The organism is Pseudomonas sp. FBF18, assembly GCF_024261405.1.
Lineage (GTDB): Bacteria > Pseudomonadota > Gammaproteobacteria > Pseudomonadales > Pseudomonadaceae > Aquipseudomonas > Aquipseudomonas palmensis.
Genome location: NZ_QKRS01000009.1, coordinates 115,683 through 170,970, shown reverse-complemented (window position 1 = coordinate 170,970; position 55,288 = coordinate 115,683). Strand labels below are relative to the sequence as shown.

At 61.2% G+C, this 55,288-nt stretch carries 54 protein-coding genes, 7 pseudogenes and 1 riboswitch (1 of these 62 running past the window's edge); of the genes and pseudogenes, 24 read left to right on the top strand and 37 right to left on the bottom strand.

The window, feature by feature from the left end; all coding sequences use genetic code 11:
- Together DN387_RS16035 and DN387_RS16030 are read right to left on the bottom strand one after the other, a co-directional pair.
- Positions 1-556: the 5' portion of a cation diffusion facilitator family transporter gene (locus tag DN387_RS16035; RefSeq protein WP_054916351.1), read on the bottom strand. It extends 317 nt beyond the left edge of the window; the window shows 556 of its 873 coding nt (coding positions 1-556); its start codon is at positions 554-556; the stop codon falls past the left edge of the window.
- A gap of 21 nt (positions 557-577) precedes the next feature.
- Complete coding sequence (locus DN387_RS16030; protein WP_054916372.1) at positions 578-997, bottom strand: hypothetical protein; 420 nt, start codon at positions 995-997, stop codon at positions 578-580.
- A gap of 118 nt (positions 998-1,115) precedes the next feature.
- Between DN387_RS16030 and hrpB the strand changes: the two genes are divergently transcribed.
- Positions 1,116-3,641 carry an ATP-dependent helicase HrpB gene (hrpB, locus tag DN387_RS16025; RefSeq protein ID WP_054916352.1) on the top strand — a complete coding sequence of 842 codons (2,526 nt, stop codon included), beginning with the start codon at positions 1,116-1,118 and terminating at the stop codon, positions 3,639-3,641.
- 3 nt (positions 3,642-3,644) lie between these two features.
- Here the strand turns inward: hrpB and DN387_RS16020 are convergent, their stop codons facing one another.
- Positions 3,645-4,724, bottom strand: coding sequence for an endonuclease/exonuclease/phosphatase family protein (locus tag DN387_RS16020; RefSeq protein WP_054916373.1), 1,080 nt, complete (start codon positions 4,722-4,724; stop codon positions 3,645-3,647).
- A gap of 63 nt (positions 4,725-4,787) precedes the next feature.
- A complete protein-coding gene (locus DN387_RS16015) occupies positions 4,788-5,462 on the bottom strand; it encodes a hypothetical protein (protein WP_043863873.1) in 675 nt (224 codons plus the stop codon).
- Between the two features lie 152 nt (positions 5,463-5,614).
- Between DN387_RS16015 and DN387_RS16010 the strand changes: the two genes are divergently transcribed.
- From DN387_RS16010 to DN387_RS16000, 3 genes are all read left to right on the top strand, one after another.
- Positions 5,615-6,370 carry a DUF2076 domain-containing protein gene (locus tag DN387_RS16010; protein ID WP_054916353.1) on the top strand — a complete coding sequence of 252 codons (756 nt, stop codon included), beginning with the start codon at positions 5,615-5,617 and terminating at the stop codon, positions 6,368-6,370.
- Between the two features lie 96 nt (positions 6,371-6,466).
- Positions 6,467-6,946: an NYN domain-containing protein gene (locus DN387_RS16005; RefSeq protein WP_043863871.1), complete on the top strand. Its 480-nt coding sequence runs from the start codon at positions 6,467-6,469 to the stop codon at positions 6,944-6,946.
- 18 nt (positions 6,947-6,964) lie between these two features.
- Positions 6,965-7,570: a PolC-type DNA polymerase III gene (locus tag DN387_RS16000; RefSeq protein WP_043863870.1), complete on the top strand. Its 606-nt coding sequence runs from the start codon at positions 6,965-6,967 to the stop codon at positions 7,568-7,570.
- Here DN387_RS16000 and DN387_RS15995 read toward each other — a convergent pair.
- Positions 7,567-8,025 (bottom strand): Lrp/AsnC family transcriptional regulator, encoded by a 459-nt coding sequence (locus DN387_RS15995; RefSeq protein WP_043863869.1) that lies wholly within the window; start codon positions 8,023-8,025, stop codon positions 7,567-7,569. The two genes, DN387_RS16000 and DN387_RS15995, sit on opposite strands and share 4 nt — an antisense overlap.
- Before the next feature lie 152 nt (positions 8,026-8,177).
- Between DN387_RS15995 and yedA the strand changes: the two genes are divergently transcribed.
- The 3 genes from yedA (at position 8,178) to DN387_RS15980 (ending at position 11,359) form a co-directional block, all read left to right on the top strand.
- Positions 8,178-9,110 carry a drug/metabolite exporter YedA gene (yedA, locus tag DN387_RS15990; RefSeq protein WP_058540581.1) on the top strand — a complete coding sequence of 311 codons (933 nt, stop codon included), beginning with the start codon at positions 8,178-8,180 and terminating at the stop codon, positions 9,108-9,110.
- Entirely contained in the window at positions 9,107-9,961 is an 855-nt protein-coding gene (locus tag DN387_RS15985) for a hypothetical protein (RefSeq protein WP_254506115.1), read from the top strand. Before yedA ends, DN387_RS15985 begins: the two co-directional genes overlap by 4 nt.
- Positions 9,962-10,027: 66 nt before the next feature.
- Complete coding sequence (locus DN387_RS15980; RefSeq protein WP_054916356.1) at positions 10,028-11,359, top strand: DEAD/DEAH box helicase; 1,332 nt, start codon at positions 10,028-10,030, stop codon at positions 11,357-11,359.
- An 81-nt stretch (positions 11,360-11,440) separates the two neighbouring features.
- Here DN387_RS15980 and DN387_RS15975 read toward each other — a convergent pair whose 3' ends face one another.
- Positions 11,441-12,676, bottom strand: coding sequence for a TIGR03862 family flavoprotein (locus tag DN387_RS15975; RefSeq protein WP_054916357.1), 1,236 nt, complete (start codon positions 12,674-12,676; stop codon positions 11,441-11,443).
- A gap of 151 nt (positions 12,677-12,827) precedes the next feature.
- A pseudogene (locus DN387_RS15970) lies at positions 12,828-13,355 on the bottom strand (histone deacetylase); the annotation flags it as partial.
- Positions 13,356-13,624: 269 nt separating this feature from the next.
- Between DN387_RS15970 and DN387_RS26165 the strand changes: the two are divergent.
- The 5 genes from DN387_RS26165 to DN387_RS15945 all read left to right on the top strand — a co-directional run bounded on the left by DN387_RS26165 (position 13,625) and on the right by DN387_RS15945 (position 19,046).
- Positions 13,625-14,767 carry a site-specific integrase gene (locus tag DN387_RS26165; RefSeq protein WP_168186814.1) on the top strand — a complete coding sequence of 381 codons (1,143 nt, stop codon included), beginning with the start codon at positions 13,625-13,627 and terminating at the stop codon, positions 14,765-14,767.
- Positions 14,727-16,274, top strand: coding sequence for a site-specific integrase (locus DN387_RS15960; protein WP_178075054.1), 1,548 nt, complete (start codon positions 14,727-14,729; stop codon positions 16,272-16,274). Before DN387_RS26165 ends, DN387_RS15960 begins: the two co-directional genes overlap by 41 nt.
- The gene (locus tag DN387_RS15955) at positions 16,267-18,354 is read left to right on the top strand and encodes an integrase (protein ID WP_143516605.1); all 2,088 of its coding nucleotides are present in this window, start codon (positions 16,267-16,269) and stop codon (positions 18,352-18,354) included. Before DN387_RS15960 ends, DN387_RS15955 begins: the two co-directional genes overlap by 8 nt.
- Positions 18,351-18,764: a hypothetical protein gene (locus tag DN387_RS15950; RefSeq protein WP_088513869.1), complete on the top strand. Its 414-nt coding sequence runs from the start codon at positions 18,351-18,353 to the stop codon at positions 18,762-18,764. Before DN387_RS15955 ends, DN387_RS15950 begins: the two co-directional genes overlap by 4 nt.
- A gap of 72 nt (positions 18,765-18,836) precedes the next feature.
- A complete protein-coding gene (locus tag DN387_RS15945) occupies positions 18,837-19,046 on the top strand; it encodes a hypothetical protein (RefSeq protein ID WP_088513868.1) in 210 nt (69 codons plus the stop codon).
- Positions 19,047-19,052: 6 nt separating this feature from the next.
- On the opposite strand, the pseudogene DN387_RS15940 reads toward DN387_RS15945, so the two are convergent.
- From DN387_RS15940 to DN387_RS15915, 6 genes and pseudogenes are all read right to left on the bottom strand, one after another.
- Positions 19,053-19,505, bottom strand: a pseudogene (locus DN387_RS15940) (MFS transporter); the annotation flags it as partial.
- 2 nt (positions 19,506-19,507) lie between these two features.
- Complete coding sequence (locus DN387_RS15935; protein WP_088513867.1) at positions 19,508-20,011, bottom strand: cyclin-dependent kinase inhibitor 3 family protein; 504 nt, start codon at positions 20,009-20,011, stop codon at positions 19,508-19,510.
- Between the two features lie 12 nt (positions 20,012-20,023).
- Positions 20,024-20,740, bottom strand: a complete 717-nt coding sequence (gene arsH, locus DN387_RS15930) for an arsenical resistance protein ArsH (protein ID WP_088513866.1) — start codon at positions 20,738-20,740, stop codon at positions 20,024-20,026.
- A 4-nt stretch (positions 20,741-20,744) separates the two neighbouring features.
- Complete coding sequence (arsB, locus tag DN387_RS15925; protein ID WP_088513865.1) at positions 20,745-21,806, bottom strand: ACR3 family arsenite efflux transporter; 1,062 nt, start codon at positions 21,804-21,806, stop codon at positions 20,745-20,747.
- 18 nt (positions 21,807-21,824) lie between these two features.
- Positions 21,825-22,295, bottom strand: a complete 471-nt coding sequence (locus tag DN387_RS15920) for an arsenate reductase ArsC (protein ID WP_088513864.1) — start codon at positions 22,293-22,295, stop codon at positions 21,825-21,827.
- Between the two features lie 20 nt (positions 22,296-22,315).
- On the bottom strand, positions 22,316-22,672 hold the full coding sequence (locus DN387_RS15915; protein ID WP_019752756.1) for a metalloregulator ArsR/SmtB family transcription factor: 357 nt from the start codon (positions 22,670-22,672) through the stop codon (positions 22,316-22,318).
- A gap of 128 nt (positions 22,673-22,800) precedes the next feature.
- On the opposite strand from DN387_RS15915, the gene DN387_RS15910 reads away from it, so the two are divergent.
- Both DN387_RS15910 and DN387_RS15905 read left to right on the top strand, forming a co-directional pair.
- Positions 22,801-23,139: a helix-turn-helix transcriptional regulator gene (locus DN387_RS15910; protein WP_088513863.1), complete on the top strand. Its 339-nt coding sequence runs from the start codon at positions 22,801-22,803 to the stop codon at positions 23,137-23,139.
- 44 nt (positions 23,140-23,183) lie between these two features.
- On the top strand, positions 23,184-24,326 hold the full coding sequence (locus tag DN387_RS15905) for an NAD(P)/FAD-dependent oxidoreductase (RefSeq protein ID WP_088513862.1): 1,143 nt from the start codon (positions 23,184-23,186) through the stop codon (positions 24,324-24,326).
- Between the two features lie 826 nt (positions 24,327-25,152).
- Here DN387_RS15905 and chrA read toward each other — a convergent pair.
- The 7 genes and pseudogenes from chrA to nhaA form a co-directional block, all read right to left on the bottom strand.
- Positions 25,153-26,352, bottom strand: coding sequence for a chromate efflux transporter (gene chrA, locus DN387_RS15895; RefSeq protein WP_088513875.1), 1,200 nt, complete (start codon positions 26,350-26,352; stop codon positions 25,153-25,155).
- 113 nt (positions 26,353-26,465) lie between these two features.
- A pseudogene (locus DN387_RS26160) lies at positions 26,466-26,684 on the bottom strand (MFS transporter); the annotation flags it as partial.
- A pseudogene (locus tag DN387_RS15890) lies at positions 26,685-27,216 on the bottom strand (type I glyceraldehyde-3-phosphate dehydrogenase); the annotation flags it as partial.
- Between the two features lie 403 nt (positions 27,217-27,619).
- On the bottom strand, positions 27,620-28,162 hold the full coding sequence (gene ppa / locus DN387_RS15885; RefSeq protein WP_088513861.1) for an inorganic diphosphatase: 543 nt from the start codon (positions 28,160-28,162) through the stop codon (positions 27,620-27,622).
- A gap of 197 nt (positions 28,163-28,359) precedes the next feature.
- Positions 28,360-28,683: a DUF190 domain-containing protein gene (locus DN387_RS15880; RefSeq protein ID WP_041167213.1), complete on the bottom strand. Its 324-nt coding sequence runs from the start codon at positions 28,681-28,683 to the stop codon at positions 28,360-28,362.
- 10 nt (positions 28,684-28,693) lie between these two features.
- Complete coding sequence (gene crcB, locus DN387_RS15875; RefSeq protein WP_014753597.1) at positions 28,694-29,077, bottom strand: fluoride efflux transporter CrcB; 384 nt, start codon at positions 29,075-29,077, stop codon at positions 28,694-28,696.
- Between the two features lie 141 nt (positions 29,078-29,218).
- Positions 29,219-29,280: riboswitch (Fluoride riboswitch) on the bottom strand.
- A gap of 463 nt (positions 29,281-29,743) precedes the next feature.
- A complete protein-coding gene (nhaA, locus tag DN387_RS15870; RefSeq protein ID WP_088513860.1) occupies positions 29,744-31,102 on the bottom strand; it encodes a Na+/H+ antiporter NhaA in 1,359 nt (452 codons plus the stop codon).
- A gap of 353 nt (positions 31,103-31,455) precedes the next feature.
- Between nhaA and DN387_RS15865 the strand changes: the two genes are divergently transcribed.
- Positions 31,456-31,890: a YeeE/YedE family protein gene (locus DN387_RS15865; protein WP_088513859.1), complete on the top strand. Its 435-nt coding sequence runs from the start codon at positions 31,456-31,458 to the stop codon at positions 31,888-31,890.
- A 2-nt stretch (positions 31,891-31,892) separates the two neighbouring features.
- Positions 31,893-32,318 (top strand): DUF6691 family protein, encoded by a 426-nt coding sequence (locus tag DN387_RS15860; protein ID WP_088513858.1) that lies wholly within the window; start codon positions 31,893-31,895, stop codon positions 32,316-32,318.
- 52 nt (positions 32,319-32,370) lie between these two features.
- Here DN387_RS15860 and DN387_RS15855 read toward each other — a convergent pair.
- The 5 genes and pseudogenes from DN387_RS15855 to DN387_RS15835 all read right to left on the bottom strand — a co-directional run.
- Positions 32,371-33,917: pseudogene (locus DN387_RS15855) on the bottom strand (IS66 family transposase).
- Positions 33,918-33,998: 81 nt separating this feature from the next.
- The gene (gene tnpB / locus DN387_RS15850; protein WP_088513857.1) at positions 33,999-34,334 is read right to left on the bottom strand and encodes an IS66 family insertion sequence element accessory protein TnpB; all 336 of its coding nucleotides are present in this window, start codon (positions 34,332-34,334) and stop codon (positions 33,999-34,001) included.
- The gene (locus tag DN387_RS15845) at positions 34,331-34,663 is read right to left on the bottom strand and encodes a transposase (RefSeq protein WP_232858673.1); all 333 of its coding nucleotides are present in this window, start codon (positions 34,661-34,663) and stop codon (positions 34,331-34,333) included. The genes tnpB and DN387_RS15845 overlap by 4 nt, the downstream gene beginning before the upstream one ends.
- A gap of 234 nt (positions 34,664-34,897) precedes the next feature.
- Positions 34,898-35,272, bottom strand: a pseudogene (locus DN387_RS15840) (arsinothricin resistance N-acetyltransferase ArsN1 family A); the annotation flags it as partial.
- Positions 35,273-35,484: 212 nt separating this feature from the next.
- Positions 35,485-35,874, bottom strand: a pseudogene (locus DN387_RS15835) (histone deacetylase); the annotation flags it as partial.
- Positions 35,875-35,972: 98 nt separating this feature from the next.
- Here DN387_RS15835 and DN387_RS15830 point away from each other — a divergent pair.
- A complete protein-coding gene (locus tag DN387_RS15830; RefSeq protein ID WP_043863863.1) occupies positions 35,973-36,398 on the top strand; it encodes an EamA family transporter in 426 nt (141 codons plus the stop codon).
- Here DN387_RS15830 and DN387_RS15825 read toward each other — a convergent pair.
- Positions 36,364-37,197: a phosphatase PAP2 family protein gene (locus DN387_RS15825; protein WP_054916359.1), complete on the bottom strand. Its 834-nt coding sequence runs from the start codon at positions 37,195-37,197 to the stop codon at positions 36,364-36,366. The two genes, DN387_RS15830 and DN387_RS15825, sit on opposite strands and share 35 nt — an antisense overlap.
- A 2-nt stretch (positions 37,198-37,199) precedes the next feature.
- Complete coding sequence (locus DN387_RS15820) at positions 37,200-37,892, bottom strand: histidine phosphatase family protein (protein ID WP_081315119.1); 693 nt, start codon at positions 37,890-37,892, stop codon at positions 37,200-37,202.
- A 105-nt stretch (positions 37,893-37,997) separates the two neighbouring features.
- Here DN387_RS15820 and DN387_RS15815 point away from each other — a divergent pair, with 105 nt between their 5' ends.
- From DN387_RS15815 to DN387_RS15800, 4 genes are all read left to right on the top strand, one after another.
- Positions 37,998-38,315 (top strand): TonB-dependent receptor, encoded by a 318-nt coding sequence (locus tag DN387_RS15815; RefSeq protein WP_156326247.1) that lies wholly within the window; start codon positions 37,998-38,000, stop codon positions 38,313-38,315.
- A gap of 14 nt (positions 38,316-38,329) precedes the next feature.
- Positions 38,330-38,899 carry a GNAT family N-acetyltransferase gene (locus DN387_RS15810; protein ID WP_043863860.1) on the top strand — a complete coding sequence of 190 codons (570 nt, stop codon included), beginning with the start codon at positions 38,330-38,332 and terminating at the stop codon, positions 38,897-38,899.
- Between the two features lie 75 nt (positions 38,900-38,974).
- Complete coding sequence (tesB, locus tag DN387_RS15805; RefSeq protein WP_043863859.1) at positions 38,975-39,844, top strand: acyl-CoA thioesterase II; 870 nt, start codon at positions 38,975-38,977, stop codon at positions 39,842-39,844.
- On the top strand, positions 39,841-40,431 hold the full coding sequence (locus DN387_RS15800; protein WP_054916361.1) for an HAD family hydrolase: 591 nt from the start codon (positions 39,841-39,843) through the stop codon (positions 40,429-40,431). Before tesB ends, DN387_RS15800 begins: the two co-directional genes overlap by 4 nt.
- Before the next feature lie 66 nt (positions 40,432-40,497).
- Here the strand turns inward: DN387_RS15800 and DN387_RS15795 are convergent, their stop codons facing one another.
- The 3 genes from DN387_RS15795 to DN387_RS15785 form a co-directional block, all read right to left on the bottom strand.
- Positions 40,498-42,969 (bottom strand): TonB-dependent receptor, encoded by a 2,472-nt coding sequence (locus DN387_RS15795; protein WP_082405793.1) that lies wholly within the window; start codon positions 42,967-42,969, stop codon positions 40,498-40,500.
- 105 nt (positions 42,970-43,074) lie between these two features.
- Positions 43,075-44,022 carry a FecR domain-containing protein gene (locus DN387_RS15790; protein WP_054916362.1) on the bottom strand — a complete coding sequence of 316 codons (948 nt, stop codon included), beginning with the start codon at positions 44,020-44,022 and terminating at the stop codon, positions 43,075-43,077.
- A gap of 1 nt (position 44,023) precedes the next feature.
- Entirely contained in the window at positions 44,024-44,524 is a 501-nt protein-coding gene (locus DN387_RS15785) for a sigma-70 family RNA polymerase sigma factor (protein ID WP_043863856.1), read from the bottom strand.
- Positions 44,525-44,665: 141 nt separating this feature from the next.
- Here DN387_RS15785 and DN387_RS15780 point away from each other — a divergent pair, with 141 nt between their 5' ends.
- Positions 44,666-45,676 (top strand): NAD(P)-dependent alcohol dehydrogenase, encoded by a 1,011-nt coding sequence (locus DN387_RS15780; protein ID WP_054916363.1) that lies wholly within the window; start codon positions 44,666-44,668, stop codon positions 45,674-45,676.
- 61 nt (positions 45,677-45,737) lie between these two features.
- Here DN387_RS15780 and DN387_RS15775 read toward each other — a convergent pair whose 3' ends face one another.
- The 5 genes from DN387_RS15775 to DN387_RS15755 form a co-directional block, all read right to left on the bottom strand.
- Complete coding sequence (locus tag DN387_RS15775) at positions 45,738-48,029, bottom strand: autotransporter outer membrane beta-barrel domain-containing protein (RefSeq protein WP_054916364.1); 2,292 nt, start codon at positions 48,027-48,029, stop codon at positions 45,738-45,740.
- 290 nt (positions 48,030-48,319) lie between these two features.
- The gene (locus DN387_RS15770) at positions 48,320-49,099 is read right to left on the bottom strand and encodes a class I SAM-dependent methyltransferase (RefSeq protein ID WP_043863851.1); all 780 of its coding nucleotides are present in this window, start codon (positions 49,097-49,099) and stop codon (positions 48,320-48,322) included.
- A 118-nt stretch (positions 49,100-49,217) separates the two neighbouring features.
- Positions 49,218-50,273 carry a membrane protein gene (locus tag DN387_RS15765; protein WP_043863850.1) on the bottom strand — a complete coding sequence of 352 codons (1,056 nt, stop codon included), beginning with the start codon at positions 50,271-50,273 and terminating at the stop codon, positions 49,218-49,220.
- A 96-nt stretch (positions 50,274-50,369) separates the two neighbouring features.
- Positions 50,370-50,750: a RidA family protein gene (locus DN387_RS15760; protein ID WP_054916365.1), complete on the bottom strand. Its 381-nt coding sequence runs from the start codon at positions 50,748-50,750 to the stop codon at positions 50,370-50,372.
- Positions 50,751-50,778: 28 nt separating this feature from the next.
- On the bottom strand, positions 50,779-51,915 hold the full coding sequence (locus DN387_RS15755) for an FAD-binding oxidoreductase (RefSeq protein WP_054916366.1): 1,137 nt from the start codon (positions 51,913-51,915) through the stop codon (positions 50,779-50,781).
- A gap of 181 nt (positions 51,916-52,096) precedes the next feature.
- Between DN387_RS15755 and DN387_RS15750 the strand changes: the two genes are divergently transcribed.
- Positions 52,097-52,711: a helix-turn-helix domain-containing protein gene (locus DN387_RS15750; RefSeq protein ID WP_054916367.1), complete on the top strand. Its 615-nt coding sequence runs from the start codon at positions 52,097-52,099 to the stop codon at positions 52,709-52,711.
- 63 nt (positions 52,712-52,774) lie between these two features.
- On the opposite strand, the gene DN387_RS15745 is transcribed toward DN387_RS15750, so the two are convergent.
- Positions 52,775-53,812 carry an ABC transporter substrate-binding protein gene (locus DN387_RS15745; protein WP_043863846.1) on the bottom strand — a complete coding sequence of 346 codons (1,038 nt, stop codon included), beginning with the start codon at positions 53,810-53,812 and terminating at the stop codon, positions 52,775-52,777.
- A 521-nt stretch (positions 53,813-54,333) separates the two neighbouring features.
- Positions 54,334-55,026 carry a hypothetical protein gene (locus DN387_RS15740; RefSeq protein WP_236171705.1) on the bottom strand — a complete coding sequence of 231 codons (693 nt, stop codon included), beginning with the start codon at positions 55,024-55,026 and terminating at the stop codon, positions 54,334-54,336.
- Between the two features lie 122 nt (positions 55,027-55,148).
- Here DN387_RS15740 and DN387_RS15735 point away from each other — a divergent pair.
- On the top strand, positions 55,149-55,288 hold a 140-nt coding region (locus DN387_RS15735; RefSeq protein ID WP_254506137.1), incomplete at its 3' end, for a transposase.

The window sequence follows — 55,288 nt, the reverse complement described above, 5'->3', positions numbered from 1 at the left end:
GCCCAAAGTACGCATCCACCTGTGGCCAGCCGAACCGCGCCAGCACCAGCGCGACCAGGATGCTGGCATTGAGCAGCAGGTCGGAGCGGTAGTGCAGCGAGTCGGCGCGCACGGCGGTCGAGCCGGTGAGGCGCACCACCCTGGCCTGCACCATCAGCAAGGCGACGGTCAGCCCCAGCGACAGCAGCATCACGACAATGCCCACCGTGGCATCACCCAGCGGCGTGGGGTTTTTCAGGCGTTCGACCGCCTGTACGCCGATCAGTACCGCGCTCACCCCGATGAACAGTGCCTGGGCCATGCCGGCCAGTGCCTCGGCCTTGCCGTGCCCGTAGCGATGATCGTCATCGGCCGGGCGCAGGGCATAGCGCACCGCCAGCAGGTTGAGGAACGAGGCCACGCCGTCGAGCATCGAGTCGGTCAGGCCGGCCAGCAGGCTGACCGAGCCGCTGAGCCACCAGGCCACCGCCTTGCTCACGATCAGGATGCTGGCGACCCCGAGCGAGGCATTGGTCGCCAGGCGCAGCAGGCGGGCGTGTTCGGCGCTGGTGTTCATCGGTCGTCCTTGTGCGGGCGGTCAGGCGGCGGGCTTGAGGCCGTACATCGCCAGTTGTTCAACGCTGCCCTTGTGCTGGATCAGGCGCGGGTCGTTCAGCGGCAGGCGCTGGCCCAGCTCGCTCTCCAGGATGGCCTGCAGGCGCACCTTGTCGACCTTGCCATCGGCAGCGATGGCCTTGTTCAGCGTGTGCGGGTCGACCTGGGCGGTCTTGCCGCCGGGCAGGTAGATGGCACCGGTGGCAAAGTCGATGCCGAAGGCGATCAGCCCGGGGATCACGTAGAACAGGATACCGATGGCATCCAGCGCCACGATCACCGGGTCGACCTTGCCTTCGATCTGGCCGCGCCGGTCGGGGAAGAACAGGGTGCCGCAAGCCGTCAGCTGGGTCAGCAGGGCAGCAACCACGGCACCGCCGATAAGGCGTGAAGGAATACGCATGTGAATCTCCGCAAAGTAGGCCGCACCGCTACCGGCGAAATGCCGGAGGGTGCAGCTAAGACCATGATAAGGCAGGCTCGGTTCGCCGTTATACTCGGCCGATTGTTCGAGGGCTACCATGAATTCATTACCGATCGATGCCGTGCTGCCGGCCTTGCGCACCGCCTTGCAGCAGCGCCACGAAGCCGTGCTCGAGGCACCGCCGGGCGCCGGCAAGACCACCCGCGTGCCACTGGCCCTGCTCGATGAGCCGTGGCTGGCCGGCCAGCGCATCCTGATGCTCGAACCGCGCCGGCTGGCTGCCCGCGCGGCAGCCGAGCGGCTGGCCAGCGAACTGGGCGAGGCGGTGGGCGAAACCGTCGGTTACCGCATTCGCCTGGACAGCAAGGTCGGCCCGCGCACCCGCATCGAAGTGGTCACCGAAGGCATCCTCACCCGGCGCCTGCAGGACGACCCGGCGCTGGACGGGGTGGGCCTGTTGATCTTCGACGAATTTCACGAGCGCAGCCTGGATGCCGACCTGGCCCTGGCCCTGAGCCTCAACGGCCGCGAGCTGCTGCGTGATGAGCCGCCGCTGAAGATCCTGCTGATGTCCGCCACGCTGGAAGGGCAGCGCCTGTCCGCGTTGCTCGACGACGCCCCGGTAATCAGCAGCGAGGGGCGCATGTACCCGGTGCAGATGCGCTGGGGGCGGCCGTTCCAGCCCGGCGAGTTCGTCGAGCCGCGGGTGGTCGACACGGTGTTGCAGGCGCTGGCCGACGAGCCGGGCAGCCTGCTGGTATTCCTGCCAGGCCAGGCCGAGATCCGCCGTGTGCACCAGGCCTTGCAGGAGGCCCTGGGTGAGCGGCGCGAGATCCTGCTGTGCCCGCTGCACGGTGAGCTCGATCTCGCGGCCCAGCGCGCCGCCATCGAGGCGCCGGCCGCGGGCCTGCGCAAGGTGGTGCTGGCGACCAACATCGCCGAAACCAGCCTGACCATCGACGGCGTGCGGGTGGTGATCGACGCCGGGCTGGCGCGGGTGCCGCGTTTTGACCCCGGCAGCGGCATGACCCGCCTCGATACCCAGCGCATCTCGCGCGCCAGCGCCACCCAGCGGGCCGGGCGCGCCGGACGGCTGGAACCGGGCGTGTGCTATCGGCTGTGGTCCGAGGCCCAGCATGACCAACTGGCTGCCTACGGCAGCGCCGAGATCCTGCAGGCCGACCTTGCCGGGCTGGCCCTGCAATTGACCCGCTGGGGCGTGGCCCCGGCGCAGCTGTGCTGGCTCGACCTGCCACCGGCGGCGGCCTATGCCCAGGCCCAGGACCTGCTGGTGCGCCTGGGGGCGCTCAGGCCGGGGCAGTTGCTGGCGCTGACCGAGCATGGTCAGGCCATGGCCGAGTTGCCGGCACACCCGCGCATCGCACACCTGCTTTTGCGCGGCCAGGACCTTGGCCTGGCCCAGATGGCCTGCGATGTGGCGGCACTGCTGGGCGAGCGCGACATTCTGCGCGGGGCGGGCGCCGACCTGCACAGCCGGCTGGCCCTGCTCAGTGGCGAAACCCGTGCAGCCCGAGGCGGGCAGGGCGGGGTGCAGCGGGCGCGACAACTGTCCCGCCAGTACCGCAGCTACCTGCGCGGCAAGGCCGGCGCGGCCGTGGCCGACCCCGAACATTCCCGCTGGCTCGGTGCCCTGCTGGCGCTGGCCTACCCCGACCGGGTCGCCCAGCAGCGCCGTGCCGGCGGCGCCGAGTACCGGTTGGCCAACGGGCGTGCGGCGCTGTTCGGTGAGGCCGACGCGCTGATGAAGCAACCCTGGCTGGTGATCGCCGACCTCGGCAGCCGCCAGGGGCAGCGCGAAGAGCGCATCTACCTGGCGGCCGAACTCGACCCGGCGCTGTTCGACGACGTGCTCGCCGAGCAGGTGCGCCGCGTGGATCAACTGGATTGGGACGAGCGTGAGAACGTGCTGCGTGCCGAGCGCCAGCGCAAGGTCGGCGAACTGGTGCTCAGCCGCGAGCCGCTGACCGGGCTGGGTGAGGATGCGCGTGCGCGGGCGCTGCTTGACCTGGTGCGGCGCAAGGGCCTGGAGCTGCTGCCCTGGACCCCGGAGCTGCGCCAGTGGCAGGCGCGGGTGGCACTGTTGCGCGGGCTGGATGTTGCGGCGGCAGGCCAGAGCGAATGGCCGGACCTGAGCGACGCGGCCTTGCTGTCCAGCCTTGAGCACTGGCTGCAACCCTACCTGAGCAAGGTCACCCGGCTCAGTCATTTTGCCCAGCTCGACCTGTCGTCCATCCTGCGCAACCTGCTGCCCTGGCCGCTGCCGCAGCGCCTGGACGAATGGGCGCCGGTGCACATCAGCGTGCCCTCGGGTTCCAACATCCGCCTGGACTACAGCGAGACGCCGCCGATTCTGGCGGTGCGCTTGCAGGAACTGTTCGGCCTGGCCGAAACCCCGCGCATCGCCCAGGGCCGCCAGCAGGTGTTGCTGCACCTGCTGTCACCGGCACGGCGCCCGGTGCAGGTGACCCAGGACCTGGCCAATTTCTGGCGCAGCACCTACGCCGAAGTGAAGAAGGACCTCAAGGGCCGCTACCCCAAGCACTACTGGCCGGACGACCCGCTGGTGGCCGAAGCCACCGCGCGGGCCAAACCGCGCAAGTAGCCGCTAGGGCGGCGTCGGCAACAGCAGGCGCGCGCTCAGCGGCAGGTGATCGGAAATCTGCAGGGTGTCCTGCTGCAGCACCCGGGCGCTCAGGCGCTGCAGCTTGGGGCTGTGGAACAGGTAGTCCAGGGTGCGGTCCGGGCCGTTCAGGCGCGGGTCGTTGGGGTAGTGGGTCAGCCAGGCGCTGCGCTCGGCGCCACCGGCTTCGGCGTTGCTGGGGATCATCGGATACTTGTCCCACAGCAAGTGCAGGTCGCTGTCGGCGCCATAGTGCTGGCGCTGCTCGGGGGTGAGCCGGCGGTACTGGCCCAGCGGCAGCAGGTTGAAGTCGCCACCGATCAGCCACGGCGTGCCCTGGCTTTCGAGCTTGTCGAGCAGCGTGCCGAGCTGGCGCACCTGCTGGCGCTGGATATCGCTGCCGGGAACGAACGGCGTCAGGTGGGTGTTGAGCACCGCCAGCGAGCCGCCATCACGCAGCGGCAGGTAGCTGGCCAGCACCGCCTGTTGCGGCTGCAGCAGGCGGCTCAGGGCGTTGTCGGGGGCCGAGGGCAGGACCAGGCGTTCGGCCTGCTGGATGGGGTAGCGGCTCAGGGTCGCCAGGCCGCGGCCGACGCTGCCGAACACATGCCGGTCGGGCACGAAGTCCGCCTTCCAGTCGTAGGCCTGCACCGCACAGGGGTAGAGGTCGGCCAGACGCTCGCGCAGCAGGGCCAGCTGGTCCTGGTAGGCGCTGGCCTTGGCGTTGGTGTCCAGTTCCTGCAACAGCACGATGTCGGGGTTGTCGGCGCGGATCACCCGCGCCACCTCGTCGAGGTTGAACGCCAGGTCCTGTTCGGTAGGGCGGGTGTCACTGCCCCGGCCTTCGTCATACCAGAACACGTAGCCCTTGCCGGCCAGGTACTGGATGTTCCAGCTCATGACCTTGAGCATCTGGCCCGGCACCAGCGGCGTGGCCGTGCCACGGCAGGCCACCGGCAGGGCCTCGCGCGGCTCGGGTTGCCAGCTCAGGTGACTGGCCAGCAGCCACAGCAGGGCAAGTATCAGCAGCAGGGTCAGCAGGGCATTGCGCAGTAGTCGGATCATCGGCTCGGCTTGGCGTCGCAGGTGAACCCGCAGCATACCCGAGCCGTTCGTCGCCTGCTTGGTTCAGCTCGGGTCGCGGGCCAGCGGCGGCTCGGTGACCAGCATGAACATGCGAAAGCTCACCAGGGTGCTGAACAGGGTGAGGAAGCCGTTGAAGCTGCCCACCAGCAGTTCCAGCCACAGCTCGGGCTCTTCGCCGATCAGGCTGCGGGTCAGCGCATCGATCAGCCACAACGGGATCATGGCCACGATCATGCACACCAGGATCTGCCAGAAGTGGCCCTTGCACAGCTCGAAGCTCTGACGCATGGCCGGCAGCGGTTGCAGGCCGCGCAGCACCAGCAGGTACTCGGCGAACACCAGGTTGACCATCACCCAGATGCCCGGAAGGATGAACAGCGCGCAGCCGGCCACGATCAGCAGCAGGCAGACGATCATCAGCAGCGCGAACGAGGGCCACAGGCGCAGCGACATGGCCAGCAGGTCGCGCTTGCGCGGCTCTTCACCCTGGCTGCGGGCGTCCAGGTAGAGGATCAGTGCGCCGCTGTAGAGCGGGTAGAACACCAGGCCCAGCAGCATGCCGTAGGCCAGGGTACGGGTCTGGCTGCCGAACTGTGCATAGATCGCCTGGGCCAGCAGCGTTTCGATGACGATCAGCGGCAGGCACAGCTTGGCGATGCTCAGCAGGTGGCGGCGGAAGAAATACAAGGAGTCTTGCAGAACGCTAAGCGGATTCATCAGTCGATATCGCAGTGACAGAGCAGGCCGCTACTTTAGCCCAGCGGTCGAACCTGAACAAAGTTTCATGCCGCGGGCCGATTGAATCGCCCATGCTGGGACCCCATCTAGTGCTCACCTGTAATCCCCCGGCTATCCAGTGAGGTCGCCCCATGAACCACGAAGAACAAACCTTGATCGACGGCCTGTTCGGCCGCCTCAAGCAAGCCGAGAGCGAAGGCGCACCGCGTGATGCCCAGGCCCAGGCGCGCATTGCCGAGCACCTGCAGCAACAGCCGTCGGCCCCTTACTACATGGCCCAGGCGATTCTGGTGCAGGAGGCCGCGCTCAAGCGCCTCGATGAACAGAACAGGCAATTGCAGGCCGATCTGAACCAGGCCCGCGCACAGGTGGCGGCCACTGCGCCGAGCAGCGGCGGCTTCCTGTCGAGCATCTTCGGCGGGGGGGCACGGCAACCCGAGCCGCAGCCGCAGCGCGCGGCCCAGCCGGCCCCGGCACCTGCCACCAGTGGTGGCGGCTGGCGTGAACCGGCCAGCGGCTTTGGCGGGCCCGGCGTGGCCCCTCAGCAGCAGGGTTTCAACGCCGCGCCCCAGGCCGCACCGGCCCGCGGCGGCGCCAGCAGCTTTCTGGGCGGTGCACTGCAGACCGCCGCCGGCGTGGCAGGCGGGGTGATGCTGGCGCAGGGCATCAGCAGCCTGTTCGGCCATCATTCGTCGCAGCCCCAGGAAGTCACCGAGATCATCAACGAAGCCCCGGCACCGGCCAGCGACAGCGGCTGGGGCGGCAACGACGAGCAGCGCCTGACCGCCGACAACGGTGGCTACGGCAATGATCAGGGCGGCTTCATGGACACCGACTACGGTGACGATGGCGGCGGCTTTTTTTCGGACGACGATTCCTTCGTCTGAGCCGCGCACATACCCGTACTGCCGTCAGGCTGGCATACTGGGCGCCGAAACGGCCCCGGTATGCGGGGCCGGCCCCTGGCGTGACGAGGAAGTGCGGTGAAGAAGATTGCGGTGTTCGCCGATGTCCAGAACCTCTACTACACCGTGCGCCAGGCCTATGGTTGTCATTTCAACTACGCCGCCTTCTGGGCGCACGTCAGCCAGGACGGCGAGATCGTCGAGGCGGTGGCCTATGCCATCGACCGCGGCGACAGCAAGCAGCAGCAGTTTCAGCAGATCCTGCGCAACCTCGGTTTCACGGTCAAACTCAAACCCTATATCCAGCGCAGCGACGGCTCGGCCAAGGGCGACTGGGACGTGGGCATCACCCTGGACGTGATCGACGCCGCTTCGCGGGTCGACGAAGTGGTGCTGGCCTCCGGCGATGGCGATTTCGACCTGCTGCTGGAACGGGTGATCAACCGTCATGGCGCCGAAGCGGTGGCCTATGGCGTACCGGGGCTCACCGCCAACTCGCTGATTCGCGCCGCCACCCGCTATGTGCCCATCGAAGGCGCACTCCTGCTCAAGCACTGAGAGCTACCCGAGGTTTTTGTGGAACGTATTGCGGTCATCGACTTTGAAACCACCGGCATCTCGCCGGGTGCCTACTGCCGCGCCACCGAAGTGGCGGTGGTGATGCTCGAACGCGGGCGCATCGTCGATCGCTACCAGAGCCTGATGAATGCCGGCGTGCCGGTACCGGCCTTTGTCGCCGGGCTGACCGGCATCACTACCGCCATGCTGCGCAGTGCGCCGGCCAATGCGCAGGTGATGAACGAGGTGGCCGAGTTCGTCGGCAGCACGCCCTTGCTGGCGCACAACGCCTCGTTCGACCAGAAGTTCTGGGACTACGAACTGAGCCTGATCGGACGCTCGCGGGTGCAGTCGTTCGCCTGTTCGATGCTGCTCTCGCGGCGCCTGCTGCCGGCTGCACCGAACCACAAGCTCGGCACCCTGACGCGCTGGGCCGGGCTGCCCGACACCGGCACCGCTCACCGGGCCATGGCCGATGCCGAGATGGCCGCCAACCTGGCCCAGCACCTGGCCGGCGAACTGCGCCAGCGCCACGGTATCAGCGAGGTGTCGCACCCGCTGTTCTGCAGCCTGCAGAAGGTCCCGGCAGCCAAGGTTGCCGAAACCCTCAAGCGCTACCGCTAGGCTTTCTTGCCGTTGCTGTCGAGCTGGCCGAGCGGTACCCGTCGCTCTACCGCGCTGGACAGGATGATCGAGGTCTTGCTGAACCCGAACTGCGCCACGTGGTTGATCAGCTCTTCGAGTTCCGGCATCGAGCCGACCGCCGCCTGCATGATCACGCACGGATCGCCGGTGACCCGGTGGCACTCGGTGATCTGCGGGATACGCGCCAGGTCCTCATAGGTCTGCTGGTTGCCGTGGCTGGCCAGGCGCAGCTCGATCACGCACTGGATCGGCAAGCCGATCCGGCTCATGTCGACCTTGGCCTGGTAGCCGGTGATGACCCCGCTGGCCTCGAGCTTGGCCACCCGCTCGGCCACCGCCGGGGCCGACAGGTTGACCTTGCGCGCCAGTTCGGCGAAGGAGGCGCGGCCGTTGTCGAGCAAGGCGGCGAGGAGCATGCGATCGTACTTGTCCATGGGGCGTGGGTACCAGGTGTTGAAACGATGGCGAATCGGGCAAACATCCGTTTTTTCGAAAGTCTGGTGGCCGTATAAACAGGGTTTGTAACTTAAAATTACCCGTTTGGCTTTCTAAACTACAGCTCCATAACCCTGATTTCGAGCCTCCCATGCCTGCCTCCCGTCGCTTTCCGCTGGTGCTGATCGGTGCCTTCCTGGCCTTGTACCTGGTGTGGGGGTCGACCTATCTGGTGATCCGCATCGGTATCGAGTCGTGGCCACCGCTGCTGATGGCCGGGGTGCGCTTTCTGATTGCCGGCAGCCTGCTGTATGGCTTTCTGCGCTGGCGAGGGGTGCCGGCGCCCAGCTGGGCGCAATGGAAGGCCGCCGGGGCCATCGGCATATTGCTGCTCAGCTGCGGCAACGGCGGCGTGACCCTGGCCGAACATGCGGGCGTGGCGTCCGGGGTCGCAGCCCTGGCGGTGGCGACCGTGCCGCTGTTCACCCTGGTGTTCGGGCGATTTTTCGGGCACCGCAACACGCGTCTGGAATGGGCCGGTATCGGCCTTGGCCTGGCCGGCATCGGCCTGCTCAACCTGGGCTCCAACCTGCAGGCCAGCCCGCTGGGCGCTGCGCTGATCCTGTTTGCTGCAGCGTCCTGGGCCTTCGGTTCAGTGTGGAGCAAGAGCCTGCCGCTGCCGGCCGGGCCGATGGCCAGTGCCGCCGAAATGCTGGTGGGCGGCGCTGCGCTGCTGCTGGGCAGCGCGCTCAGCGGTGAACGCATGACCCAGATGCCGACCGCTGCCGGCTGGGGGGCGTTGCTTTACCTGGTGTTCTTCGGTTCGATCCTGGCCTTCAGTGCCTACATGTACCTGCTCAAGCATGTGCGCCCGGCGGCGGCCACCAGCTATGCCTACGTCAACCCGGCGGTGGCGGTGCTGCTGGGCATCCTGTTCGCTGGCGAGCAGATCGGCGTGGAGGAGTGCGTGGCGATGGCAGTGATCATCGGCGCGGTGGTGTTGATCGGCGTTCCGCAATGGCGCAAGGTGCCGGCCAGCGTGGCCACCCCGGCTGACGCCTTGAGGGGTGAGTTGTCCAAGTGAAGCGTCGTATTGCCATGGCAGGCTTGTTGGTTGGGATGCTGTCCGGTTGTGATGAACAGGAAGTCGGCCTGGAGTTTCAGGTATCGGTTATCGACAATTACGCCCACGGCCACGCAGACCGGTATTACGCCGAAGCGGTCCGTAACCTGCTGGCCGAACAGCAGATCGACCTGGCCCGAGTGGAAATGTGGGCCGATGACGAGACCCCTTGGGTGGTGAACCTGCGCATGCCAGGCGACGTATTGACGCCGGCGCGGCGTGAGGCTCTGCAGGCAACGGTCGACGCCGTGCTGGCTGCGCGCCAGGCAGTCACCGGCAACGTCACCCTGACCCTCGCGGATCAACCTGACCAGCCGATCGCGTTGCGGTTGGCCTTCCCCAACGATGTCGCGATCAAGAGCCATCCTACGCTCAGCGAAGCGATGCGCTCGCTGATCGAGAACGCGGCGCGCGGCGAGGTCGATTGCCGGGTCCCGGTGAGGCTCAGGGCCAACCTGCCCTTCGAGGTGCTCGACTACAGTCAGGGCGTGATGACGCTGCGCACCCCGGACCAGAAGCTCAGGCGCACGCCGGTTCGCCTGGAATTCGCTGATGGCGGGTTGCGTAGTCAGGTAGAGCGCGGCCAGGTAGCCGTCAGCTTCAGCCGCGAGAAGGTCCGCGACCACATGATCTTCGAACTGGGGTCGCTGGGCATGCACAGCTGGACGCCGATGTCGGCGCGCGATTCGAGCCTGAACGAGATCTACGGCCTGTGCCGTTCGCGCGCCAGCCAGCTGGGCAGGCCGCTGTCGCTGTTTGTCGGCAATGGCCTGGATCGCCTGACGTACGTGTACCTGCCGCCTGTGGATTGAAGCTCGGTGAACCCGCGCGAACAGGGTAAACTTGCGCCATTGCTGAATTCCCCAGACGGTATTGCCATGACATTCGCCAAACTTGGCCTGATTGAACCCTTGCTGCGCGCGCTCGAGCACCTCAAGTACACCACCCCGACACCGGTGCAGGCGGCGGCCATCCCGGCCGTGTTGGCCGGCCGCGACCTGATGGCGGCGGCGCAGACCGGCACCGGCAAGACTGCCGGCTTCGCCCTGCCACTGCTGCAGCGCCTGGTGATGGAAGGCGAGAAGGTCGCCAGCAACTCGGTACGAGCGCTGGTGCTGGTGCCGACCCGCGAGCTGGCCGAACAGGTGCACGCCAATATCGTCGAGTACGCCGAACACCTGCCGCTGCGCACCTACGCGGTGTACGGCGGGGTGAGCATCAACCCGCAGATGATGAAACTGCGCAAGGGCATCGACCTGCTGGTGGCCACGCCCGGGCGCCTGCTCGACCTGTTCCGCCAGAACGCGGTCAAGTTCAACCAGTTGCAGGCGCTGGTGCTCGACGAGGCCGACCGCATGCTCGACCTGGGCTTTGCCGAAGAGCTGCGCTCGATCTACGCGGCGTTGCCGGTCAAGCGCCAGACGCTGCTGTTTTCCGCAACCTTCTCCGACGAGATCCGCCTGATGGCCGGGCAGATGCTCGATGACCCGCTCAGCGTCGAGGTCAGCCCGCGCAACGTGGCGGCCAGCAGCGTCAAGCAGTGGGTCGTGCCTGTGGACAAGAAGCGCAAGCCCGAGCTGTTCATGCACCTGCTGCGCAAGCAGCGCTGGAAGCAGGTGCTGGTGTTCGCCAAGACCCGCAACGGTGTGGATGCGCTGGTGGAGCGCCTGCAGGCGCAGGGCGTGAACGCCGACGGCATCCATGGCGATCGCCCCCAGGCCACGCGCCAGCGTGCGCTGGACAGCTTCAAGGCGCGCGAGATCCAGATCCTGGTGGCCACCGATGTGGCGGCGCGCGGGCTGGATATCGACGACTTGCCGCTGGTGGTCAACTTCGATTTGCCGATCGTGGCCGAGGACTACATTCACCGTATCGGGCGTACCGGGCGTGCGGGCAATACCGGCGAAGCCATTTCGCTGGTGTGTGCCGACGAGGTGAACATGCTGTCGGCCATCGAGATGCTCACGCGCAAGACCTTGCCGCGCCATGAAGAGCCGGATTTCGTGCCGGAGCACCGGGTGCCGGAAACCGACGCCAGCGGGCAGGTGGTGAAGAAGCCGAAGAAACCGAAGAAGCCCAAGCAGGGCAGCGGCAAGGGCAGCCTGGGGCGCTGGACCGACAGCGGGGATACCCCCGCAGCCGCGCCGCAGGTCAAGCCGGTGCGCAAGGTGCCGACGTTCAATACCGGGCCGCGCAAGCGCAAGCCTTGATTGGGCACGGGCTGCGCTGCAGCCCTTTCGCCGGCAAGGCCGGCTCCTACAAGGGCTGTGCGTACCCTATAGGCGCCGGCCTCACCGGCGCAGCCACTCCAGCACCCCCAACCCCGCCCTTCGCCCACTGGCAAAGCACGCCGTCAGCAGGTAGCCGCCGGTCGGTGCCTCCCAGTCGAGCATCTCGCCCGCACAGAACACCCCCGGCAACCGGGTCAGCATCAGGTGCCGATCCATCGCCTCGAACTTCACGCCGCCGGCGCTGCTGATCGCCTCGTCCAGCGGGCGCGGTCGTACCAGCGTGATCGGCAACGCCTTGAGCGCTGCCGCCAGGCGCGCCGGGTCGGCAAACACCTCGGGCCCGGTCAGCTCGCGCAGCAGCGCCGCCTTCACCCCGTCCAGGCCCAGCTGACCGTGCAGGTGCCTGGCCATCGAGCGCGAACCACGGGGTTTGCGCAGCGCCGCCTCGATCTTGTCCACAGGCCGGTTCGGCAGCAGGTCGAGCAGCACCGTCGCGCTACCTTCGCGGTTGATCGCTTCACGAATCTGCGCCGACCAGGCATACACCAGGCTGCCCTCGACGCCGCCCTCGGTCAGCACGAACTCGCCCAGGCGCGGCGCCTGGCCGGCCAGGCTCAGGGCGATGTTCTTCAGCGGTGCACCGGCGAACCTGCCCTTGAGCACGTCGCTCCAACCCGTTACCTCGAAGCCGCTGTTGGCTGCCTGCAGCGGCGAGATATCCACACCCCGCGCCTGCAGCCAGGGCAGCCAGGCGGCGTCCGAGCCCAGCCGCGCCCAGCTGCCGCCGCCCAGCGCCAGCACCACGGCATCGGCCTGCACGCTCACCTCGCCCTGTGGACAAGTGATCCGCAGGGCGCCGTCGGCATCCCAGCCGTGCCAGCGATGCCGGGTGTGGATAACTACCCCGGCATCGCGCAGGCGCTTGAGCCAGGCGCGCAGCAGCGGGGCGGCCTTCATGTCGCGCGGAAACACCCGGCCGGATGTCCCCACGAAGGTGTCGATGCCCAGGCCGTGGATCCATGCGCGCAGCGCGTCTGCATCGAAGCCGTCGAGCAGGCGCGCGATGTCGTGTTCGCGTTCTGCATAGCGCGAGATGAACGCGGGGTAGGCTTCGGAATGGGTGATGTTCATGCCGCCCACGCCCGCCAGCAGGAACTTGCGCCCCACCGAGGGCATGGCGTCGTACAGGTCTACCCGCACACCGGCCTGGCTGAGGACCTCGGCGGCCATCAGCCCGGCCGGCCCGCCTCCGATAATGGCAACGTGGGGGGCGGTGGTTGGGGGAGTATCGGTCATGGGCGGCTGCAGGCTGGGGATAAAAGAGCGGGCATTCTACCCGACACGGCCCCGCCCAGGCACTGTACAAAAAACGATCAGTACGGTGCAGGCCCCGTGCCACAAGGGCCGGATGGGCTTGCGCTCAGGTTATCCACAGGCAGCTCCACAGTCATTGTGGGTAATCGAGTACCCGTTGTGCGCTGTGGTGCAGGATGCCGTGGCGTCGGGCCAGGGCGTGGCGGTCCTTGCTGTAGCCGCCGCCGATCAGGCCAACCACCGGGATATCGCGCCCCAGGCAGTGGCGCAGCACGGCTTCGTCGCGGGCAGCGACGCCTGCGTCGGTCAGTTGCAGGTAGCCCAGCGCATCGTCCTTGTGCACGTCCACGCCGGCGTCGTACAGCACCAGGTCGGGCTGGTACAGCGGCAACAGGTAGTTCAGCGCGTCGTGCACCACCTTCAGGTAGTCGGCGTCGCCCATGCCGCGCGGCAACGGGATGTCCCAGTCGCTCTGGGCCTTGCGTGCCGGAAAGTTCTGTTCGCAGTGCAGCGACACGGTGATCGCGTCCGGGGTGTCGTGCAGGATGCGCGCGGTGCCATCGCCCTGGTGCACGTCGCAGTCGAAGATCAGCACCCGGTGCACGCGCCCGGCTTCGAGCAGGTAGCGGCTGATCACCGCCAGGTCGTTGAAGATGCAGAAAGGATGACTTCTCTGCATCTGTAAACATAAAGTTATTTTTCTTATAGAGATTAGAGCCTTAAGTTTTTTATTGGCGTCGACGTCGATGGTGAGCTAGCGTTCTTAGCGCTTACCTATCGGAAAAGTAAACAATGGCTCAGTATGCGATCAAGCTGGTGCGATTGGAGAGTGGCGAGCGCCTCCCGATACTGTGTGATCGACAGAGTGGTCTGCCGATCCATAAGATAACTTTGTGGGTGCTGACAGAGTTGCGGGCAGTGAATTTGTCAGTGAGCACAATCCAGCAAGCACTTCAGTCAATAATGGTTTTGTTGAGTGTGCTTGATGAGTTGAAAATTGATTTGGTCGAGCGGCTATATAGTGGTGCCTTTTTAACAGTCTGTGAAATTGAGCTTCTCGCTCGGCGCTGTAAGTTTCCAGCTGCTGAAGTAGCAAAATCGCTAGGTGCAATGCCCGGTGGGAAAGTAAATGCTGTAGAGAAATCAAGTCCTCAAGTCAGCGTGAGCACTGTTTCAATCAGACTGTATTACATAAAACGCTATCTCGGTTGGCTCGCTACCACTCACTTGATGGGCATTGGTGCGAGCAGTCCAAATTTTCTACCGTTAGAAAAACTTAAAGTGCTGGTCTTGGAGTCTGTGCAGGCACGAATTCCATCAGGTCGGCATTATCTAGGAAGTGGATCGAAAGCAGGTTTGAGTGAAAGCGACTTGAAGTTGATGCAGCGGTATATTGCGCCAGATTTCGAGGCGAATCCTTGGGGGGGAGCCCACGTTCGGCAGAGGAACTATCTGATTTTTCGCTGGCTACTCTCGCTAGGGGTTCGCAGAGGCGAGCTGCTCGGGATAAAAATTTCAGATATTAACTTTCAAAGTAATGAGGTTTTCATTGCCAGACGATCAGATGATCCCGCTGATCCACGACGGCGCCAACCTTGTACGAAAACCTCGTCACGGTTATTGGCACTTGATCCTGAACTGGCGGGATTGACCCGTAACTACATAATGTCAGACCGAAGGATGATTCCGGGGGCACAGCGGCATGAGTTCTTATGGGTAGCGATGGGAACTGGAAGACCTATGAGCCTTGCGTGTTTGAACAAGATTTTCAAAACCTTGCGCCTAAATTGTGAACTCCTACCCGACGATCTATCCCCGCATACTCTCCGACACACCTGGAATGAGCTGTTTTCTGATGCTGTAGATAAACATGGGGTTTCACCTGAGTTAGAGCAAAAAATACGCTCTCGGATGATGGGGTGGTCTGAAACGTCTGGAATGGCGAAGGTTTACAATCAACGTCACATTAGAAAAAAAGCAACTGAAGTTTCATTGGAAATGCAAGGCAGAATTAGCATGGCCGGAGGCTCAGATGAGAAAAAGTCAAAACAAGATACCACCGATCAAAGCTGAAGAACTTCTATTTCCGCCCCTGCCTTCACAGATTCGGACTAAAGGGGGCGTTGATCTAGATCCTCGACAATCACTTTGGTCTTACCAAGATGGCCTTTATTCAATTTTAATGGATTTTTCTACACTAAACTTTACTCCGCTGTTTATGAATTCGTTCCGTCTGACGTTAGTTTGGTTTGTCGAGAATCGGGCGCCGTCAACATTCATGGGCCACTTTCGTGCTCTGAAAAATTTTGCGATGCGGGTGCAAAAGAATAGTACAGTTCCGTTAGGCGAAATATCTCAAATTAATATTCTGGAATTTTGTGATACGGAAGATTTCAGTACCAGAAACCTTTTTTCTTTGTTGCGCCGATGGCGCGCATTAGGGCTTCCGGGGGTAAACGAAGATATTATTTACGTCCTTGATTATAAAAAATTACGGCGTCGAGAGCTTGGCGCGGCCGTTTTGACCTGGGACCAAGATTTAGGACCCTTTACTGAAATTGAACAAGAGGGTATTCAGGGCGCGCTTATTGATGCTTACGGAGCAGGTTTGCTGACCGAAGAGGCGCATGCTCTGTCCTGGTTGCTTATTGTTCTGGGGGCACGGCCTATCCAGATTGCGGCGATGAAGGTTTGTGACGTTATACGTTCTGTGGCGGATGATGGAACTGAGTCATACTTGATCTATGTTCCTAGAGCAAAGCAACAAAACGCATCAATTCGGCAAGAGTTAAAGGCAAGGGTTTTGATAAATCAACTAGGCTGCCTGATATTTCGTTACGCAATGAATGTGAGGTCGGAATTTTCCAGTGTTCTAGCTGACCCTTTACAGGCACCTTTATTTCCTATACCTGCGAACCTGCGTTCGGGGTTGGATCAGAATCTGCCCGAGTGGAGCAAGTTTCACCGTACTAGCGAAAGCATTAGCAAGTTTTTAGTCAGGGCCCTAGAAAATCTTTCCGTCTGCTCTGAGCGCACAGGGAAAGCTATTAATATGTGTGCAATACGGTTTCGCAGAACCATGGGTACAAATGTTGCGCGAGAAGGGCATGGTGTTCACGTAATAGCGGAACTGCTCGATCATACGAGAACAGATACTGCTTCTGTGTATGTCGCGGCAACTCCCGAGCTTGCAGTACGCATCGATAAAGCAACCGCTCAGCACATGGCTCCTTTAGCTCAGGCATTCAAAGGTAAATTGGTTGATCATGAATCTCAAGCAGTTCGCGGCTCGGACTCATCTAGTCGAATTGTCGACTTGCGAATAGACCAAGCTGCACGGCCTATGGGGTCTTGCGGTAGTTATAGCTTCTGTGGGTTAAACGCACCTCTTGCTTGTTATACCTGCCAATGTTTTCAACCTTGGTTGGACGGACCTCATGAAGCTGTCCTGGAGTTTCTCTTAAAGGATAAAAAGCGCTTTTCTGATGAGCGTATTGCATCGATCAATGACCGTACGGTGCTCGCCGTAGCTCAAGTTGTCCAGCTTTGCCGTGAAAGAAGGAAACAGGTCGATGAATGACAGTGTTTTTGTGTTTAAGTCGCTGAAAGAGAAAACAATGGATGAAAATCTGCAAGGTTTTATTTCGTTGGCAAAACAAATCAAGGTTTTTGGCGAAGATCTTGACTTTGAAAGTGATGCGTGGGACGTCTCTGATTATGTGAGACTGAAAAGAAGGAACACTCGATCTCGAATAATTTTTCGCGGCTTCCCGAGCGTGAAAGGATCCAAAGATGCTAATAGCTTCAGTCAACCTTACAAGGACTTTGCCAAAGCGTATTGTTGTTACGATTACTCGATGGTTGCTTACACTACTGTAAGCTCACGGCTGGCAGCTCTACGGGCGCTCGCAATGGCGTTAGAGGAAACGGAAGAATATATTACGCCGGTCAAAGCTACCCTTTTGCATTTCAATAGAGCCTGCTCAATCCTCAATGATCGCTATCAGGCCGCCTCAGCTTTTATGGCTGCAGAGGAGCTTAAAAGAATTTCTAATTTTCTGATGCGACACCAACTTTGTTCCTTGTTCGCTCCATGGCGAAATCATCTCAAATGCCCCAAAAACATTGATCGTAGTGTAGGGCCTGAATTTGATACGACCCGACGTGCACGGTTGCCCTCGCCGGAGTCGCTATCAGCAATCGCGGAAATTTTTGGGGCTGCCCGGCAGCCGGGAGACGTATTTACTTCCAGTATTTGTGCGGTGTTAGCTTCTGCGCCGAGTCGTATCAATGAGGTGCTTTCAATATCAATTGATTGTGAGGTTGAAGAGTTCGACACTAAGAGTAATCAGGTTTTGTACGGTCTTCGCTGGTTTCCTTCGAAGGGAGGAAAGCCACAAGTGAAATGGGTGGTTCAGTCGATGGCCAGTGTGGTGCGTGATGCTGTACAAAAGCTGAGGGGCTTATCAGATCCAGCAAGAGAAATTGCTAGATGGTATGAATTAAACCCAGATCGATTGTTTCTACCTCCCGAACTTGAAGAACTTCGTAACTGTCATCTTTTGTCGCCTAAACAAGTCAGCAGGATTGTTTTTCTCGATCCTCCCTTGAATGGTGACGACACTAGGCGTGGTGGGGATTGGTGCAGAAGGCACAATGTGCCTGAGGTTATTCCGTACGATCTTAAACATCAGGACGCACCCAGGTACGCCTTTCGAGATGTGGAAAGTTCAATACTTGAACTCAAGCCAAAGGGTTTCCCATATGTGGATAAGAAACGTAATTTTAAGTACAGCGATGCTTTGTGTTTGGTTCGAAAAAACGAGCTGAATAACATTATGACCTATAGAGCTGTGATTGTTTTGCCAGACACAGGCTACATTCAAGCTCAGCTAACCGGTACCCCGTCAGTGATCAATATCTTTGATAGGTTTGGTTTTTCCGAAAAAGACGGGGGTAAAATGCAAATTACTACGCATCAGTTTCGGCACTATCTGAACACGGTGGCTCAGATGGGAGGACTTTCACAGCTTGATGTTGCTAAGTGGAGCGGGCGGGCAAAGATCACACAGAACAAATGCTATGACCATCAATCTGATCGGGACATTCTTGCTTTGGCTAGGGAGGCCTTAGGTAACCCAGAGAAGTCAGCTGGTCACGTTGCAAGTATTCCTCAGAGTAGTTTGATCAGTCGGGATCAATTTGCCGAGCTTAAAATTCTAACTGCGCACACCACTGATCTAGGCTACTGCGTGCATGATTTTTCGATGCTTCCCTGTCAGCTACATCGAGACTGTTCAAATTGCGACGAGCACCTCTGTATAAAAGGTGATCCTGTTCGAGAACGCGCCATACGAAAACATCGTCAAGAAACGGAATCACTGTTGCAGAAGGCACTCAAGGCGCTGGGCGAGGAGCAGTTTGGTGCCAACCGTTGGGTTGAGCATCAGACGCTGACGTTAAAAAGGCTGAACGACTTGTGCGCAATCCTGGACGATCCTGGCGTTCCAATTGGCGCTGTGATCAGGCCCAGTGGTGTCGTGCCTGCATCGAAGCTGCAGCAGTTAGTGGGCTCTGTCCAGGTGCCACAGAGTGAGGTAGGGCAGGACACAGGCATCAATCTGCGTCCTAGGCTTTCTTCGGAAGAGGAAAAAGGATGAGCCGCTCAAGAAATCTCACTCCCTCCGCAATTGAGCAGGTTGTATCGATCTTGGACGGATGGGCCGGGAAGTTGACCTGGGATTTGCTCATCGTTGCAGTCTCCCGGCATTTGCGGAGTACCTATACGCGACAGGCTTTGCACAAGCACGAGCGGATTCGGCACGCCTTCACTCTACGCAAGCAGGCACTCATAGATTCACCTGTGTCGAAGAAAGCTGCCACCCCTGAGCTGCAAGCGGCCGCCGATCGTATCGCGCGACTGGAGGGGGAAAACCAGCGTCTGCGAATGGAAAATGACCGGTTGCTCGAACAGTTCGTGCGCTGGGCCTATAACGCGTTCAGCCGAGGTTTGGATGAGCAATTTCTTTCCTGCCCTCTACCTCCGACAGACCGGCAGCGGACGCCGTAGAAGGCGCTCAGATCGAATCTCCTAGGCGCTGAGCTACTTCATCATTGGTCAATCAGAGGAGGGGCACATTCAATGAGTATCGACAAGACAACCCGGCTCATCAGCACTCGAAGTGAGGTGAATGCCAACCAGCTGCTTACTGCGGGTTGGACGCTTCTGCTGGTAGCCGACCGGCAGCAGGGTGAACATCAGTGGGTCCAGTATGTGTTCGGATGGCAGCGTGAGACTGAACCCGTAGAGATCACTTTCCACGGTTTCGACGATGGGCCTGATCCATTCTGAGAACATTCACCTTACCGGTTCTGCCGTTTCACCATGCCTGGGCAAGGCGATAGAAATGAGTGCTGCAGCCAATACGAAGATGCTGGAGACCCACAAACAAGCCTCCAACCCATAGGCTTGGAACACCCAACCTGACAGCAGCGTGCCGACCAAGCGCCCGAGGGCGTTGGACATGTAGTAGAACCCCACATCCAGGGAGACGCCATCTTCCTTGGCATAGCTGACAATCAGATAGCTGTGCAGAGATGAGTTCACTGCGAACAGTACACCGAGCAGCATCAGCCCACCGAGCAGCACCACCTGCGCCGTCCAACCTGCCGATAGGCCCACGGCAATAAGCGCAGGCAGGCCGGCCAGGGCGAGCGCCCAAATGAAGGCCGCTCGGCCGTCGGGCACATGACCGCGTTTCTTGCCGGTGATGTGAGGAGCAAACGACTGGACGATGCCGTAGCCAATGACGGTCAGAGGGTATTGGCGAACTGGTTGATGTAGTCGACGTGCGCAGGGTTCAGGATCGCTCGTGGGCGCAGGGCCTGGACCTGAGCAACAGCTTCCTGCACGGGAATACCGCACTCGATCATCAGTCGAGCGGCGAACAGGCCTGTGCGGCCGGAGCCGCCCTTGCAGTGAATAGCGATCGACTCACCGTTCGTCACCAGCGCCTTCAGGCGTTCCCGGTGGGTCTCCCAGGCGGCAGCAAAGGGCTCGCCGGGCGCCTGGTCGTCTTCCACCGGCAGGTGGAACCATTCGAGGCCGAGCAACTGGCACTCCTCGGGCAGCAGATCGATCTCGTTCTGCAGCAGCTCTTCACTGGGCATCAGGGTGACCAGTGCGCTCGCGCCGGCTTCGCGCAGCGTTGCCAACGCCTGAGATACCGAGGTGTCCTTGGTGCCCGGGCACGGGGTGAAGATCAGCTGACCGATCAACTCGGAGTTGGCCAGCACGGAGTACGGGTGCAATTGCATGCTCGATAAGCCTCAGATGGATCGTTGATTAACGCGTTTGGAAAGCTCTTCCGCCGACTCCTTGCGCTCGGAGTAGCGATCGACCAGGTAATCGGAGCGGTCACGAAGCAGCAGGGTGAACTTCACGAGCTCTTCCATCACGTCGACGACACGGTCGTAGTAGGCGGACGGCTTCATGCGACCGGCGTCGTCGAACTCTAGGTAGGCCTTGGGCACGGACGATTGGTTGGGGATGGTGAACATGCGCATCCAGCGGCCGAGGACGCGCAGTTGGTTGACCACGTTGAACGACTGCGAGCCGCCGCAGACCTGCATCACCGCAAGGGTTTTGCCTTGAGTCGGGCGCACGGCGCCCATGCTCAGTGGAATCCAGTCGATCTGAGACTTGAACACGCCGGTCATTGCACCGTGGCGTTCCGGCGAGCACCAGACCATACCTTCGGACCACAGCACCAGATCGCGCAGCTCCTTGACCATGGGGTGGTCATCGGGCACGTCATCCGCCAGTGGCAGGCCCGTGGGATTGAAGATCCGCGTCTCCGCACCGAAGTGCTCCAGCAGGCGTGCCGCTTCTTCTGTGAGCAGACGGCTGAAGGAGCGTTCGCGGGTCGATCCGTACAGCAACAGGATGCGCGGTTTGTGGGTGGACGGCTGCTCGATCGCCAGCTTGTCGGCGGATAGCAGGTCGACGAGGTCGTTGTCGATGTTGGGGATGTGGTGTTCGGTCATGATTTCACTCCTGAGACAAGGCGCCGGACGCCTGATCGAACCAGCGGCGCTTGAGCCACAAGGCCACGCCCACCAGAGAGATCAGTACCGGCACTTCCACCAAAGGCCCGATGACGGTGGCAAAGGCGACCGGCGAAGCGAGGCCGAAAGTGGCGATGGCCACGGCAATGGCCAGTTCAAAGTTATTGCTCGCTGCGGTGAACGCCAGCGCGGTGGTGCGTGGGTAGTCGGCTTCCAGCAGCTTGCCCATCCAGAAGCTGATGAAGAACATCACCACGAAGTAGATGGTCAGCGGGATGGCGATGCGCAGCACATCCAGCGGCAGTTGCAGCGCCATGTCGCCCTTCAGGCTGAACATGGCCACGATGGTCAGCAGCAACGCCACGAGCGTCAGCGGGCTGATCTTCGGAATGAAGCGCTCCTGGTACCAGGTCTCGCCCTTGCTGCTGATCAGAATCTTGCGGGTCAGGAAGCCGGCCAGGAACGGAACTCCCAGATAGATCAGCACCGATTGGGCGATTTCGAGGAAGCTGGTCTCGATGACGCTACCCTCAAGGCCAAACAGCGGCGGCAGCAGGCCCAGGAAGATCCAGGCGTACACGCTGAAAAACAGGATCTGGAAAATGCTGTTGAAGGCGACCAGGCCCGCCACGTACTGGTTGTTGCCACCGGCAATCTGGTTCCACACCAGCACCATGGCGATACAACGCGCCAAGCCGATGAGGATCAGGCCGGTCATGTACTCAGGTTTGTCGGAAAGGAAGACAACGGCCAGCCCGAACATCAGCACCGGGCCGATCACCCAGTTTTGGATCAGCGACAGTGTGAGGATGCGTTTGTCCTTGAAAACCTGGGGCAGCTCCTCGTACTTCACCTTGGCCAAGGGCGAATACATCATGACGATGAGTCCGATGGCGATAGGGATGTTCGTCGAGCCTACCGACAGGCTGTTCAGCCAGGCCGGCAATCCCTGGAACAGGCTGCCAAGGGCGATACCCAGGCCCATGGCCAGAAAGATCCAGACCGTCAGGTAGCGATCGAGGAATGAAAGTCGGCTTTTGCTCATGGTGGATCTCCCTGAACGTCAGAGCGTTCCGATGCGGGCCAACTCGACCTTGAGTTGAGCGGCATCCAGTTGTTCAAACGGCAGTGCGAGGAATGCCTTGAGGCGTCGCTTGATCTGCTCAAGCGTGGTGTCGAACGCCGCGTCCAGCTCGGCGGGGCTGCCCTGCAGGTCCGACGGATCGGAAAGCCCCCAATGGGCTTTTACTGCCGGCCCGAAGAACACAGGGCAGGCTTCGCCGGCGGCCTTGTGGCAAACGGTGATGACAAAATCCGGGGCGAGCTCGGCGTGCGCATCGCTGGATTTGCTGCTGAGGGCCTCGGTGGAAATACCGGCGCGCTGCAGCGCGGAGATGGACAGCGGATGCACCTCGCCCTTTGGCTGGCTGCCAGCGCTGTAGGCTTTCATGCCGGCCGGGGCCAGGTGGTTGAATACAGCCTCGGAGAGGATGCTGCGGCAGCTATTGGCGGTGCACAGGAACAATACTTTCATCGGATTTTGCTCGGCAGTAATCAGCAACAGGTGGCGGCACGCTGTGGGCGGTCACCCATGGCGTCCAGTCGAGTGGAACTGCTGTTCAGCCACTCGCTGTTGGCCTCCAGCGTCGTTTTCAGGATCTCGCGTACCCAGGCGGGCAGTTCAGGATGCAGCCGGTAGTAAACCCATTGGCCCTGGCGGCGGTCTGCCAGCAAGTCACAGGTGCGCAGTTGCGCCAGGTGGCGGGAAACCTTGGGCTGGCTCTCTTCCAGCGCACAGGTCAGCTCACAGACGCAGAGCTCTTCTTCGCGAGCGATCAGCAGCATCATCCGAATGCGGTTCTCGTCGGCGAGGCATTTGAAAACCTTGGTAGGCGTCAGCGGATCTGTCATGGCGGCTCTCTGTGTGCGGGGTACTGCATATATATGTACTTTCGAATATACGATTTTTCGAATGTATCGCAACCCCTCCGGGGATGATCGGCTTTACATGTGCGCGTTCATGCACATATATTGGCGGCATGACGACCAACCAGAACCTCCGCACCCAAGCCATCGACGCTGCCATAGAGTCGCTGGACGAAGCCTTCTTCAAAGCGCTCTGCGAGCCCTCCAGGGTCGCGGTATTCAAGCGCGTGCTTCTGCTGGGCCGGGCGGATGTCGGTGAAATCGCCAAAGAGCTGCCGCAGGAGCGTTCAGTGATCTCCCGTCACCTGCAGGTGCTGCATGACGCCCAGATCGTGAAGGCCACGAAGCTGGGCAGGCAGGTGTTCTACGAAGTGAACGGTGGGGCGATCGTCGAGCGCCTGGAGGGCTTGCTCCAGCGAACCAAGGGTCTGGTCTCGCTGTGCTGCCCGTAACTCGTGCCCTTTTTTTGCCCTTATATATGCATGAGTGCGCACATATGGATAAGTTGAGTCAGACAGTGGATGTGGTCGTCATCGGTGGTGGGCAAGCGGGTTTGGCGCTGGGCTGGCATTTGCAGCAACACGGCCTGGGCTTTGTGATCTTGGATGAGCAGGCACGCCCTGGCGGGAACTGGCGCAACTACTACGACAGCCTGCAGCTGTTCTCCCCGGCGGAGTACTCCGCGCTACCGGGGATGGTGTTTCCCGGCGATCCCAAGGGCTACCCGCTGCGAGACGAAGTGGTGCAGTACCTGGAGACCTACGCCGCCGATCACAAGCTGCCTTTTCAGGGCGGCATCCGAGTGCGGAAGGTCGTGCAGAAGGACAAGGCATTTAAGGTCCGCTGCGACAATGGAGCATCCTTCACCGCGCGCGCCGTGGTAGTGGCCTCGGGCGGTTTCAGCCGGCCCTACATGCCTGACATTCCTGGCCTGGAAAGCTTTTCAGGTACCTGTCTGCACAGCTCGATGTATCGAACGCCTGAGGCGTTTGCTGGCCAGCGCGTCGTCGTGGTCGGCGCGGCGAACTCGGCGGTTCAAATTGCCTATGAGCTTGCCGGCGTTGCGCAGGTAGTGCTGGCTACCCGCGAAAAGATCCGCTTCTTCCCCCAGCGGATCCTGGGGCTTGATTTTCATGCCTGGCTGAAACTCACCGGGTTGGAGCAAACGCGGTGGTTGAGTGATCAGAGCACACCTGTGCTGGACACCGGTAAGTACCGGCAGGCCTTGGGTACCGGCCGACTTCAGCGCAAAGCGATGTTCCAGCAGGTGCTGCCCGACGGTGTTGTCTGGCCAGATGGAACCACCCACGAGGTCGACGCGCTGATCTTCGCCACCGGTTTCCGGCCGAACCTGGAGTTTCTGGCACAGCTTCCAGTCGCCGATCAGCAAGGTCGTGTCCTGCAGCGAAACGGCGTGGCAGATCAGGTGCCCGGCCTGTACTTCGTCGGGCTGCCCAAGCAAAGGAACTTTGCCTCAGCAACCCTCAGGGGTGTAGGGGCTGACGCGGGCTACCTCATGCCCCAGTTGCTTCGCCATCTGGGCCGGGCTGGTTCGACGGAAAAACCCGCTCAACGATCGCGCAATCCAGCCACCGACCTTCAAGACAAGCATGCTTCTCGTAGACGCCAACAGTCCTGAAGTCGCAGGCCTGGCAGAGCGCGAGGCTCGCTGGGTAATTGCACTCACTTGACCATCCATTTGCATTCGACTTGACCAGTCGTTTGCGTTCAGCGCCGCCAGGGCTTGCCTTATCACATCATGGCGTTGGCTCGAAGAAAATGCCGTCTCTGCAAGGTGTGCTCATAACCCTTTTGAATGGCGCACAGATCATCCAAACCGATACTGGATGTGGGCGCTACGGGCAGAGGGCTTTGGGATTATGTAAACCAAGCAGTTGAGCAGAGTCGGCTAGCACAGCGCACTCCTGCTAGCCGGTCAGGAGATTAGCCTTGGTGGCCCATTGAGAGCCTACGCGTAGTTTCATCCTCGTAATCATCACGGCGGAGCGTTTCTAGTGAACCAAGGGCGATTCAGGCGTCCAGCGGCGCGAGATGTCCTATAGTTTTCTAATCAATTGGCCGGGGCGAGCCATGAAACGGACAATCGAGGGTGCGGTGCTCGCTGGCGAGCTTCGGCTACTTGAGGCACTGTCAGCTTATCGGGCCTTTAAGGATGCTGACGAGGGCGGAGCCCCAGCACATGAGGTTCGCCGACTTTGGATTTTGGCCGAGTCGCTTTACCATGCGGTGAACGATTTCCAGCTTCTCGTTGCCAGTCCACCACCCTCAACCGTTCACTGAATGGGGAGAGCGCAAGGTGTCCAACGTGCCACTTCTTCCCGACTACCCCATGTATGCTGGCAGATCATCCAGAACCGATATGGGATATGGTTGCTACGGGCAAAAGGCCGCTGGAGTATGTAAGCGGGGTGCTAACTGCCTAGAGAGGCAAGCAGGTTGTGAATTCATAAGGCGATACTCAACAAACCACCCGAAATGCCGCTGCCGAGTACGACCAGCCAAGGTGGCAGCTTCCAGAACACCAAGGCAACCAGCGCCATGAGCGCCAAGCCGAAGTCCTGCGGAGCGTGTATCGCACTCGTCCAAACTGGCTGATAGAGGGCGGCGAGCAATAGACCGACTACAGCTGCGTTGATGCCAAGCAGTGCTGCCTGCGTGCGTATGTCACGGCGCAGATGCTCCCAGAACGGTAAAGCGCCCACCACGAGTAAAAATGAAGGTGCGAAGATCGCCAGCAGGCAAACCAGACCTCCTACCCAGCCATTGGGCTCCTGGTTCATCGAGGCGCCAAGAAATGCCGCGAAGGTGAATAGCGGTCCAGGAACTGCCTGCGCGGCGCCATAGCCTGCCAAGAACACATCGTTATCGACCCAGCCTGAAGTCACGACTTCGGATTGCAAGAGTGGCAGCACGACATGCCCGCCCCCGAAAACCAGCGATCCGGCACGGTAGAAGGCATCCATACTCGACAGCATCTGACTTGGTAACCACGTAGCCAGAAGAGGTAGGCCGAGCAACAGGGCAAAGAACAAAGTCAGCCAGCACAGGCCCGCGCGGCGTCGGATGCCAATGGGCAGCGGCTTATGGGCTCCGCACGGTTGCGGCTTGAATAGCAGCACGCCAATGACTGCGGCAAGCGCAATGACCCCTATTTGCGCCAAGGCGGATGGGAGCAGCAATACCGAGCATGTCGATGCTGCCATGATAGAAATACGTGGCACATCAGGACACAGATTGCGTCCCATACCCCACACCGCTTGGGCGACTACTGCCACAGCTACTACCTTCAAACCGTGCAGCACGCCAGCCGGCAGAGCATCGCCATAGTTGGCAATGCCAAGTGAGAAGAGGATGAGGGCAATCGCCGAAGGTAATGTGAAACCTAACCATGCAGCCAGTGCGCCGCCATAGCCAGCGCGTGTCAGCCCCAGTGCCATGCCAACCTGGCTACTAGCAGGACCTGGTAGAAACTGACAAAGGGCAACCAAATCTGCGTAACTGCGCTCGCTTAGCCATTGCCGACGCACCACGAACTCATCCCGAAAGTACCCCAGATGAGCGATTGGGCCTCCGAAAGAGGTCAGACCCAAACGCAAAAAAATGAGGAAAACAGTCCAGCGTGAATCTTGGGGAGTATCAGTGATGTTTGTTTGATTCATAAGAGGCTGATCCAACATAGTAATTCTTCGTCGCGGGCATGGCGCATAGATAGTCTGCTAGAGCTATGCCAACGAATGCATCCGCCTTGATTAAGTAATCAGTGGCTCTGCTGTTTCATTTCGTGGTGTCTGGGCAGTCCGATCGAGATGAGCGCGGCGGTCAATACGAACATGCTGGAAACCCACAAGCAAGTCTCCAACCCATAGGCCTGAAACACCCAACCTGACAGCAGGGTGCCGACCAAGCGCCCCAGGGCGTTGGACATGTAGTAGAAGCCCACATCCAGGGAAACGCCGTCTTCCTGGGCAGTCGTGATCTCACGTTCCACTTCGAACACGCAGTCGGTCAGTGAGGCGTTGGCCAGCGGTACGCGCACGGCGTGACCATTCAACTTGCCGCGCAGCTCGGGGAAGATCTCGGCTATCGCGGTGGCCGAACCCGTGGTGGTTGGGATCAAGCTCATGCCCGAGGCGCGCGCGGCTCAGATCCTTGTGCGGCGTATCGAGGATGCTCTCGGTATTGGTGAGGTCGTGGATGGTGGTGATCGAACCGTGGCGGATGCCCAGGCTTTCGTGAATCACTTTGACCACCGGGGCCAGGCAGTTAGTGGTGCAGGAGGCGGCGTTGACGATCCGGTGCTGCGCCGGGTCGAACAAGTGCTGGTTGACGCCCATCACCACGTTCAGTGCACCTTTCTCCTTCACTGGAGCGCAGACCACCACACGTTTGACGCCCTGATCCAGGTAGGCTTGGAGCACAGCTACCGACTTCATCTTACCGCTGGCCTCGATGACCAGGTCGCAGCCCGACCAGTCGGTGTCGGCGATGGTCTTGTTCGCGGTGAGCCGGCCAAGCAGTTCACTGATGTCGGTGCCGGCCCTGAAGGCATGACCGTCAAAGCGGCGGACGACAAGACTCTGAAGGAGTACCTCGAAACCCTGAAAAAGTGATGGATCAGGACTACACTCAGGATTCATCCATGTAGTCCCCTTGGCCGCCTTCGGGCGGCTTTTTCCGTATCCGTTCGGGCAGCACATCTTTCTGACTAAATCAGGTGATGCGCTGGCGTCCGATCAAATTCAAATGGACGCCATTTTCTAGTCTGGCTATGTGAGGCGCACGCTTCGAGGCGCCGCTATTTCAAGTCATTCATGCAGAAGTCATGGAAAAATTTGCGCCCCTTGGTACGTCTGACAATGATTCAGCCGGTGCGACCCGAAGCGCTTAATCCGTTGAGCCCAGATTTCCCTCTCAAGCATCAGCTTTTTTTGTGGTGTAAGCCGCTACTGACTTACGTATTTCTTCCCTAGCCTCATCTGCGTTACCCCAGCGCTCCATCTTCACCCACTTACCCGGCTCCAACGCCTTGTAGTTTTCGAAGAAGTGCTGGATTTGCGCAAGCAGAAGTGGGGGAAGATCTTCGCTTTCCTTGACAGCGCTGTACATCGAGCTGAGTTTGTCATGAGGAACAGCGATTACTTTGGCATCGGCGCCTGCTTCGTCTGTCATGTACATCACGCCAACCGGACGACTGCGAATGACAACACCAGGAGAGACCGGATAAGGACAGATCACCAATACGTCAATGGGATCGCCGTCATCGCTTAGCGTGTTCGGTATAAATCCGTAGTTGGCCGGATAGAACATCGGCGTACTGAGGAAGCGATCAACGAAGATCTGCCCGCTTTGTTTGTCCGCCTCGTACTTGATCGGAGAGTGATTTGCAGGTATCTCGATAACGGTAAAAAAGTCATCGGGAATTGCATTTCCAGCAGGGATATCCGCATAGCTCATTTACATAACTCCAGTGTTCGAATGAAGGAAGAGGCTAGGTGGCCTGTCTCAGACATACGTTCTCTTTTGGCGAGTGACTTGGGTGTTCGGCCAAGGCGCCGTGACGAGTCATAGCAGGGCTATGGCGAGGAGTGGCAACGCCGGCCGGGCGCCCAGGACGCCGCCAAAAGTGAACAGCTTATTTCCGAGACAGGACACTAGGTGGCCTTTTTGCCAACGGTGCCCATTTCGATTGGGGTCTTGATGTAAAACACGGAGATCTCCTCAAGCTCCAATCGCTTGAACAACCTTTCGGATTCGTCCTCGGTGATGGCCATGCGGATCTCTGTCGGCTGATCCGCCAATTCAAAAAAATGTGAGGAGTGCAGTCGACCGGTATGCCCAAAACCCTCAATGCCTGTAGAGAGTGTTGCGCCACGCAGCCCCATTTCCTTGGCTAAATCAACGATCCAGTCACCGAGCATCTTTCCTTGGTAGCGACGGTTTTGTTGGGTAAAGAAAATCACGAGGAAGCCTTTCATTGTAATCTCCTCAACGCGAGCCAATCATTTGAAAGGACAGAAGCCCGGCAGCCGTCATCGCCAACGAGCCCACTACGTGCAACGAGATCGAACCGAGTGCCCACAGCAATCGCCCTTCTTGGATGAGAGCAACTGTTTCGGCTGAAAAGGTGGAAAAGGTGGTAAGTCCCCCACAGAAACCCGTGATTATCAGCAGCCGCCACTCAGGGCTTAGGGAGGGAGACGCGGCCAAGAACGCGATCGCCAGACCAATGATGTATCCCCCGACCATGTTCGCTACCACCGTACCTGGGGGAATTGTCGGGAACAACGCGTTGAGCTTCATCCCAAGGAGCCAGCGCAACCAAGCGCCAAGTGATGCGCCGATAGCAATAACAATCAGTGATTTCAGCATGGCTGAGTATCTCCTCTTGGCTGATAGAGCCGAGGAGGTGCTGATAACAGGCGATTGCGAGAGAAGGCTGAGATAAAATTCTGTGTCACGGTTCTGTCCTGAATTGGCGGACAGGGGGCACACCTACGCACCCTGTCCAGGGTTCACGTAGGCATCATCAGCACGAGGCGGTTTAAAGGAGGAATGCCATCTCCTGTAAAGATCTTATAGCAAGCGTATCGAAATCTTCAACCAGCGCGCACTCCAATCAGTAACCCCGTCCATGGCTCTTTGTCATGTTGATCTAAGCTGCATCGACCTAAATGAATACCGGAACGCGCGGCCAGGAGGGGCTTTAAGGCGATGATCTTTCACCTGAAGCCTTCTCCTACCCCTTGCTGAGGGTACAACCTCACGCCTAGCTGGCCACCTTAATTTCCTGGTTAAGATGGCCTTATGCCTGTTGTCAGTGGCCCATCAAGGTATCAACACCATCGGGTTTATCGTGCATACCAGAACGATCCACCAGTGTGGTTGTCGCCCGGTTCACGCCGATCACATCCACTCCAGTGCCATTTGTCCGAGCGGATCAACCGGAGCCGGCCTGATAAGCGACCGCACTCTCGGCGCACCAGGGCAACCTGCCAGAGCTTCAATGTCTGACAGGTTGGTATACGAGGCTTGAAGTTAGGCTGCTTTCGCTGAGGCGCCAGGGTGTGTCCGGCGCACTTTCCGCATTCCCCAAGCAATGCCGATGACAGCAGAGATCACCGATCCGGACAGTACTCCGACCTTGGCCGCGCCAAGCAAGCTGGCGTCGGCGAACGCCAACGTGGCAATGAAGATCGACATGGTGAAGCCGATGCCGGCCAACAAGCCGATCAGGGTAATGCCACTCCAGTTAACGCCCGCCGGCAGTGTGCACCAGCCTAGGCGGACCATCAGCCAGCTTACGCTCAGAACGCCTAGCGGCTTGCCTGCCACCAATGCAATACCGATGCCTAGCATCACCCAATGAGGCGCCTCGCTCGACAGGTCGATCCCACCCAAATTTACTCCCGCATTGGCCAAGGCGAACAACGGCATGATGGCGTACGCCACCCAGGGGTGTAGCGCACTTTGCACCCGAACCACCGGAGGCAGGAGCTCACGCTGGGCCAGGCGCAGTCGTTTGAGCGGGTCCATTAAATCACTTGCATCTTGCTCCGTGGCCTTGGCACGACCTATTAATTCACCTGAGAACCGTGCAATGGCATCCAGCGGGCGCTCGCGCATGGGTATCGCGACGACTGGCGTCATCATCCCGAGAACCACACCAGCCAACGTAGGGTGAGCGCCTGTCATCAGTATCCCGATCCAGGTGATGACTCCCGGGATGACATACGCATAGGCGGAACCAATCCCGATCTTCTGCAAAGCGATAACCATCACGAGGCCTACCGCTGCGACAGCAAAACCTGAGTATTCAAGGCCGCCCGAGTAGAAGAAGGCGATGATCAGAACGGCAATGATGTCGTCGATGATCGCAAGGGCCAGAAGGAATACTCGGATGTTCGAGGGAATCGACTTGCCAAGCAGAGCCAGTATGCCGACGGCGAACGCGATGTCTGTGGCGGTGGGTACCGCCCAACCGTTTTGTTGTGGTGCCTGGTGATTGAACGCGAGGTAAAGCAGCGCAGGCACGGCAACGCCACCAAGCGCTGCAGCCATTGGTAAAGTCGCCTGACGTAGGCTGGATAACGCCCCTTCATGGATCTCGCGACGAATCTCCATCCCGACAACCAGGAAGAATATGGTCATCAGGCCGTCGTTGATCCAGAAGTGCAGGGATTGCGATACGACGTACGTTCCGATACCGAATGACAACGGGGTATGCCAGAGGGCCTCATAGCTGTCAGCCGCTGGGGAATTGGCCCAGATCAGTGCGGAAATGGCGACGACCAAAAGGACGATGCCACTGACGGCTTCGATATGCAGGAAACGCTCTAGGTTGGCAAAGGCACGCTCAGCCATTTGCTGGGCGCGGGGGAGCTCAGGTGTATGCATCGGCACAGTTACTCGCGCGCGGCGGCCCGACCGGCGTTGCTTTTAACCTGCCTCACCGCCCTATGCGGCTAGCACCCAGTGAGAGTCTACTGGAATCGCATGGGTAGGGCTAACCGCGGACTGACGTCAAAAAAGTGCTGATTTGCCGCTCATCGTTTGAACGAGCAACCTGCCTGTACTCCCGTGCCAGGTGCCGCTAGTACGTAAGCGTCTGCCAAACACATCTTGGTTGATCACCGCGTTCTGTCTGGCCTCAGGGAATTTTCCCCGCAGATACCCCGAGCCGTACGAATGGTTATTATGCTTTGCTTATCAACGTCCTTTACCGGCCCCTTTTGTGCAGGAGATACAGATTGAGCATTGATTGGATCAACTTCACGCCATGGACTTCATTGTGCGGTGGAGCCTTAATAGGAATGGCCGTCAGCTTGTTCATTCTCGCAAATGGCCGTATCGCAGGCATCAGCGGCTTGCTTGGAGGCGTGATGCAATTTCCCAGTGAAGGCTGGAGCGAGAAAGCATTGTTTCTGCTTGGCCTTGTGATTTCACCATTGTTGTGGGGCGCGTTCACTGTCTTGCCAAAGATAGCGATTAATACAGAGTGGCCTGCCCTAGTCATAGCGGGTCTGCTCGTTGGCGTGGGAACGCGTTACGGTTCGGGCTGTACGAGCGGCCACGGAGTATGTGGGGTCTCCCGACTATCACCTCGCTCCATCGTAGCAACGGCGTGCTTTATGACTACTGGATTTGCGACGGTATACGTCAGTCGCCATGTGCTGGGAGTTTAAAGATGATCAAATTAACTGCATTTTTTGCAGGCTTGATATTTGGATTGGGTCTGCTACTGGCAGGCATGGCGAACCCCGCTAAAGTATTGGCCTTTCTTGATGTGGCTGGGGCCTGGGATCCGTCACTCGCACTGGTAATACTAGGGGCGATCTCAGTAGCGGTCATCCCTCTGAATTGGGCGCGTAAGAAAAGACGAACTTTACTGGGAGCCCGCATGCAGCTACCACTGAAAAACGAGTTGGACGCACGCTTGATTGGTGGCAGCCTGTTGTTCGGTACAGGGTGGGGAATTGCGGGAATCTGCCCTGGGCCAGCAGTCGCTCTTTTACTTACCTGGCATTGGCAAGCCCTCATATTCTTTTTAGCCATGCTGGCTGGCATGTACTTTTTTTCCATTCTGGAAAGTCGACGCGTCTTAATTAGCTGATGGCTATGGACAACATGCTCCTAGCTATGTGCTGTTATCACGCTTTGCGTGATTAGATTGGCTGCCAACTATGCGGCAGCAGCTGATCGATTTCACTCGCGCGCTGCGTCGGCAGGCGCGTGAGGACATCTTTAAGATACACGTACGGATCATGCCTGTTGAGCCGCGCGGATTGGATCAAGCTCATGATCGCTGCCGCCCGTTTTCCACTGCGTAGCGACCCTGCAAAGAGCCAGTTCTTGCGTCCAAGAGCCCAAGGTCGGATCTGGTTCTCTGCCCAGTTGTTGTCTATGGGTACGGCCCCGTCATCGAGGTATCGCGACATCGCTGTCCCGCGTTTCAGGCTGTAATCCAAGCTTTGGCGATAGCCGAGCCATCGTGTACAAGTTGGCGCTGGGTGATCATCCAGGCATGCAAGGCATCCATCACCGGCACGGCTTTTTCTTGGCGTATTCGGCGGCGTAAGTCCGGTTCCACGTGGCGGACTTCACTCTCGATTTCGTAAAGCAACTGGATGTAGCGCAAGGCCTGTTCGGCGAGCTGGCTCTTGTTCGTGGCGTGCAGCTCGAAGAACTTGCGCCGTGCATGGGCCATGCAGCCAATCTCGGTGGCGCCCAGTTCAAAGCTAGTCTTGTAGCCGCCAAAATCATCACAGACCAGCTTGCCTTTCCAGCCTTGCAGGAAGTTGCGTGCATTCTCTCCGGCGCGGCTCGGACTGAAGTCGTAAACGACCGCTGCCAAGTCCGAGAACTGGCTGGTGGCGTAGGCCCAGACATACGCGCGATGGTTTTTTTTTGCGCCCGGCGTAAGCATCTGCACCGGCGTTTCATCGGCATGGATTACGCCATGTTCAAGAACAGCATCGTGCAGGGCATCGACCAGCGGCTGCAACTGCACGCCACAGCTGCCGACCCATTGCGCCAAGGTCGAACGGGCAATGGCCAGACCGGCCCGACCAAAAATCGACTCCTGACGATAGAGCGGTAAATGGTCGGCGAACTTTGCGATCATCACGTGGGCTAGCAGGCCGGCGGTCGGGATGCCCTTGTCGATGACTTGCGCCGGAACCGGTGCCTGGATCAGGGTTTCGCACTGATCGCAGACCCACTTGCCACGGATGTGACGCTCCACGGTGAACACGCCCGGCGTGTAGTCGAGCTTCTCGCTGACATCCTCGCCGATGCGCTTGAGGACGCAGCCGCACTGGCAGTGGCTGTTATCGGGTTCGTGGTGGATCAGGGTGCGCGGAAACTGCGGCGGCAAGGCGGTACGTTTAGGTTTTTGCCGAGCCTCGGTCGAAACAGGCGCGGGTTGCAGCGCTTCAAGCTCGGCTTCGATGGCCGCGATGTCGGTGTCGATCAGGTCATCAAGCAGGCTGGCCTGACCCGGGCTTAGTTGCTCGCTGCGCTTGGCAAACTTGAAGCGCTTGAGCTGCGCTATCTCGTGGGCCAGTTTTTCGTTGACCGTTTTGTGATGGTGGATTTGCTTACCCATCGTCTCGACTTTCTGATCGAGATTCTCGACACGCTGCATCAACTGCGCCGCCAGAGCACGCAGCTGTTCAGGGTTTAAGCGGTCGAGATTAGGAAGCGAAGTCATGCCGCCGATTTTGCCAGAACAGCCTAAAAGCGACGATAGGCTCACCGGACAATTGCAAGGCCTGGCTGGTCGTGGCAGGCGTTATATGATGGAAATTACGCTGCCTGGGCCAACTCTTTGCCAAGGCAAACCCAGCACCAGGGCATGCAGTTGTTCGGCACCTAATTCCATCTGAGAGCCGTGTCGAGAACCCGGCCAGAAAAACTTGCCCTGATGCAGACGGCGCGCCGCCAGCCAGATACCCAACCCATCGTGCACCAGCACTTTCATTCGATTGGCGCGGCGGTTGGCAAACAGATAAGCACAGTGCGGTTGAGCCGCACCGAACACCGCGACCACCCGCGCCAGAGCAGTGTCGGTACCGGCACGCATGTCCATGGGCTCGGTGGCGAGCCAGATGGCATCGATGCGGATCATCGCAACAGGTCTCGCAGAAGGGTGGCGCAGGCGGCAGCGCTTTCGGTCGGCCAGTTCACTTTGACGGTGCCGCGCGGATGTGAGATTTCGAGACAGATAGTCGATAACGCAGCCTGCGAATTTTCTCCGTCTGGCTGCAAGGACAACGGAATGAACGCAGGTTGCAGCGCCATGGCTTTCTGTGTTTGCACTCGAATCCATTTATGGACGAGATTGGCGTTAAGGCTGTGGCTCAGCGCGACATTGGCAATCGAGGCCCCGGGCTGGGCGCACTCTTGAATGACCTGGGCCTTGAAGGATTTGGAGTAGGAACGGCGTTGTGGCTGCATGAAATACCCGCTCAAAAGGCTAGAAATGGTGTCCACTAAAATTTAAGTGCACACCATGTCTTGGCTTTGCAGGGCTGGGTAGATGACTTCGCCGGATGGATACAGCTCAGGTGCACCTGGCGGCGCTGAACGCAAACGACTGGTCAAGTCGAATGCAATTGAGTGGTCAAGTCGAATGCAAACACTAGGTCAGCTTTGGTGAGACTCACTGGTCAAGTACGGCGCAATTTCCCAGCTCGCCTCGTTGAAGGTGAAAATGCGGGAGAGCACTTTCCAGAAACCACGTGCTTCTGCCTCACCGAGCAATGCCTTGAGCAGCGTCTTGCCGATGCCACGTCCGCGGACGTCGCGGTGCAGGTAGATCGAGAAGTCGGCGATGCCGGCGTAGCACGAACGCGCGCGGTAGCTGCTCAGGTTCGCCCACGCCACTACCGCGCCGTCGAACTCGACGACCAGTACCGGATAGCGGGACATATCGGCAACCCAGGGCTGTACATCCATGGCGGTGCGCGGCTGGGTCTCGAACGTAGAGGTGCGGTCTTCGATCCCCTGGTTGTATATCTCGGCAATGGCCTGAACATCACTGAACTGGGCGTGGCGGATGTGCATCTGCATTCCTTTTCGAGAGGACCGAAGCTTTAAACATGCGTGTCGTAGATGCCCCAAAACCGCTTGGCACGGTATTGGAATCCGCTTAGGAATTGTAAACTTTATCCCCGAAATGCTTGGTTTATGACGTTTCTGCTCTCGGCAGGTGCAAAAAAATAGCTGTTTTCAAAAGGATGCTGACTTTGTTTACAGAGCTGGTCAGCATAAAGTCAGAAGCCGGCCGGGTGATCGTAGTGGGCGTGGTGCGTGCCGCCGGCCAGGTGGCAGGCGATGCCATGCTGCAGGGCCTGTTCGGCGGCCAGCAGCGAGCCGCCGACCGCGCGCACGGTGCGCCGTGCCAGTGCTTCGCTCCAGGGCAGGCCCAGGCGACGCTGGTCTTCGCGGCTCAGGTCGCCATTCATGTAGCGCTCGATGTAGCCCCGCTCGTGGGCCAGGGCGAGGATGTCGCTGGGGCAGAGCTCGGGGCGCAGCAAGGCCGCATCGGTGGTCAGGCCGCTGTCGACCAGGTGGTCGCGCAACAGGCGGAACTTGTCCATCGGGAAGCGGTGCCCGGCAGGAAACTCCGGGCTGTAGTCGTCGTGGTAGATCAGGGGCAGGGGCATGGCAGCTTCTAACCGGGGCAGGCCTCGATCTTGCCAGTTGCTGTACAGCCAGCGCCAGCGATCTACACTGCGCGCAGGTTCTCGACAGGGGTGCACCCATGCTGGCTTCCTGGACGTTCTGGGCGATTCTGTCGGCGATATTCGCCGCCTTGACCGCCATATTTGCCAAGGTTGGCGTGACCGGCATCAATTCGGACTTCGCCACCCTGCTGCGCACGGTGGTGGTGCTGGTGAGCCTGGCGCTGATTCTGTTCGCCACCGGCCAGTACCAGTCACTGGGGTCGATCTCGCCGCGCAGCTACCTGTTCCTGCTGCTGTCGGGGCTGGCCACCGGCGCCTCGTGGATCTGCTACTTCCGCGCCCTGCAGCTGGGGCAAGCCTCGCAGGTAGCGCCTGTGGACAAACTCAGCGTGGTGCTGGTGGCGGTGCTCGGCGTTACCCTGCTGGGCGAGCGGCTCGACCTGCGCCAGTGGGGCGGCATCAGCCTGATCACTCTGGGCGTAGTGATGCTGGCATGGCGTTAGCGCGCAGAGGTGTTGCCGGTAACTCCAGCGGTGCCTGCAGCGCGGTGCGGCCATAGAAGCACAGCGCGGTCGGCAGACAGGTCAGCCAGACGAAGATCCCCGCCCAGAAGGTGTGCGACATGTAGTGCCAGCCCTGCATCACGCGGGTGGTGCCGTACACCATGCCCAGCAGCACGATGAACCCCAGCAGCTTGCGTGCGTGCGCCCAGCGCCAGCGGCGGGCCACGAAGTACAGCGCCATCAGGGTGAAGCCGCTGGAGGCATGCCCGCCGGGCCAGCAGCGCCCGTCACCGGCCTTGTGCAGCAGGTCGAACTGTTGGTACCACTCCAGGCGCGGATGGGTACCGCCGTAGAATGTGGTCTCTACCGGGCAGTACACCCCGGTGTGGCTCTTGAGGTAGTGAATGATGGCGGTGCACAGTGCGAATGCCACCACCACGAACAGCAGGTCGCGTCGGTGCCGAGTGGTGAAGCGCAGCACGCCGGCAATGCGGCTGCGTTGCAGCAGCCGGGTGGCGGCGGCCTGCGGATGGCGGGCGAAAAGCGGCCACACGAAGGACAGCAGGGCGCCGATCAGTGCGGCTTCGCCTGTCCAGTTGGGCAGGATGCGGGGCCACTTGTGGGTCACTTTCTCGAACCAGGCGTCGTGCAGCAGGGTGAAGTGGCCGCTGGCCGGGTCGATGAACAACTGGCTGAACCAGCGGTCGAGGCCGGTGAGGTCGAAGGCCATGAACACGACCAGTGCCAGCAGCAGGGGCAGGCCCAGGTGGGTGAGGTAGAACGACTGGCGTGGCGACATGCTCATTGCTCCGCCCTGGCCAGCAGCTTGCGCCATTCGGGGGCGTTCATGCGGCCGAGGATTCTCGGTTTGCCGCTGGCGCCCACCGAGACGAATACGGCTTCGGCGTAGGCGCTGGAGCGTTCGCCACCGGGCACGTTCAACTGGCGTTCGAGCTGGTCGATGCAGCCGCTGTGGGTCACCAGCACCAGGTTGCGCTCGGCGGCCTTGCGCGCCAGGGCGTTGTCGGCGAACCCCTTGTTGCATTGCTGCAGCCAGTCCTCACTGGCCGCCAGCTTGCCGAACATGAAGTGTGCGGTTTGCTGGGTGCGGGTCAGGGGGCTGGCCAGTATGTCGGCATGCTCCAGGCCCAGGCGCTGCAGCCCTTCGCCCACCTGCGCCGCAGCCTGGCTGCCCGCCTGGGTGATACCTTGTGGATCATCCAGGCACGGGTTGCGCGAGCGGTCGCAACGCTCGGCATGCCGCACCAGCACGATGACTTCACCTTTGGCCCAGTCGGCATACACACCGCTGTTGCGCATCTGTCTTTCGCTACCCAGGTCCACGATCGCCAACCCTCTGACCAGCCACAGGCTTGAAACGGCCAGTGCAAGCAAGGTGCACAGGCCCAGCAGGAACGTCGCCGAAGGCAGGCGTCGTCGTCGCCCCGGACGGGCTGGGATCAAGGTCTGGTCGAGTACTGCATCGTGCAACATGGGGCCGCTCCGGCTACCGCGAGAATGTCTGCACGGTAAGCAACGGCCTGTGGTGAATCGGTGAAGGCGATGTGAAAGCCTTGTGGGGCAAGGGGCAACAGCACGTTGCAGTTTCAATTCCATGAAGTAACAAGCCCAATCTCGGGCCTGGTGGCACTGGACGGCGATCGGCGTGTCACCGGCCTGGAGCTGGGCGCCACCGGGCGCATCACCGATGCCTGGGCAGTGTGGGCCGGCTACACCTACCTGGATGCCGAAGTGGTGAAGGCCGGTGGCAACGGCGTCAACGACGGCAACCAGCCCACGTTCATCGCGCCCAACAGCTTAAGCCTGTGGACCTCCTTCGACATCGATGCACGCAGGGCAGTCGGGGCTGGCGTCAACTACATGGGCCTGCCTACGCTGTACACTGCAAGGCAGTGATCACGGAGCAGGCAATGACCCCGATACTTGAACTGGAGAGCGCGCGGCTGCGGCTGCGCCAGTGGCAGGACGACGACCTCGCCGAGTTCGCCGCCCTGTGTGCCGACCCACTGGTGATGCAGTACTTCCCGGCGCCGCTGAGCCGGGTCGAAAGCGCCGCACTGATTGGCCGCATCCGCGGCCATTTTGCCGAGTACGGGTTCGGCCTGTGGGCCCTGGAGCGCCAGGACAGCGGGGCGTTCATCGGCATGACCGGCTTGCTCAATGTGAGCTTCGATGCGCCGTTCACCCCGGCGGTGGAGATCGGCTGGCGCCTGGCGCGGCGCCACTGGGGCCAGGGCTTCGCCAGCGAGGCGGCCTGGACCTGCCTGCGCTGTGCGTTCGCCCAGCTGGGCCTGGACGAAGTGGTGTCGTTCACTACCCAGGGCAATCTGCCGTCGCAGAAGGTGATGCAGGCCATCGGCATGCAGCCCGATCCGCTGGGCGACTTCGAGCACCCGCGCCTCGAGCCCGGCCACCCCTTGCGCCCCCATGTGCTGTACCGGATCAACCGCGCCCAGTGGCAGGCCACCTTGCATGGCTGAATCGCAGAACATACAGGCCGCCAATGACAAACCCTGTATTATTTGCGCCCTGGGCCTTGCTTTGGAGAATCTCGAATGAGCCACGTGTTGGACGATCTGGTCGACCTGTTGAGTCTGGAGGCGATCGAGGAAAACCTGTTCCGCGGACGCAGCCAGGACCTGGGCTTTCGTCAGCTGTACGGGGGCCAGGTACTCGGCCAGTCGCTGTCGGCGGCCAGCCAGACGGTCGAAGAGGCGCGCCACGTGCATTCGTTGCACGGCTATTTTCTGCGTCCGGGCGATGCGTCGATGCCGGTGGTGTATTCGGTGGACCGCGTGCGTGACGGCGGCAGCTTCAGCACCCGCCGGGTGACGGCGATCCAGAAGGGCCAGCCGATCTTCACCTGCAGCGCCTCGTTCCAGTACGACGAGGAAGGCTTCGAGCACCAGGGCCAGATGCCCCAGGTGGTCGGCCCCGAGAACCTGCCGTCGGAAGTGGAACTGGCCGAGCGCATGGCCGATCAGTTGCCCGAGCATATTCGCGACAAGCTGCTGTGCGCCAAGCCCATCGAAGTGCGCCCGGTGACCGAGAAGGACCCCTTCAACCCCAAGCCCGGCGACCCGGTGAAGTACGCGTGGTTTCGTGCCGACGGCAATCTGCCCGACTCCCAGGCGCTGCACAAGTACATGCTGGCATACGCCTCGGACTTCGGCCTGCTGACCACTTCGCTGATGCCCCATGGCAAGTCGGTGTGGCACCGCGACATGCAGCTGGCCAGCCTCGACCATGCGCTGTGGTTTCACGGCAACCTGCGCGCCGATGACTGGCTGCTGTACGCCATGGACAGCCCGTGGGCGGGCAATGCGCGCGGCTTTGCCCGTGGCAGCATCTTCAATCGCGCCGGGCAGCTGGTGGCCTCGTCGTGCCAGGAAGGCCTGATTCGCCATCGCAAGGACTGGGCATGAGCCTGCGCTCGATTCGCCACTGGGTGTTCGACATGGACGGCACCCTGACCGTTGCCGTGCATGACTTTGCGGCCATTCGCGTGGCGCTGGACATCCCGGCGCAGGACGACATTCTTACCCATCTGGCGGCCCTGCCTGCGGCAGAGGCGGCGGCCAAGCATGCCTGGCTGCTGGAGCACGAGCGCGAACTGGCAGTGGCCTCGCAGGCGGCGCCGGGGGCGGTGGCGCTGGTGCGCGAGCTGGCGGCGCGGGGCTGCCGGCTGGGGATCCTGACGCGCAATGCGCGCGAGCTGGCGCATGTGACGCTGGAGGCGATCGGCCTGGCCGACTGCTTCCCGGTGCAGGACATCATCGGCCGCGACGAGGCTCCGCCCAAGCCGCACCCGGGCGGGCTGCTGCAACTGGCCCAGGCGTGGGACGTGGCACCGGCGCAGATGGTGATGGTCGGTGACTATCGCTTCGATCTGGACTGCGGGCGTGCGGCAGGTGCGCGCACGGTGCTGGTGAACGTGCCGCAGAACCCGTGGCCGCAGCTGGTGGATTGGCATGCGGCTGATTGTGGGGTGTTGCACGGGATGCTGGAGTAGGTCCGTGCGGGCCTCTTCGCCGGCCTTGCCGGCGAAGAGGCCCGGATCATCGACCCAGGCCTTCGATCAGAACGCCCAGCGCGTAGTCAGCATCAGGTTGCGCGCTTCGCCATAGTAGGTGGTGTCGAAGTTGCCCAGCCCGGCCAGGTAGCGTTTGTCGAACACGTTGTTGGCGTTGAGCGTGAAGCTCAGGTGGTCGTTGTACTGGTAGCGGCCCATCAGGTCGACCAGGGTGTAGCCACCCTGCTTGATGAAGGTGTAATCCTTCACCGTAGGGCTGTAGATCTGGCCGTAGAACGCGCTCTGCCAGTTCACCCCGCCACCCACCGTGACCTTGTCCAGCGCTCCCGGCAGGCGGTAGGTGGTGAACAGCCGCAGCAGTTGCTCAGGCTTGGTGGTGCTCATCGGCGAGCCGAAGATGCGCTGGTGGTCCTTGTCGCGAGAGCGCGCATAGGTATAGCCGGCCGACAGGTTCCAGCCCTCCTGCAGTTCGCCGGCAATCTCCAGCTCCACGCCCTCGGTGGTTGCGCCGCGGGTGGCCTTGTAGATCCCCTCGTTGGTGTTGGTGGTGCCGGTCTGCACCGCCACGTTGTCCTGCTCGATGCGGAACAGCGCCAGGCTGGCATTGAGCCGCCCCTCGAAGTAGGCCGCCTTCAGCCCTGTCTCGTAGCTGTCGCCCTCCACCGGATCCAGGGGGGTGCGGTTTGCGTCCTTGTAGGTCTGTGGCTGGTAGATCGAGGTGTAGCTGGCATACACCGAGTAGGTGTCGTTGAGGTCATACACCACGCCGGCATACGGGGTCACCACGCCATGCTGCTTGTAGCCGGCCTGGTTGTCGCTGAAGTACACCGGGTTGAGGCCGTCGTAATCGTAGTTGTCGTTGTACTTGAAGGTGCTGACGCGGGTGCCGAGGATCAGCGACAGGTCGTCGGTGGGGCGCAGGCGGGTAGCGATGTACGCGCCGTTCTGGCGCTTGGTCTGCTCGTACTTGCCGTTTTTCGGGAAGTCCGGCACGCCGATCTTGCCGTTCCATTCGTAGATGTTGCCCGGTGTGCCGCCCAGGCTGGTGTCCCAGGTGGCACCGGTCTGGCGCGAGTTGGCCGCGTTGAAACCCATCACCAGGTCGTGCTGGCGGCCCAGCAGGGTGAAGGGGCCGGACAGGTTGATGTCGGCCGTGTTCTGCACCCGGTGACCTTCCCAGCGGCCCCAGAACATGAACATGCCTTCGCCCGTGGCACGGTCGGGATTGCCGCCGCTGGCCGAGGCCAGGCGCGTGTCGTGGTCGCTCTGCAGTTGGTTGACGCTGAGCTTCAGGCTCCAGTCGTTGGCCAGCGCCTGCTCCAGCGAGGCGAAGTAGGTGCGGTTCTGGAAGTCGCGACGGCTCCAGTCGGCCCCCGGGTTGAACCGGCGCGAAAAGTCGGTGCGTCCGCCATCGGCGAAGTACACCGGGTTGCCGGTCCAGGAGGTGCCGCGCGGGGTGGTGGTCTGCTGGTCGATACCCACGCTCAGCAGGGTGTCGGGGGTGACGTCGACTTCGAGGATGCCGTAGTACACCTCTTTCTTCTGCTGGTAGTGGTCCTGGTAGCCCTTCCTGTCCTGCTGCGCGCCGACGAAGCGCCCGCGCACGCTGCCGCTGTCGTTCAACGGGCCGGAAACATCGCCTTCGCCGCGGTAGTCGTCCCAGCTGCCGGCGCTGCCCGACAGCGAGGCCTGGAACTGCGCGGTGGGTTTCTTGCGGATCAGGTTGACGGTGGCCGAAGGGTCGCCGGAGCCGGTCATCAGGCCGGTGGCCCCCTTGAGCACTTCGACGTGGTCGTAGATCGCCATGTCGACATGCGCGGTGCCTTCATCGTACACGCCGTCGTAGATGGTGTTGACGCCGTCGTACTGGAAGTTGGTGATGGCCAGGCCACGGCTGGAGAATTCGGTACGGTCGCTGTCGTAGGCCTGGGCGGAGACGCCGGGGGTGTTGCGCAGCACGTCGGTGATGCTCTGCGCGCCCTGGTCATCCATCTGCTGGCGGGTGACCACGGTGACCGATTGCGGGGTTTCGCGGATCGACAGCGGCAGCTTGGTGGCGGTGCGGGTGGCGGCGGTGGTGTAGGCGCCGGTGTTTTCGGTGGTCTCGCCAAGGGTATTGCTTTCGATGCTGGTGGCCCCCAGCTCGACGGCGCCGCCGTTGCCGGCTGGCACCAGCACGTAGCCGCCATTGGACTGGCGCTGGGCCTGCAGGCCGCTGCCCGCCAGCAGTCGCGCCAGGCCTTCATCGATGCTGTAGCTGCCCTGCAGGCCCGCCGATTGCAGGCCCTGGGTTTGCCGCGCATCGAACGACAGGGTGATGCTGGCGCGGGTGGCGAACAGGCTCAGCGCGGTGCCCAGCGGGCCTGCGGCGATCTGGAAGTGGGTGCTTGCGCTTTGTGCCAGGGCGTTTGACGGCAGCACCGCCAGCAACGGCAACGGTGCCAGCGGCAGGCTGAACAGGGCCAGGTGGACGGCGCGTAGCAGAGGGCGAGGCGCTCGCGGGCAAGGGGCGGACATGCAGGTTTTCCTTCGATTGGCTGGGCAGGGTCGCGGCTTTTTTTTCCGCTTTAACTGCGTAGCCGAATGAGAATGAAAATCGGCAACCCGGTTTTCGATGTTTTTTCAGACCGGCTCGACGCTCACCCAGTACCGCGTGAGGTAGCGCACCTTGACCGGCAGCGAGGTGCCCAGGTTCTGCAGGACGGTGTCGGTATCGTCGATGCGAAAGGCGCCGGACAGGCGCAGGTCGGCAATGCGCTCATCGCAGCGCAGCAGGCCGGGACGGTAGCGGCGCAGCTCGCTGATGAAGTCGGCCAGGCGCCACTCGATCACGGTCAGCATGCCGTCGGTCCAGGCACCGGTGCCGGGGGCCGCGCTACCGACCGCTCCGAGCTGATGCGCGTCGAAGCTCACGCTTTGCCCGCTGTCCAGGCGCAGCACTTGCCCGGGCTGATCGGCGGGGCGGACCTCCACGGCGTGCTCCAGTACGCTGACCCGGCTCAGGCCGCCCTCGCTGTGCACGCTGAAACGGGTGCCCAGGGCGCGGATGCGGCCTTCCGGGGTTTGCACCAGGAAGGGCCGGCCTGCGGCGTCGGCGGCGGTTTGCACCATGATTTCGCCGCTGTACAGGCGCAGCAGGCGCTGCTGGCCGTCGAATTCGATATCCAGCGCGGTGTCGGTGTTGAGTTCCAGTTGACTACCATCGGCCAGTGTCACGTGGCGGCGCTGGCCCTTGCCGGTACGCAGCCCGGCCATCAGCTCGCGGCCCGTGTCGCTTTCGCGCACGGCCCAGCCGGTGATGCCCACGCCCATCAGCAGGGCCAGGGTCTTGAGCACGGCGCGGCGTCGCGCGCGTACGCCGGCCAGGGTCGGCAGGGCCACGTCGGCGGGCAGGCGGCCAAGCTGGCGCTGCAGTTTTTCCACCCGCGCCCAGGCCTGGGCATGGGCCTGGCTCTTGCCCAGCCAGTCCCGCCAGGCCTGCACCTGGGCCTCGCTGGGCTGCGCGGCATTGAGCTTGACGTACCAGCTGGCCGCCGCCTCCAGGGTTGAGTAGTCCAGGGGCTGGGCCATGTCAGTCGTCCGTCAGCAGCAGGCAGTGGGTCATGGCGCGAATCATGTGTTTTTTCACCGTGGTCACCGACACGCCCATGCGCTCGGCGGTGGCCACGTAGCTCAGGCCCTCGAGCTGCACCGCCAGGAAGATCTGCCGGGTGCGTTCGCCCATGCCGTCGAGCAGGGTATCGACGGCCACCAGGGTTTCGAGAATCAGCAGGCGCGTTTCGGGCGACTCGACGACGCGCTCCGGGCGGGTGGCCAGTTCGGCGAGGTAGGCCTGTTCCAGGGCCTTGCGGCGAAACTTGTCGACCATCAGCGCATGGGCGATGGCGCCCAGATAGCTGCGCGGTTCACGAATGGTCTGGGCATTGCGTGCGGTCAGCACCCGGATGAAGGTGTCCTGGGCAAGGTCTGCGGCATCGCTGGCGTTGCCCAGGCGCGCGCGCAGCCAGCTTTTCAACCAACCGTTGTGTTCGCTGTAGAGCGCGTGCAGGGCAGCGTGATCGGGTGCGGGCATGGCGCGGAGGATACTGAGTAATTGATAATTAGTCGCATTATTGTGGTTTGCCGGCGGATTGTGCAAGTGCTGGTGCTTGACCTGCGTCAGGCACGGGCGAAGACTGGTTGACCCTTTACAGACACGAGCGAGGCGCTTCCCATGAGCCACAAGGCCATTTACGTTCAACCCGGCGGCGGATATGACAAGGTGCAGGTGGGCACGTGCGAAGCGCCGGCGCCGCAGGCGGGCGAGATCACCGTGCGCCTGCGTGCCAACTCGCTCAACTACCACGACTTTGCCGTGGTCAGCGGCATGTGGGGGCCTGCCGAGCCGCGCATTCCGATGGCCGATGGTGCCGGTGAAGTGGTGGCCGTGGGCGCCGGGGTCAGCGAGTTCGCTGTCGGTGATGCGGTGGTCAGCACCTTCTTCCCCGACTGGCTGGATGGCGCGCCGCTGATCGAAGGCTTTGCCACGGTGCCGGGCGATGGCATCGACGGCTATGCCCGCGAGCAGGTGACGGGCCGTGCCACTTCGTTTACCCATGCGCCCAAAGGTTGGAGCCACGCCGAAGCGGCCACGCTGACCACTGCGGGCTTGACCGCCTGGCGTGCACTGATGGCCGACGACGCACTCAAGCCAGGCGACACGGTGCTGGTGCAGGGCACCGGTGGGGTATCGATCTTCGCCTTGCAGTTCGCCAAGCTGGCGGGCGCCACGGTGATCGCCACCTCCTCCAGCGACGCCAAGCTCGAACGCCTCAAGGCCCTGGGCGCCGACCACCTGATCAACTACCGCACCACTCCGGCCTGGGGCGAGCAGGTGCGCAGCCTGACCCACAATCGTGGTGTGGACCATGTGATCGAGGTGGGCGGCCCAGCCACGCTGGAGCAATCGATGATTGCCGCGCGCATTGGCGGGCACATCTCGTTGATCGGTATCCTCACCGGCGTAGCGGGGCAGTTGCCGCTGGTGCAGGCGCTGGTGCGCCAGTTGCGCCTGCAGGGGGTACTGGTGGGTAGCCGTGCCCAGCAGCAGGCCATGGTGCGTGCCATCGACGCCAACGGCCTTCGCCCGGTGATCGACAAGCACTTTGGCCTGGAGCAGATCGCCGATGCGTTCCGCTATCAGGAAACCAACCAGCATTTCGGCAAGATCGTGCTGGATATCTGAGGCACGCCCCGACACGACAAAGCCCGCTTCTGGCGGGCTTTGTCGTGTCTGGCGGTTGAGGTCAGAAGTCGTAGCGCACGTTGGCGGTGAAGGTGTCGGCATCGAAGCCGCTGCTGGTCAGGTAGTTGTACGACCCGCCCACGCTCCAGGCACCGACGCGGTAGGTTGCGCCCAGGCCAAGCTCGTAGCTGTCGCGCGCTGGGGTGGCGCCGCGGGTGGTGAATGGCGTGCCACCCAGCACGAAGGTGGAGGTGGTGCCGGCCTTGTCGCCGATGAAGTCATGCCAGGCCATCAGCTTGGCTTCCGGCTCCAGGCTGCCCACGTCCAGGTCGAAGGCGGCTGCCAGGCGTGCGCCCAGGCCCATCTCGCCGATTTCGTAACGCTGGCTGCCGACGTTGAGCGCCGCCGAGCTGCCTTTTTCACGGTACGAGTCGATCGAGACGTTGGCGTAGCGCGCGCCGATCTGCGGCTCGAGCACTACCTGGCGGTCGAGCTGGAAGGTGTAGCCGGCCAGCGCGTTGACGCCGAAGATCTCGCTGTCGTAGTCGGCCTTGGCGCGGCTGCCGGCGATGTAGCGTTTGGACTCGTTGTCGTTCCAGCCGTACATCACCGAAGCGTCGACGAAGTAGTTGTCGAGGGTCCAGTTGCCGTACAGGGTCAGGGCATGGCCGCTGACATCGGTCTTGTTGCCCCGGTCGGATTTGACGTCGCTTGTCAGGTAGCTGTACGCCAGGCCCACGGTGGTATCGGGGTCGAGCTTGCCGTCGGCGCCCACGGCGATGCCGTTGGTGTTGGCATCGTAACCGTCGATACCGTGGCGACGATCCTGATCGGCATCGCTGGACAATGCCTGCACCCATACGCCAGTGCCCGACAGGCCTTCACCGGACGACAGGCCGTTGCGGGCATTGCTGGAGCGGCGGGTGACGGCGTTGCCCACCAGGGTCTGGCTGCTGGTGGCGGCATTGATCACGCCGCGGCTGACATCCGGGGTCAGGGTTTCGGCGAGACTGGCCAGTTGCGCATCGCTGCTGGCGTTGGCGAAGGCCTGGAATACCGGATCGCTTTCGCTGAGCTGGCCCATCACGGTGTTCTTGAACGGTTGTATGGCATTGACCGCATTGCGCGAAGCACGGGCGCCGAGCAGGTTCTGCTCGATCGCTTCATCGCTGCGGGTTGCGACCAGCGCCTTCACATCCTGGCCCTCGATGCCGAAGTTTTTCACTTCGAGCAGCGCCGAGGACGAGACCACCGACAGGTTCTGCGCCTCTTCCCAGGTGCCGGAGTTCAGCAGGGTGTAGCGGGTGCCCTGGGCCGGGGTGCGGAAGTCGTCGGAGCGGGCTTGCAGCTCGATCTGGCTTCCTGCGGAGAAGTAGGTGTTGCCGGTTACCTTGAGGATCGGTGAATCGGGCAGGGTCGTGTTGTCCAGCAGCAGACGCAGGCGTGCGGTGTCGCTGTCGAGGTCGAGATCGCCGTCCAGCGTGGTGTGCGGCGCCAGCAGGGTGAGGGTGCCACCGTCGATGTCCACGTAGCCGGCACGGATGGTCGAACCGTCGAAAGCCACGTCGCCTTTGACCAGCACGCCACTCAGCCCCAGCAGATCGCCTTTTACCTGGCCGCCGGACCAGTAGAAGTACGACTGCGCGTTGCTGTCTTCGGCCAGAATCGCCGCAGTGCCGCCTTCGAGCAGGCCGGCGGTCTGGGTGATCGAAAACAGGTTGCTGCCGCTCAGGTTGACCAGATGGATGCCGATGCCATCTGCCGAAATGGTGCCGCTGTTGTTGATGTTGCTTTTGTAGGGCGGGGTGATGGACCCGCTGAAGACGGCATTCTCGACTTCGATACCGGCCGAGTCGGCGCCACGCGCGGTGATGGTGCCGCTGTTGATGATGCTCGACTGGGTGGAGGTGATCATCATGCCGTTGGCGTTCTGGCCCGTCACGGCAATGCTGCCGCTGTTGATCACATCACCGGCAATCTTGGCCAGGTACAGGTCCAGGCCCATGGCGCCTTCGCCGGTCACGTTGATGCTGCCCTGGTTGACCAGGTTGCCGCCGATGCTGGAATCAAGGGTGAGGGAAATGGCCGAGGGAATATCGGTGGCACTCGCCGCGCTGAGGTTGATCGCGCCGCTGTTGGTCAGGTTGCCCAGCACGGTGACATCGATCAGCTCGACGCCGGCGTTCTGCGATGTGCCGCTGAAGGTAGCGCTGCTGAAGGTATCGCCGTTATTGCTGTAGGCACCGGAGCTGAGGTCGTGATTCAAGTCGATAGCGGGCGAGGCATTGGCCGTGGCTGTAGCAGCGGCAATGGAAAGCGCCAGCAGTGAGCGGCGCAGCGATGCAGTATTCAAGAGGGTGTCCCTTCCAGGGTCGGAAACCGACGCGGGACAACCAGCGCATGCTGCGTCTGTATCGGCCATCCCTGCCGGCTTGTCAGTGAGTGCTGAATCAAGCGCTGGGTACTGTACAGGATGGTTGTAGGACAATTCAGCAGCAAAAGCCGGGTAGGCTGCTTTTCACGGAAAAAATGTGAATCAGCCTGCATCTGTAGGGAAAACAGGCAGATTGGCGGGAATTTAATGGGTCGTGTGGGGTCGACCGGTGTCGTCCTGGCGAAGGCCAGGACGTCTTGCAACCGCAATCAGGCGAAGCTGATGTTGATGCGCTGCTGGCCGTAAACGACTTTGGCGGCAGAGATCAGCTGGTGCGGGATCTCCACGAACGGAATGTCGGAGTTGGTCAGGGCGATGTCCACCAGTTGCACCATGATCGAGTTCTTGCGCACCAGGATCACGTCCGACCAGTCGGTGTTGGTCATGGCCAGCGGGATGAAGTCGGAGCGCTTCATGAAGCTGCTCAAGGCTTCGAGCACGCCCAGGTTCTGCTTGGTGCCGTTGGGGCTGTGGCAGCAGTCGTTGAGCAGGATGAAGCCATCCGGGCCGACCAGTTCCTGGTAGTACATCAGGTCACGCAGGATGAATTCGTACTGGTGGCTGGCATCGATGTACACCACGTCGAAGGTCTCGATGCCGGTACGCGGTTGGATCGCGTCGATGGCGCTGATGGTGTCGGCGCGGATGACTGTGACGTTGTCCTTGTCGGCGAAGCGGTCCAGGCATTGCTGGTAGAGGTTGTCGAAGGTGGCCTGCTCATGCATCGGGCCGCCGTAGTAGTAGGCGTATTTCTCTGGCGGCTCGACCCATGGCGGCAACTGGTCGAATGGGCTGTAGTCGTCATTGGAGGCAGGGCTCCAGCTGTCGATCAGCACCATCTTTTCCGGGGTCAGGGCCTGGTAGAGCTTCATCGCGTTTTCGCCGCGCAGCACTCCCAGTTCCGCCACCACCGGCTGCTTGCCATAGGCGGTAAACACCGCGTTGAGTACGTGATAGAAGGTTTCACGGTAGGTTGTGCAGACTTTCATCGGTGACCTGCTCTGCTGCTAGTTCGGTTGCCAAGCATATCGGCCTGGCAATCGATTTCGAGAGGGCCGGTTCGATGCAATTTGTGACGCGCCCGATCAGCGCGTCACTGTCGATTGCTCAAGCCTGGGCCAGGCGGCCGACGCGTAGCCAGCCAAGCACGACCGCGCCAATCAGCAGGAAGCCCAGGTAGCCGAACAGCGGGTAGACCTGCCCCACCAGGCTGACGAACCCGACCAGGCTGCCAACGAACGCAAGGGCGCCAGCGGCCGCCGAGCCGATGCGGAATGTGCGGGTGCCCGCTGGCAGCAATCGCGCCGAAAAGGAGTACAGGGTGCCAACGGCGGTGTTGAGGATCATCAGGAAAATGACCACGGCCATCACCAGGCCAAGCACCGGTGAAATCTCGGTGGCGATGGACAGCATGGGCATGGGCAGGTCGGCCACGCTGTCCAGGCGCGACAACAGCCCCAGGCTCATCACCAGCATCAGCACCCCCAGCAACGCGCCGCCGAAGATGCCACCCCAGATGGCGTGCTTCTCGGTCTTTGCGGTGCCGCCCATGATCGACAGAAAGGGCACCCCGGCCACGATGTTGTAGGACACGTACAACAGCGCCCCCAGCAGCCAATGGCTGGCGCCGGCGTCCTGCTGGCTGGCCAGTTGATCGAGCTCGCCGAAACTCAGGCCTCGGGTGGCCACACCATACAGGGCCACCGCTACTGCCGTGAGAATCAACAGCGGGGTGGCGGCGCCGATCATGCCAATCACCTTCTGCACATCCAGGCACACGATGGCGACCACGATCACGGTTACCGCCAGGCTGCCGAACAGGGCCGGGATGCCGAACTGCTGCTCCAGCAGGGCACCGCCACCGGCCAGCATGACCACGGTTACCGCAAACATGAAAAAGGTGATCATCAGGTCGACGAAGGCACCCAGGTAGCGTCCGCACAGGGCGTTCACGACGTCTTTATGGGAGCTGGCCCGCAGGCGGCTGCCCATGCCTGCCAATGCCATGCCGAGAAAGATGAACAGTGAGGCGCTGACCACTGCCCCGAGCAATCCCCATACGCCGAAATCGACGAACATCAGCAGCAGTTCCCGACCGGAAGCGAACCCGGCGCCGACAATCACACCGACGAACGCGCCGGCTATTTTCAGGCTCTCTTTCATGACGATTTCCCTCGAATTATTGTTGTTAGGGCTTATGGGGCGGGCCACTTTCCGTGGCCATGCCGGGGCATCGCAGTGGCAGGCGGCAAGGGTGTGCTAGCGGGCGCCGACCCAGGCCTGGACTTCGATCTCTACGTCGACCCCCAGTGCCAGCTGGCTGCCGCCGACCGTGGAGCGCACCGGAAAACCATTGACGAAGTAGCGCTTGTACACCTCGTTGAAACCGGCGAAATGTTGCATGTCGGTCAGCCAGACCGTGGCCTTGACCACCTGATCGAACCCCACACCGCACTCGGTCAGGGTTTCGCCGATACGGCTCATGACCGCCTCGGTTTGCTCGCGGATATCCCCGAGCACCACGTTGCCCTGTGGGTCCATTGGTACCTGCCCCGAGAGAAACAGGAAATCGCCGACACGGATGGCCTTGGAGAACGGGTAGGGCAGATGGCTGGGGTAACGCTGCAGTTGTTCGGACATGGCATTGAACCTCGTGGGTGATGAATGATTAACGCAAGCGGGCAGGTGCCAGGCGCTGTGGCTCGACACCTTGATGAAGCAGTGTTTGGGGCAGCGGCTGATCGAGCAACTGGGCGCAGGCCAGTTGCGACACGCCGGCCGCAGACTGGATGCCATAGCCGCCCTGTGCCGCGAGCCAGAAGAAGCCTTCGCGGTGATTGTCCCAGCCGACCACCAGGTCGCCATCGGCGACGAACGAGCGCAGGCCGGCCCAACTGTGACGCGGACGGCGGATGGTCAGAGAGGTGGCGGCCTCGATGTGGTAGATGCCGGTGGCGATGTCCAGCTCTTCGGGCATCACGTCATGGGGCGGCACGGGGTCGGCGTTGGCCGGGGAGCCCAGCAACTGGCCGGCATCGGGCTTGAAGTAGAAGCTTTCGTCGATGCCGATCACCGTGGGCCAGCGCGAGAAATCCATGCCCTGGGGGCCGTCGAAGGTAAAGGCTGTGCGTCGGCAGGGCTGCAAGCCGATGGGCTTCACGCCGCACTGCTGCGCAACCTCATCAGCCCAGGCGCCTGCGGCATTCACCAGCGTGCGCGCGCGCAACTGGCGACCGTCGGCCAGGGTCAGGTGCCAGTGACCGCCTTCGCGCGTGGCGACGCTCAGTTGCGCATCGCATTGCAGCACACCACCGGCACGGCGCGCGGCGCGCAAGAAGCCCTGGTGCAGCGCATGCACGTCCAGATCGCGGGCATCGGTTTCGAGCATCGCGCCAACCATTGCCTCCGGGTTCAGGCACGGCACCAACGCGAGCGCATGCTCGGTATCGATCAACGAAACATTGCCAGCCTGTGCTGCACCGGCAGCGAAGGTCTGTTCCAGCAGAGGCTGTTGCCCCTGGCCTGCGACATACAGGCAACCGCGAGGCTCCAGCAGCGCATGCTCGGTGAAATCAGCGGGCGGTTGCTCATAGAAAGTGCGGCTGGCGCGGGTCAAGGCCTGGATCTGCGGTGTTCCGTAACTTTCCATGAACATGGCTGCGGAGCGGCCGGTGGCGTGATAGCCCGGCTGGCTCTCGCGCTCGAGCACCACGACCCTGGCTTGCCCAGCCAGGCGATAGGCCAGAGAGGCCCCCGCTATACCGCCGCCAATGATGGCGAAATCGAAACATTCGCTGTCGTGCATACCGAGGTGCCTCCTGTTCCGAGTGGGAGAAGCAATGTCTTCGCCGCTGTTCTTGTAATTCTCAGATACGAGAAATGTAAGATATGAGAATTTTCCAGTCAACCTATTACCTTGAGGTATTATTTTTGGCCCTTGCCCGGCTTGGCCCAAGGCATCGTTTCCGTATGGCAGAGAAGTTTGCATGAGCTCCGATCCAGTCTCGCGTTCCCCGGCCCACCCCTTGATAGATCGCGCCCAGGTGGGTGCCCGTCTTCGTGTCATACGCAAGAACCAGAAGCTCACGCTCAAGCAATTGTCCGAGCGTTCAGGCGTGGCGCTGTCGACCCTGTCGAAGATGGAGCTGGCGCAGGTATCGGTGAGTTACGAGAAGCTGGCGGCGGCAGCGCGGGCATTGGGTGTGGATATCGCCCAGCTGTTCAGCCCGGCCAAGGTGAGCGTGGGTGCGGTACAGCCCACGGTGGTGAGCACGGCCATCGATACGGCGGCGGGTTACAGCACGGGCAACTACGAGTACCACCCGATGGCGGGGGATTTTCCCGGGCGCAACATGACGCCGATGTATGCCCGCATCTGCGCGCGTGAGATGAGCCAGTTCGAAGACTACATTCGCCACCCCGGGCAGGAGTTTGCCGTGGTGCTTTCGGGCCGTGTGCGCATTCAGTTCGAAACGGGTGAATCCGTCAGCGTTGGTTGCCGGGAGACGGTGTATTTCAACAGCGCGATCGGGCACATCTACCTGGCTGAGGGCGAGGCGGGGAGTGACGCCGAGGTGATGGTGGTGATGACGGAGGTCTGACCTTGTGCTCGGCAGGTTCCGAAAGCCATGGGGGGAGTGCCCCATGGCTGGCCGTTCAGGGGGTTAGCGCGACGCCCAGGCGTTGAAGCGTTGCTCCAGTTGTTCGCCATGGTCGGCCCAGAACAGGGGGTCTACCGGCACCTGCTGGGAAAGGTTCGCTGGCGCGGTGGGCAGTTCGGCGATGCGGTCCTTGTCGAGCAGTTGCATGGCCTGCAGGTTGGCGGCGCCGTAGTCGATATGTTCGGCGAAGCTTTTCTGTTGCGCGGGGTCGAGTGTGAAGGCAATGAACTCGCGGGTTTTCTCCTGGCGTGAAGCGCCCCGCGGGATAGCCCAGGAATCGAACTCGTAGAGGCCGCCGGACCAGACAATGTCCAGGTCGTACTTTTTCTTCTGCTTGGCCGAGAGGCGGCCGTTGTACACCGAGCTCATCACCACATCCCCCGCGGCGAGATACTGAGGTGGCTGGGCGCCGGCTTCCCACCACTGGATATGCGGCTTGATCTCATCCAGCTTGGCGAAGGCGCGGTCCTGGCCTGCCTTGGTGGCCAGCAACGTGTAGACGTCAGCGTGCGCTACCCCGTCGGCGATCAGGGCGAATTCCAGAGTCGATTTGGCCAGCTTGCGCAGGCCGCGCTTGCCCGGGAATTTCTCCACATCCCAGAAATCCTTCCAGCCGGTGGGGGCTTGCTTCAGCTTGCTGGTGTTGTAGGCCAGCACCGTCGAGTACACCAGAAACCCTATGCCGCAGGGCTGGATGGCCCCGGGAACGAAATGCTTGGTATCGAGGCCGATCTGAGCTGGGTCCAGCGTCTCGAACATGCCCTCTTCACAGCCCCGGGCGAGCTCGGCGGACTCCACCTCCACGGCATCCCAGGACACGCTGCGGGTATCGACCATGGCCTTGACCTTTGCCATTTCGCCGTTGTACTCGCCGGAAATGATCTTGCTGCCCCGGGCTTGTTGCCAGGGCTTGTAGAAGGCCTTTACCTGGGCCTCCTTGTTGGCGCCACCGAAGGAGACGATGGTGAGGTCGGCCGCGAGGCCGTGACTGGCAGTGACTATCCCCGTTGCGAGTGCTGCGAATTTCAGAGCTTTGATCATTATTGTTATCTCCTACTGTTCAAGGGTGATTGCACATCACTCGAGACACCGGGATCAATCGGTCCTCCCAGACGAGAGACATCCGGTTCTCGTTCCATGCGCTGCAGGGCAAACCGCACAGCCAACAGCAAGGCTCGCCACGCAGCGCAGTGTTCTCCTAAGGTGGTTTTGTGGTGCCCTAAGGTTTCATGGGGGTAAGGAGGGTAAAAGCTGACTTTTTCGATTCTTGGATTGGGGTTTACTAAACTATGGGGGAGGTGGGGGGGCTTCGGTTTTTTATGGATGGAGCTTTGGTGTTTATTCGATTTTCAGGCTTAAAGAAGACGTTTGAAGAGGTCTTTTATATTTTTGATGTGCCGGGGTAATCTGAAATGATTGGATAATGTATTGAAATAGTTGATAAAAATCAGTTTTGATTTCTGGCTGGAATACCTTTTGGAATACCGGCTGGCTGGATTTGAGCTCAGGATCCTGTGGTGCTCCTTGAGGCTGGCCTTTTGGTCTTTGTCGGTGGAGCGGTTTCAAACATCGGCGAGGTATAAGCCAGCGTCAGTCTCCCTCCTCACCAGGTTCTCAATGATTTGAGCGCGTTTCACGCCATGCGTCTCAGCTAGCGCGTCAAGCTGAGCGATCACCGCTTTTGAGAGCATTACGTTGACCTGCTTCTTATCTGCGCTGCGTTCGTCGAACTGCTTACGGTTCCATCGCTTTTTGATCTCTCGAATCATCGCTGCCCGTTCGTAACGGCCCAAATCAGCCTGGTCGAAGAACATCAACAGCTCTTGGTGGTTGCTGATTGGCGCTTGCCTGGATAGCGGTGACAGATGCTTCTTCTCAAGCCATTCCCAGGCGCAAGCACAGCGCCTTTCGCTCTCCTTCTTATCAGCAAACCACTCGAACTCGACGTCCTTAGCCTTGTGCCTACGCCAGTCCCGGTGAAGGTCATCGACCTGGGACAACTTCTCGGTAATATCGACATCCCAAAGGTCGATCATGGCGATGAGGCGATCCCTGCCAGTGAGGTGGACTAGACCGCGATGCAGGCGCCGGTCAGTCATCTGTTCGATCTCGCGGATCAGCCACCGGTACTGCCGTTCATCCTCTTCGATCCAGTCCAGCTTTTCGTTTGGCAGTAGGAATCGGTCCTTATGTCTAGGGATGCGGGACTGGAAGAGCCTCTGGCCCCTCAGGGCCCTGGCTATCTCGTCACGCATGGTGAGGCCATTGCAGGTTCTGAGATCAAGCCTGGCTTCTCTGTAGTAGTAGAGGAACTGTAGTGGTCTAATGATTCCGGACACCCATTTAGGCGAAAATGCTCGCCATAGAGAGGTGTCTGATGACCAAGCAACGTCGTACCTTTACCCCAGAATTCAAGCGCGAAGCTGCCAGCCTGGTGCTCGACCAAGGCTATAGCCATATCGATGCCGCCCGTTCACTTGGGCTGGTGGAGTCGGCCCTGCGTCGATGGGTCAACCA

Coding starts and splice junctions, on each gene's coding strand:
- DN387_RS15770 (WP_043863851.1), bottom strand. CDS start 49,099: ATGAAAGTCTGCACAACCTACCGTGAAACCTTCTATCACGTACTCAAC.
- DN387_RS15845 (WP_232858673.1), bottom strand. CDS start 34,663: ATGCAGCCACAACGCCGTTCCTACTCCAAATCCTTCAAGGCCCAGGTC.
- DN387_RS15975 (WP_054916357.1), bottom strand. CDS start 12,676: ATGACCGATACTCCCCCAACCACCGCCCCCCACGTTGCCATTATCGGA.
- DN387_RS15830 (WP_043863863.1), top strand. CDS start 35,973: ATGCTGGCTTCCTGGACGTTCTGGGCGATTCTGTCGGCGATATTCGCC.
- DN387_RS16010 (WP_054916353.1), top strand. CDS start 5,615: ATGAACCACGAAGAACAAACCTTGATCGACGGCCTGTTCGGCCGCCTC.
- DN387_RS15750 (WP_054916367.1), top strand. CDS start 52,097: ATGAGCTCCGATCCAGTCTCGCGTTCCCCGGCCCACCCCTTGATAGAT.
- DN387_RS15950 (WP_088513869.1), top strand. CDS start 18,351: ATGAGCCGCTCAAGAAATCTCACTCCCTCCGCAATTGAGCAGGTTGTA.
- DN387_RS15795 (WP_082405793.1), bottom strand. CDS start 42,969: ATGTCCGCCCCTTGCCCGCGAGCGCCTCGCCCTCTGCTACGCGCCGTC.
- DN387_RS15790 (WP_054916362.1), bottom strand. CDS start 44,022: ATGGCCCAGCCCCTGGACTACTCAACCCTGGAGGCGGCGGCCAGCTGG.
- DN387_RS15780 (WP_054916363.1), top strand. CDS start 44,666: ATGAGCCACAAGGCCATTTACGTTCAACCCGGCGGCGGATATGACAAG.
- crcB (WP_014753597.1), bottom strand. CDS start 29,077: ATGCTGAAATCACTGATTGTTATTGCTATCGGCGCATCACTTGGCGCT.
- DN387_RS15800 (WP_054916361.1), top strand. CDS start 39,841: ATGAGCCTGCGCTCGATTCGCCACTGGGTGTTCGACATGGACGGCACC.
- DN387_RS15960 (WP_178075054.1), top strand. CDS start 14,727: ATGAGAAAAAGTCAAAACAAGATACCACCGATCAAAGCTGAAGAACTT.
- DN387_RS15755 (WP_054916366.1), bottom strand. CDS start 51,915: ATGCACGACAGCGAATGTTTCGATTTCGCCATCATTGGCGGCGGTATA.
- tnpB (WP_088513857.1), bottom strand. CDS start 34,334: ATGATCCGCATCGATGCCATCTGGCTCGCCACCGAGCCCATGGACATG.
- DN387_RS15880 (WP_041167213.1), bottom strand. CDS start 28,683: ATGAAAGGCTTCCTCGTGATTTTCTTTACCCAACAAAACCGTCGCTAC.
- DN387_RS15905 (WP_088513862.1), top strand. CDS start 23,184: ATGGATAAGTTGAGTCAGACAGTGGATGTGGTCGTCATCGGTGGTGGG.
- DN387_RS15820 (WP_081315119.1), bottom strand. CDS start 37,892: ATGTTGCACGATGCAGTACTCGACCAGACCTTGATCCCAGCCCGTCCG.
- DN387_RS16030 (WP_054916372.1), bottom strand. CDS start 997: ATGCGTATTCCTTCACGCCTTATCGGCGGTGCCGTGGTTGCTGCCCTG.
- DN387_RS15785 (WP_043863856.1), bottom strand. CDS start 44,524: ATGCCCGCACCCGATCACGCTGCCCTGCACGCGCTCTACAGCGAACAC.
- yedA (WP_058540581.1), top strand. CDS start 8,178: ATGCCTGCCTCCCGTCGCTTTCCGCTGGTGCTGATCGGTGCCTTCCTG.
- DN387_RS15860 (WP_088513858.1), top strand. CDS start 31,893: ATGATCAAATTAACTGCATTTTTTGCAGGCTTGATATTTGGATTGGGT.
- DN387_RS16015 (WP_043863873.1), bottom strand. CDS start 5,462: ATGAATCCGCTTAGCGTTCTGCAAGACTCCTTGTATTTCTTCCGCCGC.
- DN387_RS15935 (WP_088513867.1), bottom strand. CDS start 20,011: ATGCAATTGCACCCGTACTCCGTGCTGGCCAACTCCGAGTTGATCGGT.
- DN387_RS15915 (WP_019752756.1), bottom strand. CDS start 22,672: ATGACAGATCCGCTGACGCCTACCAAGGTTTTCAAATGCCTCGCCGAC.
- ppa (WP_088513861.1), bottom strand. CDS start 28,162: ATGAGCTATGCGGATATCCCTGCTGGAAATGCAATTCCCGATGACTTT.
- DN387_RS16020 (WP_054916373.1), bottom strand. CDS start 4,724: ATGATCCGACTACTGCGCAATGCCCTGCTGACCCTGCTGCTGATACTT.
- tesB (WP_043863859.1), top strand. CDS start 38,975: ATGAGCCACGTGTTGGACGATCTGGTCGACCTGTTGAGTCTGGAGGCG.
- arsH (WP_088513866.1), bottom strand. CDS start 20,740: ATGACCGAACACCACATCCCCAACATCGACAACGACCTCGTCGACCTG.
- DN387_RS15945 (WP_088513868.1), top strand. CDS start 18,837: ATGAGTATCGACAAGACAACCCGGCTCATCAGCACTCGAAGTGAGGTG.
- DN387_RS15920 (WP_088513864.1), bottom strand. CDS start 22,295: ATGAAAGTATTGTTCCTGTGCACCGCCAATAGCTGCCGCAGCATCCTC.
- DN387_RS15825 (WP_054916359.1), bottom strand. CDS start 37,197: ATGTCGCCACGCCAGTCGTTCTACCTCACCCACCTGGGCCTGCCCCTG.
- DN387_RS15745 (WP_043863846.1), bottom strand. CDS start 53,812: ATGATCAAAGCTCTGAAATTCGCAGCACTCGCAACGGGGATAGTCACT.
- arsB (WP_088513865.1), bottom strand. CDS start 21,806: ATGAGCAAAAGCCGACTTTCATTCCTCGATCGCTACCTGACGGTCTGG.
- DN387_RS15995 (WP_043863869.1), bottom strand. CDS start 8,025: ATGGACAAGTACGATCGCATGCTCCTCGCCGCCTTGCTCGACAACGGC.
- DN387_RS15765 (WP_043863850.1), bottom strand. CDS start 50,273: ATGAAAGAGAGCCTGAAAATAGCCGGCGCGTTCGTCGGTGTGATTGTC.
- nhaA (WP_088513860.1), bottom strand. CDS start 31,102: ATGCATACACCTGAGCTCCCCCGCGCCCAGCAAATGGCTGAGCGTGCC.
- DN387_RS15740 (WP_236171705.1), bottom strand. CDS start 55,026: ATGCGTGACGAGATAGCCAGGGCCCTGAGGGGCCAGAGGCTCTTCCAG.
- hrpB (WP_054916352.1), top strand. CDS start 1,116: ATGAATTCATTACCGATCGATGCCGTGCTGCCGGCCTTGCGCACCGCC.
- DN387_RS15910 (WP_088513863.1), top strand. CDS start 22,801: ATGACGACCAACCAGAACCTCCGCACCCAAGCCATCGACGCTGCCATA.
- DN387_RS15980 (WP_054916356.1), top strand. CDS start 10,028: ATGACATTCGCCAAACTTGGCCTGATTGAACCCTTGCTGCGCGCGCTC.
- DN387_RS15955 (WP_143516605.1), top strand. CDS start 16,267: ATGAATGACAGTGTTTTTGTGTTTAAGTCGCTGAAAGAGAAAACAATG.
- DN387_RS15810 (WP_043863860.1), top strand. CDS start 38,330: ATGACCCCGATACTTGAACTGGAGAGCGCGCGGCTGCGGCTGCGCCAG.
- DN387_RS15760 (WP_054916365.1), bottom strand. CDS start 50,750: ATGTCCGAACAACTGCAGCGTTACCCCAGCCATCTGCCCTACCCGTTC.